The organism is Priestia megaterium (genome assembly GCF_009497655.1).
In the GTDB taxonomy this organism is placed as follows: domain Bacteria; phylum Bacillota; class Bacilli; order Bacillales; family Bacillaceae_H; genus Priestia; species Priestia zanthoxyli.
Genome location: NZ_CP023318.1, coordinates 56,356 through 114,026 on the forward strand (window position 1 = coordinate 56,356; position 57,671 = coordinate 114,026).

Here is a 57,671-nt window from a genome sequence, read left to right on the forward strand (position 1 = left end):
ATAGGTTATTCTCTCCTATTAGTTTAGAGTTAAATTGTTCATTTACCCTAAATTCAATAATTCTCTTGGAAGGCAAAGTTAATGTAAAAGTTGTTCCTTTTTTGACCTTACTTTTTACTAAAATATCGCCACCATGTTTTTTGAGGACATTGTAACAGTAGGTTAAACCAAGTCCAAAATTTGTTTGATTATGTTTAGTTGAATAAAATGGATCTAATACGTGAGTAAGTTCATCTTTTTCAATTCCTTTACCCTCATCTATAAAGTCAATATGAATCTTCCTTCGAGTCTTATAGACTTTTATTAGAATTACACCTTGGCCACTCATTGCCTCACTGGCATTTTTGATTATATTTAAATAAGTTTCTTGTAATTGCTCGGTATCACCAAAAACTATAGCATCGACTTCATATTGTTTAATGATTGTGATATCAGGATTCATATTTAAATAAGGTTTAAGCAAGTTAATTGCTGAATCTATACTTTTCATGAGGGAAAATTCAGATTCTTTAAGGTTTGTAACGTTTATCTTACTTTGAATACGCCTTGAAAGTTCTAAAACGTGATTTGTTGAATTTAAAACTAATTCTAGATTTTCAGCATACCTTTCTTCAGGTGGAATTTGTTCTTTGATCTGATTCACTAATAAATCAATTTTAGCTATTTCATTTTTTATTGTATGGTTGAACAACGCTGTACCGGAACGCGCTGCTTTCATTGTGGAATCACGCATTTCTTTTTCGAACCTAATTCGCACTCCAAGAATTCCATATTTAACTCCAAAGTAAACAAAAACAAGAAATTGAATTACTATAATCCAAGGATTATAATGCCATACGCCCACAATCCCCAACGCTTCTAAGATAATATTTGTGATTAGCGCAAACGTAAACATTGGAACTACAAATACACAAGTCAGTATTTTTCTTCTCTTAATAATTGGACGATCTTCTCGCCATGCGGCGTATATCAATAAAATATTAGCTACTATCACATATGGTACTACCCAAATCGCTAAGATACGGAAATTAACTTTAAACTCTGGATATACTTGAAACATAAGATACATAATAAAGATTGGAATTAGTAAGAGCACCTTTAATATATTTCTCTTTCTTACATTACCAATTGCATCCGAATAAACTATTCCAAAAATCAACATACCATATGGTGTAAAATAGTGTCCTATCGATGTAAATATCCCATCCAAATGTAATACCCATTCTGGCCGATGTATCCCTTTTCCTAGTAAGGCTCCTATCCCTCCAAAACCTCCACAAAACCCTATAACACTTGCCCATCTAATTTTCTCATTTTGAGGATTTCTAAAAAAAAGAATTGAACTCATTAACCACAGTAAAGCCACCATTATAAACATGAACATATGCCCATTACCTCTTTAGCTTATTTTGTAGAAAAGAAATCGTATCCTTTGCAATCTTTTTTCGTTTAAGTACTATTCCTGCATGCCCACAATTATAGACACAACGTGTAGGTTTACCCCAAGACTCCCATAATAGATCTGCATCTTGAATATGAACGTACTGATCATGTTTAGCAGAAATTAGTAGTATATTTTCTTTATTCATTTTTGGAGGTGCTTGATTTGGCTCGGTTAATTTCCAATACTTCACCAGATCGTTGTAATTAACTCCATGAGACTCTAAGTCCTTTCTTATATACTTACCAGGAATCGTATTCCATATTGAATAACTAAGGCGATTAGAATAGAATATAGAAACTAATGCATCAATTTCTGACTCAAGTGTAGCAACTAAATTTGAGATAAAGCCACCGAGACTAACACCAATTATAATTACAGGACCTTGTTTGTTATTTTTTATCCATTGAATTAGAGCCCTTAAATCAACGATTGCTTGCCTAGTAGATTCAACAGTCCTATTAACATTGGCACTAACCATAAGTTCTCCACTGTAAAGTGATGCTTCTGGCTGACGTTCTAAATGGTAAGGAAGTGTATAGTAGTACATATTCCACCCTAAATTATTCATAATTGAATCATGAAAAATCTTCTTTACCCTATCAAACCCTTTCATTCGCCAACCATGTACAAAAATAACATTAGGCTTACTTCCAGCTTCATTTAAGAAAGACTCACCTCTTACGTAATCATTGGAATGATTCCCAGAAGGTATCAAACTTTCAAATCCAAATTCTCCTATGTTATAGCCATTTTGTTTAGAAGTTATATTCAAATCAATATCTGCAAGTGATGATGGTAGTTCAAAAAAAATATCTCTATCTATATTCGTTTGTGCATGAGCAGAATCAATATGGTATTGATTCTCTTTACTGCGGTCTTTATGCAAATCATGCAGAGCATAATAATCTATCAATTTTGAAAGTAACAAGTTAGTATCCCCCCCAGTCGATTCTTTATGTTTTGTTATTTTTTACATTATTTCTCATGATATCAAACTCTCTACTATATTTACATGAATCAACAATCCCTTTATTTCTGATATACGAGAACCAATTAATCTCTTTTTGTTGACATTAAGATAAATAAAACTATTTTTTTACCAATTTTTGAATTGTGCGATAGTCTATAGACCTAACTTTTATAAAAAAAGAATTTTTGTCACTTTAATTAATGTTAAATGTCTCACTAACTGAGTAGAAATTCTCTACATTGGGAATAGAAATTATCTTAATTCCATCCTAAAAATAGATAATGGACTGTTATTAGTTCATTGCAGAACCCACCCTATTTCTTTAGAGCAGAAATCGGCTTCATTCAAAGCAATAAGTCCACCCTTAGTTTAACTTAATTTGAACTTAATAACTATTTTTCAAGCAACCAAAGGATAAGTTCAACTAAACCCACCACAAGTTCATCATACGTTCACCACAAAACACACCAACACTAATTCAAGTAGAACTTAAGTTAAACTTAAGTCATAACAGTTCATAAAATAAGATATATAAGCAAACTCCAAACAGGAATTGTTGATTTTTTGTCGAAATCATATAAAATTAAATGAATAGGTGGCTGTGAATTGAGTGAATACACATAAACCTAACAGGTAAATAACCGTGAACTGAGTGAACATAATCAAATGAAGTGAGTGAATGACTGTGAACCGGATGAACTTTCATAAAACTTACAAATGAATGACTGTGAACTGAGTGAATGTACATAAAACCCTAATAAATGGTGGTGGATTACATGAATAATTCTGAAAGTGCAAACTTCATTGGTGTACCAGAAGCATCTGAATATACCAATATTCCTCCTGAAACATTAAAAAGGTATTTAATTAACCATGAACAGTTTTTGAATTTCAAAAAAGAAGGTAGACGTTATAAAATAAGTATTGAATCGCTAGATCTATTAAAGAAAATCCGTGAACTCTATAGCGAGGGGTTACTAAAAGAAGATGTAAACGATAATTTGGCAAGTGATGGACTTCCTATAACTATTACAGTCAAAAATCAAGAAGAAAAAGGTTCTATCTCTATAAACGATGAACTAAGTGAAATAAAAAAGATGTTACAACAACAAGAACAACAGATGACACAGCAGATGCAATTTAATCAAAAGTTAGTAGAAGAGTTACAGAAAGTTAGCCAAACCAATCAAGAATTAAAACAAATGATAAATAGAAAAGATACTGAGTTGATAGGAGAGTTAAGAAAAGGATTATCAGAAAGTAAAAGGATGATTGAAGAAGCTTCTGCTAGTGCAGAGTTAGAAAAGAAAAAAACATGGTGGGAAAAATTAATAGGTAAATAATAAAAAGCTTCTACTAGTGGGTCAGTCCCCGAGATAGTAGAAGCTTTTTATTGTTATGTTGTAACTTGATTATAAAATCCGTCGATTATAACACATTTTTAATATATTGAGGAGGGTTATTTTTTTGACCCTCCTCAATCTTTAAAATGAATTGTATAATAAAATAAATTTATTATTAAGGAAAAACAGTTAAAAAGAATTCTTTTGAGATATATTACTAATTTTTATTGAATTATGAGATTAATTAACGCTATAATAAAACTAACAAAAATGACCGGAATAGAAAAAAGACTTCAACTGTTTAAGTAGTGCGACCAACACACTTAAACCGTTCCCCCTAATTGCGGTAGGGAAAACACTTGTCGAAGTCTCTTGTTAATAGATTTAGTTTTCTATAAAGTAAAACTTATGTTTTTATTTTATATGAAATTAACATCTATTTCAAGGGCTTAGTTCATCAAAATCAAGGCATTGTTTTCCTTTCTTAAGGGAAATAGTGTCTTTTTTGTGTTCCTTGAAGGAGAAGATGAACAAATGACAAAAATATTGACCTGCTATTTAAAAGATGTAGACACCTTCAACGGAAGGTTTAAGTGGTTATGGAAGAATAAATCCATACTTCGGAAAAAGAAAGAAGAGTTTTTAGAAATTATTCGTACCCATTACAAACAGAACCAATCAGCCATACATAAAGAATTTCCTAAAAAAAGAATGGAAATGCTCGATCATGTCATCTATAACCTAGTGGCTACAGGCATCCAAGCCATTCGTTCTGAAACGCTCATGAAGAAATTTGAAGTTTCTAAAAGTACGGTTTCTCGTTTTGTACGTTCGTTAAAAGCGACGCCGTTTGTCCTTGTAGCACGTTACATTAAAGAGGATGCAACAGGTACTCATCCTGATAGCTATGTGTTTATTCTTAAAAGCCATAAGAACTTTAATCACATTTGCGAAGAAATCTTTTTTGCCCATGATACAACAGGTATACAAACGGTCCAACAAGAAGAAATGACAACTCCTGTGACGCTTCCTGTGATGCATCCTGAAAGTGTTGAAAACGTTGATACAACAAGCTTAAAGGCCGATAAATCATCTGGTGCCTTTATTAACCTTGATTTACCTGTAAATCATATAAATAATCATTTAATGTCTGCTTCACAGTCATTTACTTATATCAAAGGTGTTCCTAAGAAAGTCAATCAAGTCTACGCAGGTAAGTATGGTCATCAATTAAAAGACTTTTATGCTCGCATTCAAAATGCTGCAAAAACCGTCAAACGAGATACAGAGATTGATATTACTAAAGGGCAAGTACATGAAATTGCGTATACATCTATTATTGGATTAGACAAATATGTACATGAAGCTAATCATAAAGGCAATTCTTTGTCCTTAGATAATATGTGCCAATTACTCTATAAAATTGCGAAAAACCAATTCTATCAGTTGGTTGATCCTAAAAACCAGGATTATTCATCAGTATATCCAACTCATGAGGAAGTTATACATAAAGAAGAGTCATCAACAAAATTGTTTATACCAAAACATATTATCCGTAAAGAAATCGTTCCTGATTGGTTACAGGCTGAGCAGGATCAAGAGAAGGGTACAAAAAAAGTAGAACTATCTTTAGAACAACAGCTTGAAATGATTCAGTTAAAACAAGACCTAGGACAAGAACTTACACCAGAAGAAGAGAACTTGCTGCAAGAACATTGCTCAACATACAGTACGTTAGAAATGGCGAAACTGAAACAAGATTTAGGACAAGCATTAACACCTGAGGAGCAGAAATTGTTGCATCAACATGTTAAATTAAAGGAACCAGCTTCTTAATTTTTAAAAATAGCTAAAGTACAGCAAGGACTTTCACTATTTTTAACGTATTCAGTGTTTTAAGGGCGGACTTGGCAGGATTTGAACCTGCAAGACACCAAAGTTGTATAGTGTAATACGACTGGCTGCTCTGCCATTGAGCTACAAGTCCACACTACAAGTATGCACATAGTCTTTGTTTATATGTACGACAGAAGAAAATGTAAAAAGTGAAGAAATCCCTTAGAAGCTAAATTATTATTAGGATATGTTTATTTAGAACACTGTTCTAAATAATAAATAAATCTATATCTACGCAGGAGGAGCACATTATGCCACATAAAATTACGTTAACTGGATCAGCCACAGGACCACTACGAGAATACGATCGCTATGTTGCCTTTGATATGCGTGAAAAAGGGTCACCATCTGCGCCTAAAGGCTTGAAGAAGAGTACGTTTATTTCGTACACGGTATTTGTTGCAAAGAAGGCTTTTAACAAAACAGGTCTCACGAAAAAAAGTATTATGCATGAAAAAATCTTAATTCAAGGCGAACCAACTTTAGACATTCCGATTGATGAATGCCCTGGTGAAGTAGGTGTAATCTGCTTCCAGATTACCGTTCTCCCGAATAAGAAAGACAAAGAAGACAATGAACCAAACGATAAAAAAGAGGCCAAACAAGAGGCTTCTGCAGCGCAACAAGAAGTTGCTGCTACCAAACAGGAAGAAAAACCGGCACCTACTTCTCAACCTGCAGCAAATGAAGAGAAGAAAGCTGAAAAAGTACAGACAGAAGTGAAGGAGACACCTGTTCAAGAGAAAAAGGTGGAGCCACAAAAGAAACAAATAACAAATCAGCCAAAAGGGACACAAGATCTTCTGAGTTTCGACGAAATCATCGTACCTGAAGAGTTCTTAAAGACACGTCCAAACCCTCAAAAAACACAAAAGGTCATTGATTTTGTGAAACGTACAGGGCGCCTGGATGAGCCATTAACGATCGAAAAAGGATCGAATATCTTGAAAGATGGTTACCGTCGTTATATTGTGGCCAAAACCCTTAAAATGGATAAAGTTCCAGTTATGTACGAATACCAGAAGTCATAATGTATTTCCTTGAAGATGACCCATTGCAAGGAGAGCGATAACAGTGACGATTGTGAAGGAAAGCATCATTTATCCATTACCACAGGATCAAGACATTGCAGAAATAGAAGGTTCTTTTCGCGTCCAACTGCCTAACGATTATAAAGAATTCTTGAAACAATATAACGGATGTACAGTAATAGATTCTACACCACTAACAATCATCAATAAGAGGTGTCAAATTGAACGTTTTTTGGGCATTATTAAAAACTTCAATGAGCATCCTTATGGTGTGTATGATATTGGTTGCTGCGAAACCTCTTTAGGAGAACAAGGCCGGAATTTTTATGATGAAGATCTCATTGGATCTGAATTAATTCCAATTGCGAAGCTAGCATGGGGAGATTATTTATGTTTGAACTTTCACTACGATAAGAACAATCCGTCTGTTGATTTCCTAGACTACGAAGAATCATATGAATGTGATCCAGCTACATCAAAGATTGCTGATACCTTTCAAGATTTTTTGAGTATGTTATTATCTAAGGATACAAAATAGCAGAAAATGCTATTTCGTAATGAGATTATCTACTCATTTTGATTTTCAATCATAAAAGAGGAAGTGTCGACATGAAAAAGTGGCTTTGGATCATGTTATCCGTTGGAGTTATTACTCTCGTGTTTATGATAAATTACTTTATAGACAAAAGTCAGCAACAACAAAGCATGATACACAGCGTCTCACTTACAACCAGCACATCTCCTGAGCAACAAAACATTGTAGAAGTAAAAAAAATGTACAAACAAACCACTGATTACTTTGATTATGAGCAAAAACAAAAGGCTGATTCTCTTAGGATGTACTACGGACAACCGGGAAGCACTCTTAACCAATATAAAGAGCTTCAAGGCATTCAACCTTCTATGATTCATGATGTGAATGTGCATTGGAAAAGTGAGCAACATGTCATCATCAACATTATGAAAACGAATCACCAACACAAAAACAAGGTATACAAACGATTTAACTATAACCTTAGCGAAATGTAGATCTATGGTTTTACGTGTCTTCATCGCGAGTCTTATGTGTGGTCTTACAATAACAATAGTTGTTATCATTAGCCTTTTTATGGTGGTTTACCGCCAGCATAAGCGAAGTTTACACGATTCGATGGCAGCTACCTATGTGAAACGTGTAGATCCTACCACAGTAGACAGCTCTGAACTTATTTAAAGCTTTTTTTTAAAGAGCAATGTTATATATTCAATAACCCTATTATTTCTACTCTTTTACATTTCAAAAAGGAGAAACTTATATGAAAAAGTCAACACCTTGTCCAGGGTGTCAAAAACCTATTACAATTGAGCATTTCGAAGATTTTTCAAGTCCTTTTACAATGAAATGTCCGCATTGTCGAGAAAAACTGAAGGAAACCAAAATGACCCCGTGGTTACTGTTATTAGCTGTTATTATCATTCCTTTATTGGTTTATCTAGGAATTACGGTTAAAAGTTTCTTGGCCGGCCATTTTCCTGTTGTTGAAAAGGTACCAACTATGATTGTATTTATGGCTTTTTGTTACCCTGTGTATGCCTTATATGAAGCTTATAATGCCGTTATTATCTTTAATAAGGGAAATTTACAACTAAAAAAAACTAATTAATCTTTTATCTCTCTTCTATAAATATGTCTTTAACAATATCAATACTAGAGACATGTATTTTATTTTTAGTGGATAAATTTAAAATATTTTATATTTTTTACCTTCCTCTTCAATCATGTTATCATCATCTGAGGAGCTATTTAGATAGATAAAGTGTTAATTTACAAGAAGGGGAGAAATATAAAGTGGATCAAGTAACAAAACCAGCAGGATTTTGGATACGCCTATTAGGAAATCTGTTAGATGGCATTATTGTAAGTATTCCTTTGGGGCTTATTGGCTTTCTTATTACAGGAGACTTTGATCGTGAAGATCCCATTACATCACTCATAGGTTTTATCTATGCAGTTGCTGTACCTATTTTATGGTATGGATATACTATAGGGAAACGAATTGTTGGAGTGAGAATTGTCAAAGTCAATGGAAAGAAACTTGGAATTGGAGCAATGCTATTAAGAGTTCTTGTAGCCGGCATTGTTTATGGTATTACATTAGGTATTGCGTTAATTGTAAGTGTGTTCATGGTGGTTTTCCGTAAGGATAAAAGAAGTCTTCATGACATGATGGCAGGCACTTACGTTACATATTCAAAACCAGGTGAAATAGAGGATAAACAGGCATTTGTAGATTAATACTTAATCTACAATAGGGTAACTTGTGATTTATTACCTTTTGTTATTCCAGATACAGATAGCAAATTGAGAAGGTTGCCATATTCAATAGTAAAGATACTTTTGATAGAATAACATGGAAAGTTAAACTTTCATTTCATATGCATTACCGAATATCCTTTATTTCTAATCTACTATTTGAGACTATTTAAAACTCCTACACCTTAATGGGTAGGAGTTTTTTCTGTGTATTACCTATAGAGTATAAGCAGATAGCTACACATTTGAAAATTTCTTGAGGTGTGAAGGGTTAACTATAGATTATTGAATAAACTCATTATTTTCTTGTTCCACTATCCATACAAGTAACTCTTTTTCTTTGCTATTTAAATGTCGACCTAAACGTTTTTCAAAATCAAAAACTAATTCGTCGAAACGAGGGCTATTTTTCATCTATATTCCTCCTGTGCCATCTGCAGTATAAGGTATAAAAGATATATTTAATATAAATCTTTATCCTTGTTTCTTGTTACTGAAACTTTGCTCACTTTTAAGATGTTTTCAATCATATTTAGAACAAAGACCGCCCATTATGTCTCATTATATAAGGCGGTCTTAACTGTATTCATGCTATATGTTTATGCCCAAAATATCGACACTATTCTAAAAAGACGTCAGGTAAAAAAGCCAATGGCTAAAATCAATGCCACACAAGCCAAATAGATATTCCCACTCCAATCTCTCTTTTCCCTTTCATGCACTGCATAACTGTTATAAGAACCTTCAATCGGCTCTATTTTAAGTTTTCGTTGGACTTCTTTATCTAAGATCAAGTCTAATTCCTCCATTGTTTGATAATTGTAAGGTAGGAATCGCCCTTGTACGTCTCTCGATCGGTTGCTGACGTCTCGTAATTCTTTCTGTCTTTTCATGGCTAGAGGACTGTTGGTTGAATTCAAGAGTTTTTCCAGAGAACGATTGGCCGTCTGTTGATGTTCCAAGTAACGCAGAAGTTCTTGTAGACGTTCTTTTTCTCTCACCGTCATCATTTTCTCCTCCTCCTTTCTCTTCGATGTTGGGTTCTTGTTCCATCCATAACGGGTGGGAAGCAGACTGCCATGGAGAGGAGGGGAGAGGGACGTCACTCATTTTATACTGATTCATTAGCGCTAAAAAAACAGGGTTGTGCGCTGCTGTAAAAAGCGCACATCTTATAATTTGATTTCGGTCTAACTCGGTAGCCTGAAACAGACTATCTACATATGTACGATAAATAGAATGATACCGCACAGTTGGTCGATAGGTGTCTACATGATTTTTCGGATTCTTATTTTTCTTCATATGCGCTTTTCTCTTTCAAAATGACCTCTAACATCTGCTTACCTTCTAACGTTAAATAGACGTCTTTTCGACTCAATAACGTGATTGCTAATTCTTTTGTCATTTCAATCGCTCCATTCTTGGTAGCATAAGGTGACGTCTCTTTCTGACGTCTTACTCTATGATATGAGCCAATGCTTGTCCTATATGTAACTTTTTTTCTTATGATTAAAAAAGTTACATAATGTCCATACTTCTTGATAAAGGAGATGGATGTATGATTCTAGGCTTAGGAAAGAAGCGAACAAGGTTTGGAAGGTGGTTGGATAAGCAAGAAGATATCAATCAATTAGAACTCGAAAATGCCACAAAGTTAAGTCGTCCAACCATATCGAGGCTTTGTAATGATAAAAACTACATACCTAAATACTCCACAATTTATAGAATAAATGCAGGGTTACGAAAGTTAAAGAAGGATGTAAAAGTAGAAGATTTTCTACAGTTGTAAATAGGTAATGCACTTAAGGCTTGTAAATGGAGTTATTAATACTAATAATTTAGCTAAATTAAATCTTGATAAAAAATGATTATATGAAAAATTTCAGGAATTAGATATAAGTTCTATTTCATAGGTATTTTATGCAGAAGTTCACAAAAATGGTCAGCTTTTCATTTCTCTCTGTTAAGCTTTCATAAACTAAATTGCTAATCACATATTCCTATAAAAAACCTAGATTCAGTATAGGTTCAACCTATTGGATTTTTAAAAAAGGTGTTGCACTGTTAGAGCGAACATCCAATACTTTAATATAGCTAAAAAAGAATAGTTGAATATATAAAAGGACGTTATCTATAAAGATAATGTCCTTTTATATGGATGTAATATTACATAGGGTACGGTAAATCGTGTACCCTGGGAATCCGGCAAGCAACTTAAATCTATTCTTTAACTAATTTAACAAGCATATGAGCAAGGTGATGTTGCTCTTCTTCATTTCCAACTTTCCATAGTTCATGCAATAAATATTGTTCTTCATTTTGTGGTTCCTCATGTTTTGCCAAATAATCAGCTATTTTTTTAGCTGCCAAAGTTAATTGATCATCATTTAAGCCTAATTTCTCACCTTTTGTGACTTTATCTCCTAAGTATGTTTTAAAATCGTTAAAACTAGAAAGAATATTGTCTTTCTTCTCTTGACTCATCTCATTTAATTTATTCTCTACTTTATTTTCAACAGTTCCTGTATTATTGTTCATTTTCCATTCTCCTCTCAATTAAATGTTGATGTTCTTACAAGGTAAGTCCCCCAATTAAAGTTATATAAACATTTAATTCCATTTCAATGTGCTGCAATCGTTTAGTCAATAGGTCTTACTCAAGAAGAAATGAAGAAGGTATAGTATTGAAAGCAAAGAAGGTTTTCGGAGCTTTTGTTATATTTTTATACACTATTCTTAAGGTTAAGGTATAGAGATGGACGGTCAAAATTCTTTTTTCTTTACTTAAAATACAACCAGCTTGTTTGGACTAAAAAGCTCTGCACTTTATATTTCCTTTTTCTAATCGTATAAAAAAAGGTGGTCTAAAATTAGACCACCTTCAAATGATTTTATTCTACCAAATAAATTGTGCACTCAATAAGTTGTTCTCAGCCTATCATTCATTGAAAAGGGTTACAAATTTTTCATTTTACTTCTTTTTTATTTACAGTTATTACTTTTATTATGATCTAAAACTCATTTGAATTTAACTGTAAATAAAATTAGAGAACCAATTTGGGGGATTTTTTTGTATTGAGTTGCTTAGAGAAATGTTTAAGGTGGTCAAAATCGTCTTGAGAAATAGTTGAATGCAGATCTAGTGCATTTTGTATATCTGATATTATACACAAGTCATGTAACTCATGATCTGTGAAGATACCTCTAAGAGGAGTTAATCTAAAGAACAGAGGAATGTTATCATAAAGGCGAGTTCCGCCCTCGACGAAAAAGATTTGTCGCCATAAATGCCCATAACATGTAGTCATTTCTTTTTCTATTATACTAACAAGTGATATTTCAATATCAAATAGCAAGACATAGGATTCAAATAAGAGTTCTTTCTTCATTCACATGCCCCCCTTTATAAGATTTTAAAAACAGTCAAACTACAGTTACCACCGAGCTCAAGCTAAATTGGATTATGTAGTATAGAAACACCTTTCACAACAAATACTTTGTTGCTTATCTTCTATATCCATCACTTTTTAGTTGTTTGCCTGTGACATAATATCTGAAAACACCTCTCTTTCAAGCTAATTGTCCATATTGGGAATTTAGAATTAACTATATGTAGTAGCTTGATCATAAGGTCCACTTCTCCTAAAATGTCAATATCACCTAATTCTTAAAATAGCACATTTCATTACTATTTACCTCCATTTTGTTACTTATCTTCACATATAACATGACTTTTTTCACCTTTATAAGTAAAAATATTCAAATTTATTTGTATTAACAAATGGTTTCATGTAGTAAAATTAATTTTGCTATAAATGAAGGATACAAATAAAAATACATTTATTAAAAGGGGATAAAACAATGAAGAGTCGTGTTATCAAGATTGTTTCTTCGCTCGCTATAGGAATAGGGATTGCTGCAGCTCCAGCTTCATCCTACGCAGCAACACCTAAGACTATGAAAGTACATTATATTGATGTCGGTCAGGGAGATAGCATTTATATTAAAGCTCCTAATGGTGAAGATATTGTTATTGACGGTGGAAACAAGGGAAAAGGAAATGAGGTTGTAAATTATTTAAAGAAACAAAAAGTTGATGATATAGAAGTATTAATTTCTACTCACCCTGATGCTGATCATATTGGTGGGTTAGATGAAGTTATTAATGCATTTAAAGTAGAAAATGTTTATGCACCGAAAGTAAGTAATAACACTCAAGCTTACAAAGACTTTTTGAATGCTGTTAAAAAGAAAAAATTAAAGATTCAAACAGCACAAGCAGGCGTAAAGTTACCTGTTAAAGATGTAAATGCTCAAATTGTAGGGCCTACCAAAACATATGCCAACAGTGATTTAAATGACTGGAGTGCTGTTGTACATATGACTTATAAGAAGAATACATTTTTATTTACAGGCGATGCTGAAACAAAAGCAGAAACAGACATGATTAAGGCAAAGAAGACACTACGTGCAGATGTGCTTAAAGTGGGGCACCATGGTGCCAAAACGTCTACGAGTAAGAATTTCTTAGATGCCGTAAAGCCTAAGTATGCGGTTATTAGCGTTGGTAAAAATAGCTATGGACACCCCACTTCTCAAGTTGTGAACCTGCTAAAGAACTCTAAAGCAAGTATTCTGCGAACAGACCAAAGTGGTACTATTATAATTACAGGTGATGGATTATCTTATTCTGTTAAAAAATCGAGGTAATTATGAAAAAGATAAAAGGTATTATTGATCGATTTGAAGAGGAATTTGCTGTTGTTGAAATTGAAGGAAAGACAAAAGATTTTCCTAAAGATATCTTTCCCAAGAATACACACGTTGGAGATGTCGTTTATATTACGGGAGATAAAGTTGAGATTGATGAAAGTGAAACGAAAAAGCTGGCAAAAGAAATTGAAGATTTAATGAATGAAGTTTGGGAAGATTAAACTCCCTTGCTAATTGTATACACAGTTATATAGATACCATGTGATTCAAAAAGCCGAGAGTTACCTTTTCGGCTTTTTTGTTATGGCGTGTTATCCTCTACAAATCTTTTGAAGGTGCTCTATTCACCGTAGTTGGAATTGCTATAAAGCTTATGTGATATAGATAATACCAACATATATGAATAATAAGAATGATTGGTTTCCCCTTGAATGAAATGGGGATTAGTAAAAGGAAAGTCTTAACAATCTTAAATAGGAGGGAAGAAGATGTTTAATGATTGGAAAGAAGAAATTCAAGCTCATTTAATCAAAGAAGGTTATAGCGTTGGAGAATTTTTAGGTGAATCTCGAAGGTGGTATTACTTTAGGGTCAATAGTATTTGGAACGGTGACCATATAGTTAAAGTCCAAAATGGATTTTTAGGTTATTTAAAAGAAAGGGTTAGTGGATAGGGAATAAATTGTTTAAACAACACGAGCATAAAGTATTTAAGGAAAAAGACAAACCGAGAGTAAAACATATTTTTCTACGTAGAACTAAAAAGTTAAGCTTTAAAATAAAAAAGAGACTCTATAAAGAACCTTTTTAAAAATTCTTTAGTGGTATCAAAATCCTGTTGAATTAAAGTTGTGCTTATATATTTATAGCTAGTTATTTGTTATTAACAGGTTAAAGAGATCACAGAAAACATTTGCCTATTAAAAGAAATGTCTTCTGTGATGAGCTCTATATAAGGATTTAATAAAACAATTTACCATAATATGTAATCAAACGCTAATTTGAATGTGTTGCTACGCATACAAAATAAAAGAGGAACCTCGGCAGTGGACGTGAGGTTCCTCAAAAATAGAGTTACGTTGAAATTTGTAAAAAATAGTATGACTTCTAATATATCATACTTGTATACAGAATCAACTATTTGAAAAGAAGGATGTATATTATAAAAAATAAAGCTAGTTAACTTTATTTTTTTTATCGAGCTTTTTTGATAAATAAAAACTCCTTTATAGACTTCACCCTCTAGAGAAGATTATATGTTAACCATAACAGACATATCCTCCGACAAGGACCTTTTTCCTTTAATTGGTTTTATATTAACTACAAAAGTCTACTTTTACGAATCTCACAAAGAGCACATACGTTATTTCAAAAACATTGCTCTTTGTGAGAAGGTTTCTTAATTTATTATTTGGAAGGTTCTTTTTCAGGTAACCCCAATATGTCCGTATTTTTAGGTGTATGCCCTAATAGGCGTAACATAACTACAATTTGTCCTTTATGATGTGATTCGTGAGTAATTGAATGGGTAAGCAATTGACGAGGTGTCTTTCTTACAAAACCACTGTTTGCTCTCCAAGCAAGTTCTTTTTCGATAGACTCATCAAATTTATCTGTGAATTGCTCCAATACTTTTTCTACATATCTATCAGCCTGTTGAAAATAATGCTGAATATCGTCTATTTTCATAGTATTAATTACTTCTTTTGTGAATAGTGGTGATGATGTTTCTGAAAGCACAAAAGAACCTAACCAAGCATGGTAGCAACCTGCCACATGAACTAGAGAATCTCTAATATTTTGAAAACCAAATGCAAACTCTTTCGTCAAGTCACCTTCACTCAATTCTCTACACTGCTCTAATAAAGTTTGTCGTGCTTGTTTTACCCATTCATATTCTAGCTTTTCCATAACAATCCCACCTCTCAGACATATAATGAAAATTATTTTTTACTATACACTATTCGAAATTGTTATTACACCAATTTTTTCATTAATTAGCTTAGTAAATAGTAAAGTCCTTCGTGTATTATTGGCAAATAGATCATTTTCTAAAAAGAATATAAAATACATACCAAATATGGCTTAGTAACAGGGTAAGAATGTTTTGTTTGAAAGGAATTTATAACTTTTTAATAGAATGATTATGAAAATGAACAGATAATAAAATATCACATATAAGGAGATAAAACTATGGAAAAAAACAACCTACTAAGAATGGACAATATCAGTATCGTTGTAGAATCCCTTGATGATGCAATCTCTTTTTTTGAGGAGATTGGCTTGAGTCTTGAAGGGCGAGCCACCGTCGAAGGTCAATGGGGTGGACGTGTAACAGGATTGGGTTCTCAGCACGTAGAGATTGCGATGCTGGTTACCCCGGATGGCCACAGCAGAATTGAACTTTCGCGATTTCTCAGCCCACCTACTATATCAGATCACCGGACTGCTCCTGTAAACGCTCTCGGCTATCTGCGCGTCATGTTTACTGTTGAAGACATTGACGAAATGGTGTCCAGACTCACTAGGTACGGCGCTCAGCTCGTTGGCGAAGTGGTTCAATACGAGGATTCGTATCGGCTCTGCTACATCCGTGGAGTAGAAGGAATCTTAATCGGTTTATCAGAGCAAATCGGTAACAAACAAGTAAGTGACGTTTTATAAGAGTCTTTACTGAAATGTATGTTTAAGCTACCTGAATTTTCAATAGATCGAGATTATTTTCAGGTTTTTTTCAAACCTTTCTCTTGCTTTTTCTCACCTCACCCAATTTTTCTTAATTATGGTATTTTTGTTTTAATATTCAAAAAAAAGGGTAGTTGTTCTAAGAATCAACTAAAATAGGAGGAGATCAAATGAGAAGAGCGAAACAAGCTGTTGTAGCTTCTGCCGTAGGTTTAGCTATGTTAGCGACGCCATTAACTCTACCGAATTTAGGAGGTTCTGCTGGCTCCGCAGAAGCTGCAGAAGTTGGAGGAGACGTAGCAATTGATCCAGTAGCAATTGGGCAAGCGATTGCAGATGCAGCTAAAACGGCTGATAATCGAAGTGGTTTTGTCAAAGGAGCAATGGAAAAGGCGTTTTTTGAATCGGGTCAACAATATAATGTAATGGTCATGAATTTGAGTCAAAGTTATAATTCAGATCAATTACAAGGTGTTCAGTATTTTGATACCGTAGATTATGATGGTATTACGTATGGAGTCTGGATATTTGAAGAAGGAACATTTATTAATGAAGGTGACGGAGGTTATGATAACTGGGCCTTCAGAGGCTGGTTTGAACGAACGGGAGATGACGAAAAAACGGTCAACTTTCATAGACCTTAATCTATATAAAAAGAATTCATTTTGAATAATTATTTTCGAAATGAATTCTTTTTTATATTCAAAATTCTCAAAGCGAAAAAGTGTAGCAGGGCTCTATATTGTATGATACAATATAGAGCCCTGTAAATAATTTGAACAATATACAAAACTTTAGAAGAGCCCTGAGTCTTGAATGATACAGGGTCTTTTCTAATTGCTAATTTTCTACCATTTGAACATCTTGCCATTCCACTGTCGCTTTCTTTACCCTGTCTAGTTTCATAATTTACCTAGTAAATCTTAAACATAGTTAGTTTACTCACATGTTTTTGGTGCGGGTAACATACGCACCTCTTGTTGATTTTATTCTTATTTGTCGTCATTAAGTATAAATGGTGAAAGGTTAATAATATATAAAATACTTTAGTATTTATTTAAAAGATAAAAGAACTTAAATAAGGTTATTTACTAAAAAAAGAATCAATCACAATATTTATTTTTAAAGTTAACTATTAAAAATAAAAGCTTAAAATTACGACGCTAAATAAGTAAACGTTTACTTCATGTTTTTTGGTGGTGTTATTCATAGTTTTAACTGCTATAAAAGGCGTAAAAGGGAACTAATAAATTAACTATTCTAATGAATTATTAATTTATTTTTCATAGATACTTAAGAGTATTCCCATACAATTATCTTAACTTTAAAAACATATTGGATATGAGGTGTTCTTTGAAAAAATTAATTTCAACAAAAACAAATAATAGTAAATGACTAATGGAGTAAATTGATATAGATTGCACTCGTTTTTTGAATTCTAAAATGCACGGCAATAATATAGAAAAATCAGTTTGTTCTTTTAAAAAAGTTGTGGGAAACCACTGCAAAGAAGGGGAATGTGTATGCAAGAGAACCAAAATAAATTGGGTATTGCACTTAACAAAGTGCCAGAAGTCACAATTTTCTTCTGGATAATCAAAGTTTTGTGCACAACTGTAGGTGAAACATTTGCTGATTTTCTAAATTTCAACCTTGGATTTGGGTTAACTGTCACTACTATAATTATGGGAATAGCATTTTTTATTTTATTATACCTTCAATTTAAAGCAACTAAATATGCCCCAGGGATTTATTGGACAACGGTGGTGCTTATAAGCGTATTTGGAACATTAGTAACTGATAATTTGACAGATGCAATGGGAGTACCTCTTGAAGTTAGTACAACTGTTTTTTCCGTTCTACTTGGCTTAACTTTTCTTTTCTGGTATCTTAGTGAAAAAACACTCTCTATACACTCAATTTATACAAGAAGAAGAGAAGTTTTCTATTGGCTTACTATTCTCTTTACATTTGCACTTGGAACAGCAGTAGGTGATTTATACTCTGAACAACTAGGCTTTGGCTACCTTAAAACGGGAGTAACAGTCATCATTATCATAGGCTGTATCTTTTTGGCATACAAATCAAAACTTAATGGGATTTTAGCATTTTGGATTGCCTATATTCTTACTCGTCCACTGGGAGCATCATTAGGAGATTACCTATCACAAACAAAAGTTAATGGTGGATTAGGTTTGGGAACAACTGTTACTAGTGTTATTTTTCTTATAGCTATTTTAGCAATAATTGTTTTTCTCGCCATTACAAAAATTGATATAACTTCAAAAAATGAAATGGTGGATACAAATCCAACACGTGCAAGTAAGAGAAATGTTTTGACACAAACCATTGTAGTGCTCTGTATTTTCTTAGTTCTAAGTATAGGTGGTTATATCTGGCGCAGTAATGATTTAGTATCACAATCCACTGCTTCACAAGCTTCATTATCTGGGCAATTAAAGGATTTTATTAAAATTGAAAATGATATGCTCAAGGATGTAAATTCAAAAAATTTTACTGCAACGAAAAAAGGAGCAGACGATTTAGAACATAAGTGGGACTCATCAGAAGCTAAACTTAGAAAAATAGACGGTTCTAAATGGACCAAGATCGATGGAACTATTGATGTTGTATTAGCAGCAGCTCGTTCATCCAACCCTGATGTCAATAAGTGCAAATCAGCACTTGATAATTCACTGACTGCACTAAACGCAGCTAATAAATAAAAAAGAGGTCGCAGACTGCAACCTCTTTTTTATTACAAATATGGGATTTTATTATCATATTTAAATGCGAAATCAGGTGTAAATTGGAAGTTTGCCTAAAATTGATACTTTTTATTTTCATAACATATGACTAAAATACGAATTCTACAGCAAAAGTCAGATAGTTAGTGCTTAGAGAGCCTAACTATTATGTATTTCTCATTCCTATTATAAACCTTTTTACTTTCTATAAAGAAAGATACTCGCAGACGAATTAAATAGAAAGGTAAGCTCCTAGTCCTAGTTAAAATATATAAATAAGCTCCTAGTTAACATAAAACGTATTATCGGTAATAAATTAAGAGTCTTTTTCTAATGAAGAATTTTAAAGGTTTTAATTTATCAAAAGGAAACTAAAGTTCTTAAAATGGAAATCGAAACCCATAATACAGCTAAAATTATGGGCAAGAAAGTAACAATAAGACCCCATTTTACAGTTTTTTTGATAAATAATAAGACTGATCCTAAAACCCATACGGGAATCACTAGTAACATTTTTGGATCGGTAAATCTGTCTCCAGAAAAGTTTTCGCCTAATCCTCCTTCAGCAAGGAACCAAGCGAATGGGAGAATAATAATACCTGTTATTAAAAGATGGACAACTCGATATATATTGAAAAACATACTAATCCCCTAACTGAATTACCTTTTTGTACCATTTTATCAATAATATAAATTTAAATCACTATATATATTTTATACCTTTAGTTAACGTAATCCATATTATAGGAAATTATCAATCTGGTACTTTTTGACACAGACCTCCAATTCGATTATTATCTAATTAGATAATAATCGAATTGGAGGAGGAAGGTATTAAATTATGCAATTAGATAAATTAGTCAATTACCATAAGGCAGTTGGAGACCCCACAAGAATTAGAATTATTTCCTTATTAAAAAAAGGCCCTCTTCATGGCCAAGCAATCGCTTATAAACTTGGGTTACAACCGCCAACCATTACTCACCATATTTCAAAATTGAGAGATGTAGGGTTAGTTTATCAAAGAAGACAAGGGAACATTATTTATTTTTACCTCGATAGTGAAAGGCTAGAATATAATTCAAAAGCTATCTTAAATATTGGGGAGGAGTCTATGGAGAACCAAGATAGTAAAATCAATAATCAAGATAAGTTATCTATTGTTAAAAATTTTATAAATAGCGACGGGACATTGAAACAAATTCCGAGTCAAAGAAAGAAAAAGAACGTTATATTAGCGTATTTAATACGTGATTTACATCAAGGAAAAACGTATAAAGAAAGGGATCTTAATGAATATATAAAAAACTATCATGAAGATTATGCGACTATTCGTAGAGAATTAATTATGCAACACTTCATGTATAGGCAAAATGGAGAATATGAATTAAATCCAAAAGAGATGTGGCCTGTTACCTTTTAAAATGAACGTTTCTTCGTTCATTTTTCAATCCAACTAATTCGATATCTATCTAATTAGATTACTGTTATTTTTAATAAGAATGAGGTGTAAATGTGATTCCAATAACTAAAGAGGCTAAAGTACAAACAGGTATTTGGAAAGGAAAGTTTATTTATCTATGGGTAGCAAGTATATTTTCAAGCCTTTCTATTTCAATGTATTTAACTATTGAGCAGTGGTATGTAGTCAATTACCTAAACTTGAAGAGCTCTTTAGGAATTATTTTAATGGCGACTACGATTCCTAGAGTATTATTAATGGTCATAGGAGGCGTTGTATCAGATAAATACAGACGATCTAGAGTTATATTCTTTTCATTACTAACTAGGTGTTTTATGCTACTTCTGATGGCTTTATTCTATACAAATAATTTATTATCTCTTTCTGCCTTACTTATATTTGCTTTATTATTTGGGGCATCAGATGCATTTTTTTGGTCAGCTAGAGATGCAATTGTTCCAGGGATTATTCATAAAGAACAACTAGTCAGAGCGAATTCAGTAATACAAACAACGAATCAGCTTTCTGTCATGTTTGGCCCTGTCTTAGGTGCTACTCTCCTTTCACTTTTCTCATATTCAACCATCTTTCTGATAATTGGCTTTACACTTTTGATAAGCATAATCTTGTTACAATTCATCAAAGAAAAGAAGACATTAAGGCCCAAGAAAACATCTATCTTAAGGGATTTAGCTGAAGGAATTAATTATGTTAAAGATTCCTCGTTTCTTCTGACAGTCATGGTGACATTTATTATTGTCAACTTATTCTTTATTGGACCTCTCATGTTAAGCATCCCTATCCTTGCAGAGGATCATTTTAAAGGAAATGCTTTTTACTTAAGTATTTTACAAAGTTCGTTTGCTAGTGGCATGTTGTTAGGAGCTATAATCATGGGCTGGTTGAACATAAAAAGGAATAGAGGAAAACTTGCAATTTCTTTCATATTCTTGGAAGGGTCATTACTTATGATATTTAGCCAAGGAATTAATCTCTGGCTTGCTGCTGCTATTTTGTTAGCTATTGGATGTTGTGTATCAAGTATTAATATTCCCATAGTTAGTTTAATACAGGAGAAAACACCCTCAACCATAGTAGGTCGAGTTATGAGTGTAAATACAATGGTTTCCATGGGACTTATTCCAGTTTCTTATGGATTAGTTTCCACTCTTCTTAGCATTAATGTCGATATTAAATTTATTCTCTTATGTGCTGGTATCGTGATTGTATTATTTAGTGTACTACTTCTTTTAAAGGCTTCAGATCTTAAAAATACATGAGGTATCTATAATAAAATCAGGCCTTATTTAGTCACTATAATCCACATTCTAGGCACCAAAAGAAGCATCTAGCTATTAGATGCTTCTTGCCTCTTATCAAATAGTTTTACTAGAATTCAATCTATACTAGTCATGACAACTTGAGCTCCAATATAGAGTAATATTAAGGCCATTATAATTCCAATGAGTATCTTCTTAAAACTGCTCATTTAATATCCATATCTCCTTCTTAGTACTTATAAACGTATAATCTAAATAATAACATTTATGGATAAATAAAGTCTTTTAATTAACATAATGTTTGTTCTAGGAACTTCCAAATAAAATGTAGCTCTTATTGTAGCATTTACCTTATACTTAAAAATGATATGGATATATTTGGAGGTTTTTTATATGAAAGAAGTCACTAAATTAGGAAAGATGCAAGATATTGGTGGTATTAAACTTTATTACGAATTTTTCGAAAGACAAAATGAAAATATGACAATTATATTTGAATCTGGATATGGCTGCACTTCTGATTACTGGAACCCAATCAAAGAGGAAATTTCAAAATTTGCACAGTTTTTTATCTACAATAGACCAGGCTTAGGAGAAAGTGAACAAGACGATAGACCAAAAGACAGTAAGCAGTCCGTTGAGAATTTACATACTCTTTTACGAAATGCCAATATTAAACCACCATATGTACTTGTAGGTCATTCAATTGGAGGAGCTAATGTAAGGTTATATGCTAGCAAATATCCTGAAGAAATAGCAGGAATTATTCTTTTAGATTCCTGTCATGAAGATCAAAACAAAATTATGCCCCCATTATTCACTGAAGAAATGAGGTCTATTTATTTTAACCAGTTTTCAATCGAAGGTTCTATAGATGACATTGAAAAAAGCTTTGAACAAATAAGTGAAGTTAAATCATTAGGAGACGTACCTCTTACAGTTGTGAGCGCTGGCCTACAGTCTTATCACACAACGGAATCTTTTGCTGCATGGAATCTATTTCAACGTGATTTAACACGTTTATCAACGAAGAGTAAACATATTATTGTTAAAGATGCAGGACATCTACTGCACGTTGATCAACCTCAGATTATCATAGATATTATTAAAGATGCATTGAAAGAAGTAAAAAAATAAGTCTGGTACAATACTGTGTTTAATTGAATTATGTTAATGAATATCATATACAATCATAGTTAACATAATCACTCTTAACGGAACCCACGCAAAAAGAGAACCCTTATGGGAATAGGGGTTCGAAAGAGGTCTCATTTATGAGTTATGCAGCTTTTTATACATCGTTGATTTGTTAGGCTTTTCATCAGGAGGACCAACATATTCGATGCATAAAAAGCGCACCTTTTATTCATATGCAAAATAAGAAATATATAGTCTTTATGGAAAAATTATGATATTATGTGCTTGCTGTACTATGCATTCTTCAACGAGTGTGAACCACAAAAAGCAACCTCTCTCCAATGCCATGGGATATGAGGTTGCTTTTTATTTACTATTTAGCTAAGCTCAGAGAATGCTGTTTATTTGCTACCTCGATGGTTTGAATATTTCGCCCATCAAGTTCTCTCACAATAAACTCAAAATCATTATACACAAGGACTTCATTTAACTTAACGTCTATTTTCTGAGATAAGATCCATCCACCTATCGTATCGACCTCATTAGTTTCAATGTTCGTTCCCATTAGTGTATTTACGTCTCTTACTAATACTTTCCCATTAAAAACATAGTGATGTTCACCAATTTTTTGCCTATCGAGCACTTCATCAGAATCAAATTCGTCATGGATTTCTCCTACGATTTCTTCTAAAATATCTTCAACGGTTACTAAACCAGCTGTCCCTCCATATTCATCAAGTAAGATTGCTATGTGGATACGTTCCTTTTGCATCTTTCTTAATAGCCTATTGATAGAGTACGATTCAATGACTTGAATCACGGGTTTAACGTAACAGCTAATGAGTTGGTTTCGTAAGGTGTCATCAAATGCAACATCGCTTAAGATTTCTTTTATATTTACCATCCCTATGATTTGATCTTTATCTCCATCGGTTGTTACTGGGTAACGAGTATACTGCTCCAATGCAGCCATTTCTAAAAATGCACCAATCGTGTCATGTTCAGAGATTGTTATCATCTCAGTTCGTGGAATCATGATTTCTTTCGCCAGACGTTCATCAAATTCAAAAATATTGTTTACGTACTTTAGCTCACTATGATTAATAGCACCACTCTTATAGCTCTCAGCTAACAGGAGACGAAGTTCCTCTTCTGAATGGGCCAATTCGTGCTCTGAAGCAGGTTTTAACCCAAACATTCCAACCAGTATTCGTGCAGAACCATTTAAAATCCAGATAAACGGATACATGATTTTATAAAACCAGATGATGGGCGCTGAAAATAACAACGTGACAGCTTCTGCTTTCTGTATTGAAAATGTCTTAGGTGCTAATTCACCTACCACAACATGAAGATAGGTCATCACAATAAAGGCGATACCAAACGATAAAAGGTGTGTAATGGACTCATTTAAGTCAAACTTCATAAAAATGGGACTTAGCATCCTTTCTACCGTAGGTTCACCAAGAACACCTAGCCCCATCGCTGTTACTGTAATACCTAGTTGACAAGCAGATAAATATTCGTCTAAGTGCGTAATGACCTTTTTCGCAGACACAGCACCCTTTTTACCTTCAGCTACAAGTTGATCAATCTTAGAGCTTCGTACTTTTACAATCGCAAATTCTGTGGCTACAAAGAAACCAGTCAATCCAATTAATACTGCTACCAATAACAAGTTAATTATGTCCAATTAGTTATCTTACCTAAGTAAGATTTACACCTCCAATAGATTTAATGACAAATACATTATGTAGAAACATCTAGCTATCTATGCTTCTTTTAAAATGACTCGTTGTAAAGGAACACCACCCATGCTTATCGTCTTTTCAGATAACGTATATTTCTGATGATCAACTAATAAGGTATGAGTATCAATAACTTCACAGGTCGTTCCTTTGTTTTGAAAATGTTTTACGACAGCTTTTTTTAAATCAGTTAGGTTGTAGTATCTCTCTTCAAAATCAATGACAATTTTCTTTTTTCCAAATAAACCAAACATCCAAATTCCCTCCTATATGCTTATACGATTCACATGTATAAAAGTTCCATATATTTTCATATATTCCAATTATATAACATCAAGGTTAACATAAGGGATATTCTGGATGACTTTTATGATTTATTGTTAATTTCGGTATACTTTTAGAGGAGTACATAAATGGAGGCAAAAAATGAATTTGCTAATAGTAGGTGCCATTATTATTTTGACAGTCATTTTCGACTATTTCATTTTTGATTACAACGATAAGAGGTGGGGATGGATAAAAAGTTGCTCTAAACCTGTAAGAGTAGGAGTTATTCGTTGCTACTTACTTATGTCATTTATTATTTATTTTGCTTTAAGCCTTAAATATATCTCTTAAGGTTTAAAGCCTTTTTTATGTATCATTATCCGAATTAATTTACCAGGTTTTTCGTATTAAAAAAAGCAAAGTTCGTAAAAGTATACCTTTACGAACGTATGAAAAATTATCAGAACCAATTGTTTTATATATCCGTAAAAGTTAAAAAACACTTTATGAACGTTCATTGTTTAACATGTACTTTTGCGAACCTTTTTTAAAAACGGATATAAAAATCAGTTAATTGATGATTGGTATTACGATTACTATTAACCATATTAATCATGGATTCAAGACGTTTGTTTTCCATAACATCAAGCCCCAACATATAATCAATAAAAGCGATTTTTGATAGGGTAGCAACCATCAATGTTTCCAAATCATGCTGATCCATTATTTCATTAACGAGCTTATAAAGGTCATCTTTTCTATGTCTCATTACTTTTTCCTCTACAACAACAGACCTGTCTATTTTAAAAATGCTCATTCTTTCATTTCACCTTCTCACACATAATTAGTTATATTAGTATGCTCTTTTTACTGGTAATATATATGTTAGGTTTCTGTATAAGAAGAAAAATACAAATAAGACAATAGTAGATAACTGAATGGTTATTTTGAGGGGACTATTATGATAACTGATGATTTATTGCACTTTTTTCAATATGGCTTAAGTGCCCGAAGATTAATCTTTAGGTATATGAAACTTTATATTTTTATAACTATTGTTTTTATAGGCGCATATTTCATTTTTTGTTTTTACGCTAAAGAACATAATTTAAAGTATAGTATCATAGGATTCTTTCCTGGTAGTGGTGTAGTCCTCTTGTTAGGTGCATTATTTATTAATTACCAAGCAACAAGAGTGCTAAGAAATAAGTATAAATTTAAGGTGAAGCACAGAATTTTCTCAATGTACAGTAAGGATTGGGAATTATTTCAATTAATGATTTTGAAAGTTTATCTTGAAAGAAAACGTATTAATACTAAAGAAGCTATTGAACAACTAAAAGAAGATTTGAAAGAAAGAGCTGAATTTAAAATTAAAACCCAAGTTCCGTTTTATATAGGTTCTTTCATGATATTATTTATTCCTGTTTGGTCTGCAACAAATAATTCAGTATTTAAATCTGCGGGCAACCTAAAAGAATCCTATATTTATTTAATATTTATTGTGTTGGTTATAGTTTTTATTAATTTAACAGTTGGCAGTTTCAAGCAAATTGCTAAAATAGTATTTTTAAACCATCTGGTTAAAACTGAAGAATTGAATTATTTTCTAACGGCTTTAGCATACGAATATTATTTGGTCGAAAATGATTTAAGAGAAAATAATCTGCATATCCCTTATCATTCTAGAGGAACTATCAAGTTTAAATTAATTAAAAATGTATTAGATGATTATTATGAAAGATACCCAGAGCGAATATAAAATATATGATGAAAAGATTAAAAAAGGCAGCCAAATATTTTTGGCTGCCTTTTTAGCAAAATTACACAACTAGAATTATATTTTATCATCTTGAATTACTAATTGCATTTGAAATATATCTGATTCTGTAATTCCTGCCTTATTTAACTCATCTTTAAGGGTCATTCCCTCTTCGATCTTTATTTTCCTTTTAGTGCCGTATCTTAATGTAAAAATTCTCATTTGATACATTAACAAATTTCCCTTTCTAACACACATTTAAATTTTTTTAAAAATCTTCTTAGTTTTAAAGAGTTTGCTTCTCTACTACAACTGGGAGGATAAAAAGTCTTGTTTCCTACCTCTTCCTAAAATATTAACAAAAAGAGGTGATTTTATGAATTTACTTTTACTTAGTTCTGTTATTGGTGTTACTGGCAATGCTCTTTATCATGTGATTCGAATTTATTTTCTTATAAAAAAAGAAAGACAAAACATAAGAGTAAAAGGCTAATCTGCATTCCATTTCTGATAGGGTAGCAATAATCGGGAAAACTTTAGAGTTTTTGTTGAAAGAAGAACATTCGTTCGTATATAATATAGAGAACAAATGTTCTTTAATTTAAGGAGTTCTTTCAATGGATGGTGGGCAGCTACCAAACAGAGTGATTATTTGTATCGACATGAAATCGTTTTTCGCTTCGGTTTCCTCTGTTATACGGGGGTTAGATCCGTTGAAAACAAGACTTGCGGTGATAGGAGATATCAAAAGGTCAGGATCGGTTGTGCTAGCAGCCACACCTTTATTAAAAAAAGAAGGGATCAAAACAGGAAGCCGTCTTTTTGACATTCCTAAAAGGAAAGATATCCATGTGGTGAATCCATCTATGGAGAGATATATCAAGGCTTCGAACTATATTTCGAGTTTGGTGTTACAGTATGTGGCTCCTGAAGACTTTCATGCGTATAGCATTGATGAGTTATTTATTGATGCGACAGCTTCTTTGCATTTATTTGCTCAAACACCAGAAGAACTGGCCCATAAAATCATCAACGAGATTTATCGCAAGACACGGCTGACAGCTACCGCAGGTATCGGTCCGAATCTCTTACTGGCGAAGGTGAGCTTAGATCATGAAGCCAAGAACAGCCCAACAGGAGTTGCCTATTGGCGATATGAGGATATTCCCTTTAAGTTGTGGTCCATTCATCCGATGAAGGATTTCTGGGGGATTTCGTCTGCTACGGAAAGACGCTTAAATCGTTTGGGCATTCACTCCATCAAAGAACTCGCTCTTTCTTCAAAAGAGATGTTACAAAAGGAATTTGGCATACTAGGCGAAGAGTTGCACCAACATGCGAATGGGATTGATTACAGTCGCATTTCTGATGTGTACATTCCTAGCTCTCGTTCCTTTGGAAAGAGTCAGGTTCTATTCCGTGATTATACAAACCGAAAAGAAGTGGAGTTATTGCTGTTGGAGCTATTGGACGATGTCTGTTTTCGCTTACGCATGCACCAAGTGGTGGCTCAAACGATCCATTTATCCATTGGCTACAGCAAACAAACAGGTGGCGGCTTCTCCATACAAAAGAAAATGGGGAGAGCTTCGAACTTAAGCCAAGATATCTTTCCATACTGTTTAACGATTTTACATACGCATGATAGTGGCATGCCGATTCGCTCCATCGGTATTTCCTTATCAAACACTAGCATTCAAGAAGAAGAGCAAATGAGCTTATTTGAGGACATCGATCAGCGTGAAAGAGCCTATGCTCTTGCCAAAACGGTTGATGACATTCGGCTGCGTTATGGAAAGAATAGTGTACTACGTGCGTCTAGTCACCTTCCTTATTCAACAGCTCGTTATCGAAACGGCCTTATGGGTGGCCATAAAGCTTAAGGAGGAAAAAGCGATGGAACATAGAGGAATGAAAGAAACAATAGCATATTATAAGGATGAATATAAAGTATACAAAGATTGTTATTCATCTAGTATCGTTTCTTTGTAAGATAGATAACAATATTAAAAATATGCAGTATCTATAGTATTCACAGAAATAAATATTAGGAGGTGGAGTTAAAGGTTAAAGTAAGGAAAAACCCAACCTTACCATTACAGAAGATTGGGTTTCCTTCTATTTATCAGCAAAACATTTAGTTATGACCAACTATTGGATGTGGTACATATGGCTCTTCAAGAAACGCAATTTCTTCAGGTGTTAGCTTAACCGATAAAGAACCTACTGCATTTTCAAGATGTGATGTTTTCGTAGCACCAATTATAGGAGCTGTTACTGGTTCTTTCTGTAGTAACCAGGCAAGTGCAATGTGTGTACGAGGAATACCATGTTTTTCTGCAATAGATGCTACTCGTTCTACAACCAATCGATCTGCATCCGCAGTCGCATCGTATTTAGATTTTTGGACTTGATCTGTCTCGGAACGATGTGTTGTTACTGACCAGTCACGTGTTAATCTTCCTGATGCAAGAGGGCTATATGGAGTGATACCAATTTTCTCTTCCTTACAAAGAGGTAACATTTCTCGTTCCTCTTCACGGTATATTAGATTTAAATGGTTCTGCATGGACACAAACTTAGTCCAACCATTTTTTTCAGCCACGTGTAATGCCTTTTGGAACTGCCAAGCGTACATGGCAGAAGCACCAATGTATCTTGCTTTTCCAGCTTTCACTACGTCATGTAATGCTTCCATCGTTTCCTCAATAGGGGTATCATAATCCCACCGATGGATGATATAAAGATCTACATAATCAGTTTCTAGTCTCTTAAGACTTTTATCGATTTCACTCATTATTGCTTTTCGGGAAAGACCAGAGCCGTTTGGACCTTTATGCATTTGTCCGTGTACTTTAGTTGCTATGACAACTTCATCACGATTAGCATAATCCTTAAGAGCTCGTCCAAGATATTTCTCACTTGTACCCAGTGAGTATACATTTGCTGTATCAAAAAAATTAATCCCTAAGTCCAGGGCTTTTTTTATAACAAGGCGGGAGTCCTCTTCATTAAGTACCCATTGGTGAAGCCATTTGTTGGCGTCTCCAAAACCCATACATCCAAGACAAAGTCGAGATACATCTAAGCCTGTATTACCAAGTTTTACATACTTCATTTAATTTCCCCCTACTTTTCTAATGAGTCATACACTTTTTTTAAAAAACCTTAACGGTAAGAATTTTTTTCAGAAAGATTTCTTAATTTTCAGAAATAATTTCATTGATACATGCTAATGTGTTAAGTGTTCTCGGAAAGCCCACATATGGTAGACAGTGAGTGATAGCAGTGATTAATGTTTCCTTATCATTGCCCACATTTATGTTACCCTGCACATGTGCTTTCACTTGACCTTCAGCACCGCCTAACGCACTTATAATACAGAGCGTTAATAGCTCTCGTGTTTTCAAATCGAGTCCGTCACGAGTATAGAAATCTCCAAAGCAAAAAGCAGAAAGATATTCCTGCATATGCTTTTGATTTGATGGAGCACTCTCCTGCATTTTTTTTATGACATCTCCAAAAATCTCTACTTGAGTTGCAAGACCCTTTTGAAAGCGATTATCTTCATCTACCGTCTTTTGGCTTTCCATCGGTAAAGCGATATTCTTTGCTTTGAATACCTCATTAACTTCATTGATAGCATTTAACGTTTTCGGAAATCCAATATACGGAGCACATTGGTAAACCGCCTCTTTGATTTCTACAGGTGTTAGCCCAACATTCAATGCTGCACTAACATGTGCTTTTAATTGAGGTAACGTCTGGTTAGTAGCAAGAACCACCAAGGTGATTAACTCACGCTGTTTGTCATCCAGATTACCTTGATAAAAAACTTCACCAAAAATAAAATGGCTCAGAATGTCCTGGAAATCAGGATCAGTGGCATGTGTACTAGGTACTCCTTCACCAAATAGCTGTTTGAATTTTTCTTTGCTCTTTTCGATACGATTCATAAACAAGCCTCCTGATAGAAAAATTTGCATAAGCTCACATTTATATTAGCTACTTTTATTACAATTGATTGGTCGTGAACTTCTTTTAAATCGTTTTTTTCTTAACGTTTTTAATTATGTCATAAATATCAAAAAAGCCTTAACCTATTATTATCAAGTTCTTGCCTAATCCTCTCAAACTCCCTTACTAAATCTATAACTATCAGGTATAATGAACCGAAAATAAAGAAAAGGAGAATAAGTTATGTCTAACAAACCCTATAAACAGCAACATGAACTTGCTAAACTCATTGAACGCCTTTCGAAGCAGGACGGTGTTCACCCTACCATTATTCCATCTTTATTTCTCATCCGTGAATCCATTATTACTGAACCCATTTCTAGAGTTAACGAGCCATCTTTTTGCATTATCCTCCAAGGAGAGAAGGAGGTATTATTGGGAGAGGAACGCTTTTTATACGGTCCTGGTCATTATATTGTGGCATCAGTTGACTTACCAGTTACAGGTCAAGTCATCAAAGCCTCAGCCGAGTCCCCATATTTAGCCTTCAAACTTGAATTTACCTCTAGCCAGGTTTTAGAGGTTTTAAATAGCACAGATATTAAAACTGGGCAGGGAAAGAACGCAAAACGAGCTATGTATGTTAGCAAAATAGAGCCATCTTTGTTGGACGCAGTAGTAAGGTTAGCATCTTTGCTAGACACTCCAAAACATATCCCTGTTCTTGCTCCATTATTTAAAAAAGAAATTCTTTATTGGATTTTGCAAGGTCCACATGGCGAAGCGCTTGAACAAATGGCATTAGAAGGTAGCAATGCCTCTAGAATAAGAGAGGTTATAGATCATATCATCAATAATTATGAAGAGTCTTTTCGTATTGAAGAGCTTGCTGAAATAGCGAATATGAGTGTTTCATCGCTACACCGACATTTTAAAGAGGTAACGGCAATGAGTCCCATTCAGTTTCAAAAACAACTGAGATTGCAGGAAGCGAGGCGCTTGTTATTAGCAGAGTCAACAGATATAGCTCATGTCGCATTCAAGGTGGGATACGAAAGTCAATCGCAATTCAGTCGAGAATATTCCCGAATGTTTGGCTTTCCACCCAGAGTAGATATAAACCGAATGAGAGAAAACTACGTTTAAATGAAGAAGGATTTTAGGTTGTGAAAGGTTGTACCTAAAGTAAAAGGTGCTTTAGTTCAGTAAGAAATAGTAATCGTAAGATTTTCAACAATCTGGTGCTTTAATGGAGTAAGGATTACAAAAAACGATTATCGATATAGACATAGCTACATTGATAAAAACCATTAAAACAAAAGCTTTTTTAAAAGCATGTATTGATAAAATGAAAAAATGGCGTCCATTCGCCACTATGCCAGAGCAATACATAGGATTAAAGGAAATGATAAATAAGCAAGCAGAAGTAACTCAACCAGTTTTAATGGAACAGATGAATTTCACTTTAATTGAAGCCTTACATACAAATAAACAAGTGCACCTTACCTATTATAAGAAAGGACAATGCATAACAGAAACAGGATTCATTCAGTTTGTTGATTCTCTGGGGGATTTATTTATTTTCATTGATGACGTATTTGAGTTGAAGAATAAAATGAGGTTAAGCGAGCTCATCGATGTTCGCTTTGCGTAGTTCCTAAAGAAATCGTGTACAAGAATCATTTATTTGGGTGGAGGTACATTCATGTACAATTTTAGAGTCTACACGTTACGTGACGGTTCAAAGAGAATCATTAAATTAAAAGAAGGTGAATCATTTAAAGAGGAACTCCAAAGAGCAGGTATTCAAGAAACACAAATTTTTCAGATGCAACTAGTGGAAAAACCAGAGTAATTTTAACATACACCTCTTACATAGGTCTAATTGTGGTAGTCTAATAAAAGCCAAATAGAAAAGAGTGATCAACCTGGAAGAAATAAAGGAGCAAGAAATCGATTTTGATAAAGTGTATGACTATGCTGCATTTCCGGATAAAATTAGTGGCCGATGTGATAATTGCAATTCAGCTTACTTCAAAAGTTCCGTAAAAGGTGGCGTTTTCTTACGTGAATGTCGCCAGTGTGGGATGAAGAAGAGTATCTAATCATAAAGAGCTATAAGGAGTATGAGTATGGAACACATAGTTGATATATTAGAAACTAAAAAAAGCTCTCTAAGCAATGAAAATCAAGAGCTGTTAAAGAAATTGATACGAAAAATAAAATCATTTGCTACTACCCCACTCAATCGCAAACATTGTTTACGTATGGCACCATTTGCTGATTCTAAAGAGATAACAGAAGTTGTGATTAATACTATACAACCGTACGAGCTGAAGTTGCTTGGCGACAGTTGCTTTCGTGCCTACGATAGCATTGGTTATCACTATTGCATCGCATTACTTGCTTGCAGAGTTGCATTAAACGAGGTAGATGAATTAGATGTTGTGGCAGTGCTTGAACATGAAGTGGAGAAAGAATTGAAAGAACATCAACTGGTAGCCTCTAGAGGTGGAGAAAATTATCATGTAATGCTTCGTATTTTTAAGTGTTTTAAAAAAGATACAGATAGACTCAACCATTTGCTGATACGCCTACAAAATCACAGGGATTGAGATGCAAAATCATGTCATTCACAAACAACTAGAAGTACGTCAACCTCTTTTTAACAGAAGAGCAAATGAAACAAATCAATTTCACCTTAATTGAATCTTTGCATACAAATAAAAAAATATACCGCGCATATATGTAAAAAAACGAGATGCAAACGATTATGCATCCCGTTATGTGAAGAAGAAAAAACTAGCTTTTAATGCATTATATGATCTTTAAGGAACACCTCATTTAAGCATACATAATTGAAAGTAATCACAAAAAGGACTGCTGTACGGGAGTCTTTTTTTATATTCTTCCCGTGATTTACCTTCTATTAAAAGAAATAGATGGAGAAGAAGCAGCATTCTTATGCGTGAATGGCATGAGAATGCTGCCTTTTTCTGTAGATATAGGTGTGCACCTATACATTTTCTTTTACAATCCCCCCTTTAACCCTTATTATGGTAATAAACTCAAAATAAGGTGGGGGATGAATTTATGAGAGCAAAGATTGAGAAAGCGAACCATGTAGTGATGTTTCAAACAGCTGGTGAGTTTTATGCACACGAAGTGACTCAAGGTCCTAAAGTGGGTTTCTTTGCTTGTCCCTCTTGTGGAGTGAAAGTTTATCATAAACAAGACCATTTCTTTTCACGTGAGCATGCGCGTACGTGTACTTACGTACAAGAGCAACCTAAGACAAAGTTCTAAAAATGTATTCTCCTAGTTTGTAAATTTATCATTGGTCAATTTATACATTTATAGTATAATATGAAAGTTGTACTTATGAGCATATAAAAGGAGAGTCAGCATGAAGGGACTAAGTACGTTGAGAAAGATAGATGCAGTGGGTCGTATAGTAATTCCCATTGAACTAAGAAAAGAACTGAATATAGGTAAAGACGATTCTGTAGAAATTTTATTGGAAGATGATCATATAGAAATAAAAAAATATAAAGAATATGATAAATGTGTGGTTACGGGTGAGGTAACACCTGAGAACCGTAGGTATGCAAATAACATGGTTATCAGTCCGTTAGGCGCAAAAATTTTATTTAACGAAATAAAAGACAAGCAAAAAACCTTTGAATCGTAAATTCAAAGGTTTTTTAAGTCGACCTATTTTTTATTCTGTATACTTTCTAACCAGTTTTGTACAGAAGACCCTAAGCTAGTTGCTCCTACTTTTAATTCATCCATAATATAAGAAATTAAATTGTGTAAACTGTACTCTTCTTTATAAGGGTTATTTTTATTGATGAATTTTAACACCTCTTTTAACTCCTTTACTCTTCCCTGATCCAATTCTTCTTCTAAATGCCGAGTCATGTATTCATCAACAAAATCAGAGTTCCTTATACTCGCTTCAATTAAGAAAGATGCTGCTAATGCTGGAGAGCAATCTAAAGCATAAGCTAAGCGTTTTAGAATATCATACGTTTCTCCATGTCCATCTTTTAAGCGCGTAGAGACACGCTCCTTCTCAATATTCTTGTATAGATGTCTAATTGGCTCTTTGGACATATCTCCCATATATACAGTGCTGCCAAAGCTAAATCCTCTTCTAAAATAATTTGATAGGTAGTCCATTACTTTTGAAGAAGCAAGGCCTGATATACAAATTGATTCAATTACATTTTTTACAGGTGTATTTGTAATATAAGACAATCGATAAACACATTCTTTAAGATCAATTGGAAGTGATGGTTTTACATCTCGTTTTTTGTCACTTCGAATTTTTCTTTTCTTCTCTTCTACTCTCACATAATCACTCCTAAAATCTAAAATTATCTCTAGGACAATGACTTTTTGTACATACCTAAAACATGTATATGGCAGGGGAGGGAGGAGCATGTATATTTTTTTGAGATAGTGGAAAAAACTTATAATAGTAGAACATGAGAGGAGTCTTTTGTATGAAAATGACGAAAGAAGAAGCACAAGAAATCGCAAAAAAAATAAAAGAAAACTCCAACAAGTACGGATTACCTGTGAAAAAAAAGAAAAATGCTAGTGCAACTTAAAAGGGGATATATAAGAAAAGGTCTTCAATTTAATAAAAAATATAAGACTTATATTTTCCTACTATAGTACGCAATAACATTTAGTACGCTGCATAATAAAGATAAGCTAACTCAATTACAAAAAACTTTAAATTAGATGTACTGATAATAAGGAAGTTAAAAAAGGGACTGCCTAACAAATTAATTTGTTAGGCAGTCCCTTTTTTAATTATGATTATTGGTGACGTAATTTATCAATTTCTTCTGGTGTAAGGTGTGTAAATTCAGCGATTGTTTGGGTATCTAAACCCTTTTGAATCATACTTAAGGCCACCTTTAGGATACCTTTCTTTTCGCCTATTTCTTCACCTATTTGTTTTCCTTTTTCTTCTCCAAGTTTCTCAGCTCGTTTTAAAGCTGACTTTTCATCTAATAATGCTTTTCTTCGTGCTTCATATGCTAGTAGCACTTCTGGATCTTGGCTAACACGTTCCCACTCTTCCATCGCTTTCTTTAATACTTGATCTTCTTGCATCGCAATCTCCTCCAATACCTGAGTGATTTCTTCATCTTCGGATGCTTCAAGTAATAATAACCATCGCACAAGTTGATCTTCCCGTGGATCTACCTCTCTGTTACGCCATTTAATGAGATCAAGATAGACATCATGTAAAGCCTCCAGAATGGATTTCTGGAGGCTTTATATAAATGCTCTTTATTTAACAGCTTCTTTAAACTCTTTTCCTGCTTTGAAACCTGGAACCTTTGTTGCTGCGATTGTCATTTCTTCTCCAGTTTGAGGATTACGTCCTGTACGCTGTGAACGTTCACGTACTTCGAATGTTCCCAGTCCTACTAGTTGAACTTTTTCGCCTTTTGCAAGCGTTGTAGAAATCGTTTCAAATAACGCGTCTACAGCTTTTTTTGCATCTTGTTTTGTTAACTCTGACTTTGAAGCAACTGCCTCAATGAATTCAGCTTTTTTCATATGTAACTACCTCATCTCTTTTTATAGGGTATGTCGATTAAGAATATATCATATATTTTGAGAAAAGGTCAAACGTATGTTCTTTTTAGATGGAAGTATAGGCAAATACATAACAATAAAAAAAGAAGAAATGGAAACCCATTTCTTCCTTACATACACGTTTAGCTAGAACGATTACATTATCGGATGTTACTACCACCAAGTTGTTGTTCCGCCATTTGTACAAGACGTTTTGTAATCTCGCCACCTACTGATCCGTTTGCACGTGCAGTTGTATCAGGACCAAGGTTTACTCCAAATTCACTAGCGATTTCATATTTCATTTGGTCGATTGCTTGTTGAGCACCATATACCAATAGTTCATTTGTGTTGTTATTTTTATTGTTTGCCATTTTATACAACTCCTTTACAGTTTGTATCGTTAAGATGTGTAAAAAAAGAATGATTTATTCATAAGGTAAGAAATTATTTTTAAAAAGTCGTGAAGTTGACCAATTTGTAATAAAAAGAGGGAAAGAACTAAAAGAGGCTGTAAAATAGAAAGTAAAAAAGATGTTTTAGAGTATATATAGGTGGTAAACAAATAGTACAGAGTCAATGTAAGAATTTTATAGGCTACTGTAAAAGGTTAAATACTTAACTTGATGAAGGGACTGGTTCGGTTTTGAAAGACGTAACGGCGACTTCAACAAATGTATTACCCGAATTGAAAAGTAGGTATTGTGATTTAACGAACGGTACTCTCGTTATGAATCGATATACGTAACGAAAGGGCCTCACAAGGGCAAATGAACATGATAATTATTTTGTTGTAAGAGAGGAGAGCCTGCATCATTTTTTGATGCGGGCTCTTTTTAAGTTGAAGCTATAAAATAAGGTACATAAGGTATTAAATCTAAATATTGTTGATAGATGTAAGGTTTTGTAGATAATTAAGTTGCTCCCACATATTGAATATTTATCCTACATCAAGTACAATAAGTTGAATATAAGTTCAACTTAAAAAATGAGGTGTTTAAGAATGAAAATTTCACGTTTTAATAAAGATTGCGGGAACTCTGTTGATATGAACATTATGGATGGGTATCTATTTGATTTCCCAACGAATGTAGTTGAACTTCAAAAAGAAGCTGCAGATTCTTTTTTTACAGATGCTGTTACGGCTCCAGAAGAATTTAAGAAGCGTATTTTACTTTCTACAACCATTAAGGGTGAAGAGAAAGAGCGTTATTTCTTAGTAGGTGACATTGCCGCAAGTCAATTGCTTGCTAACAATCACATTAATAAATTACATAATAAAATTACAAGTCATATTCCATACATCACCTTTTTAGCTGCAATTGCGTACTACCATGCTTTACATGCGAAAGATAAAAAGGACAACACAATTGAAATTGACTATTTTTCTACGATGTTACCAATCTGGCTCCTTAAGAAAGAGAGCACATTTGGGGCGGCTCAAAAAGCTATGGCTAATCGCTTCTTAGGCGACCATACGTTTACCGTGCACACGCCTGGTTTTGAAAATACGTTAAAGGTAGTAGTAGAAGAAAGTGCGTGCTTGAAAGAGGGAGAAAGCGCACGTTTTGCGTTAAAAAAAGACTTAACCCTTGAAAATCGTGAAGATGCAAATGAGTATGCAGAATGTGAAACAGTGATGGTAGACATTGGTGGCGGATCTATTGATGTCGTTATTCTACCGGAAGGGCTGAAAGCTGCGAATAGCCGTGAATCGTTCCAGAGCATTGAAGGCATTCCGTATTTAGCCCATATTGATAAATTGCGCAAAGAGAAGTTCTTAGAATTATTTACAGACTTACGTGCCTTTGATCAATTTATTCTTGATAACTACAGCAAGCAAAAGTTTGTATTGAAAAACGAGAATACAGGTGAATCTATTGATTTAACAAGCATAATCAAATCTTCACTACGAGACTATGTGGAAATCTTATTGGCTAAATTAAATGATGTCGCACCACCACCAGCAAATAAACTGCGTAAGTATGTATACTGCGGTGGGGTAGCTCCTACTTTAGAAGTCCCTATCATGAATAGTATGCGTGAAAAAATTGGAGAAGAACGTACAGAGAAGTATCATAAGGTTCCACAAGATAGCCGCCATTTAAATTTATTTGGCTTAGAGATTCGTAGTATTGGTTACGTTCAAAAGAAGCAAGCAGCAGAGAAGAAAGCCGTTAAATCCTAACAACGTAGGTGATAGGAATGTCAGAGCGTCAAAATGCGTTTACGATTAAGACAAATCGATTGAGTGATGAAGTTTATAATCAACTAGCTACATATGCTAAATCGCGTAAGTTAGGGGATTATATTTCATCTTTAATTCTTCGTGATCTAGAAGATTCATCTACTGAAAGCAAAGCAATGGAAGACACAAAAACCTACGAAATGCTTGAACATATTAAGAGTGAATTAGCTGATTTAAAAACATTAGCAAAAACAACAGGTTTTGTAGGAAACGATTCCTTCAAAGAAGAAGAGCCTTCAGAGGTTCCCCAACTCAAAGAAGGAAAGATTGCAGATTTAGCAAATATATCTGGCTCATTAGACGATGACGACTTAGAAGAATATAACGATTTTTAAACAGGAAACCACTAGAATTGAACTGCACCCCAATTCTAGTGGTTTTTCTATAAAGTAAAATTGACTGTATTTAGATATACTTTATTGAATTAATGTACCCTTTAGTCCAATAAAATATTTGATCTAGTTGAACAATTAAATTTTCATCTATCAATTTGTGTTGAAATTTGCCAAGTAATACCGAATTTGTCTGTTAATTGGCCATATGATGGACTCCAAAAAGTTTCTTGAAGTGGCATTTCTATTTGCCCACCTTCTTGTAGTTTTTGGAATACTTCTTTTGATTTTTCTACGCTGTCTATAGTAATAGCTACCGTCACTTGTGATCCAATTTGGTATGGTTGACCTGGGAATGTATCAGAAAGCATTAAATCCGTATTACCAACTTTTAAATGTGCATTCATTACACGATCTACTGCTTCTATAGGAGTGGGGAATTCTGGATTGCTGGGCATTTCTCCGAAAGTTTGAACACCAATAACTTTTGCATCCAGTGCCTTCTCGTAAAATTTGACAGCTTCTTGCCCATTACCGTTCATAATTAAATAAGGATAAATTCCTAAAACCATGAAAAACACCTCTTTTAAAATTTTATTTAGATTTCAATAAATTATAGCTAATCAAGTTGAAGAACGTAAGTTCGATTTGGTCATAACACTTACTACGTATTTATACAACAAATTTATTATGTTATCCTGCACGGTTAGTTTGAGAAGAAAAAATTGTTTTAGAAAGATATGTAATAAAGGGTTTAATAAAAAGCGACCATGAACGTTGCTTTCTATTAACGTTCATGGGTAAGCCAGGGTTAACGCTGTACCTTGTTTATCATGAATACCATAGCAACCTTTGAGATTATATCAATCCAAAATAACTTTTAGTGTGATAATCATGAAAACAGGTTAGTTTTCTTTTCAACATTTGCAAACACATCCTTCTATCTTATAAAATAAGAGTAAGAAATAAGAAAGATAGGAAGAGAAATTCATGTCCACAAAATTAGTAAATTTACGAATTGATTTTGCTTTTAAACAATTATTTGGTACAAAAGGCAGCGAGGATATCTTAGCAGGCTTTTTAAACGCTGTTTTAGAAAAGTCTCTAGAAGCACCTATTACATCTCTTCAATTGGAAGACCCACATCTTCACAAGGCTTACGAAGATGACAAGTTATCTATTCTAGATTTATTAGCTACATTGAACAACGGAACACAAGTGAATATAGAAATCCAACTTCGTAATACGCATGATATGGTTAAACGCTCTTTATATTATTGGAGTAAATTATATACGTCCCAAATGCAAGAGGGGATGCCTTACCGCGCCTTACGAAAAACCATCACCATTAATTTGTTGGATTTTATTTTATTCTCTTCAGATGAAGAATTTCAAACGACAGGGCAGCTGTGGGACACAACAAAGCAACGTGTTTTAAGTGATGATATTGAAATTCATTTTGTGGAAATTCCAAAGCTTGTGAAACAATGGAGGCAAGAAAAGGTTAACCCGTGGGAAAATGCATTCGTTCGTTGGATATTATTGTTACCAGCTCATGAAGATGAACATTTAACTCAAACGTTGGAGGAGATTGCGATGAATCAAGATCCAATTTTACAAAAAGCGATGGATAAATGGGAAAATATGAGTCACGATTCTTCTTTCCGAAGCGCATACGAAGCGCGTGAAAAACTATTACTTGATGAGCAAGCTAAATTAGCACATGCCCGTGAAGAAGGATTAGAAGAAGGGAAAATTCGATTGATTCGCAGCATGCATGAGAATGGTATGCCTTTAGACGACATTGCAAAGTTTACTGGGTTAAATATAGAAGAAATAAAAAGAGTAATCCGATAACATAGAGGATGACAAAAGCTTTGCGAAAGATTTCGTAAAGCTTTTTTATTTTACAATTATTTAATTTTTTTTGGAGTTATTATGCACAATAGGAAAACGAATAAAACAGCTATTTTTTAAAGTGAAACTTATAATCTATAATTAATTATGAATGGTTTCTAGAACTAAGGTGCTCCTCTAAAATATAAGGGAACCTCTTTTTGTAAATAGGAAGAAAAAAGTTGACCTCCTAATAAATCATATTATGTTAATTAGAGGTGTGTAGAGCACACACTTTATATCCTCTACTAATAGTTGAAATTAGAACTATTTATGTACGAGCTTTTTCCAGAGCGAGTTTTATACCAAATCCTATTAATATAGTACCTGTTATTCCCTCAATAACCTTTTGTGTCTTAGGCTTCTTCATAAACGCACTAATCTGGTTAAGTAAATAGATATAAAATAAATACCACACGACAGTTAATACAATATAAGTTATCCCAAGTATAAGAAATGGCATAAAAGTATGTCTTTCAGGATTCACAAACTGTGGTAGAAAGGTTAAGAAAAAAACAGCTATTTTTGGATTTAGTAGATTGGTAAGGAAACCTTGTTTAAAAGAAGACTTATTCTTATACTTACTTTCGACAACCGTTTCAGTTGTTTCTTGATTTCTTAATGTCCATAATGACTTGATACCTAAATAAATTAAGTACACCGCACCAATATATTTAAAGATAGAAAATAACAGAGCTGATTTCGCAATAATTGCCGAAAGTCCTGCAATAGCAGTTAGTGTGTGAATAGATAGCGCACAACAAATCCCAAGCATTGTCTTAAACCCTCCCTGTTTGCCACCAGTAAGAGTGTTTTTTGTCATGATAGCAGTATCTGGACCAGGTAAAATAATTAGAAATATGCATGTAATCACGAACAAATAAAAGTTTTCCATCTTATTATCGCCCCTCGATTAAAATAGTTCTGTATCTACAATTCTTACATTGTATTATAGGTTAATCATTTTATTAATTGAAGATAAATCCTATAATACTTCTTCTTTGTTTTTTTAAAACTAATGGATTCTTTTTTATGAATTCAAAAAAATATTATGTTAACTAAAGGTGTATATCGTATATAGCTTAAAAACAGAAAAAAACTACTGACTTATCAGCGATCAATAGTTTTTCCTGTGAGTGCTCAATTAAATTTTATGAAAAATATTAAATTTATCCCATAGTTGTTCAAGGGACTCTAGTTTATCTTGGAAATTTTCTTCTTTTTCTTTTCCTACAGATATAATTAGTGCATTTATGAGACTAAGTGGAGCTACGAATGAATCAATAAAAGTCGGCATTTGACTAGATGCTGTTAATGGGATATCTGCATAAGGTATTAGAGGCGATAATAGATTATCTGTTATTGCAACAGTTGTTGCTTCTTTTTCTTTTGCATACGAAAAAACTTTTATTGTACTTTCCGTATATCTTGCAAAACTGATTCCAATTACTACATCATCTTCATTTAAATCATATATACGTTCTGATACATTCTCAATTGAATGAATAAGCTCGACTTGTTCTAAAAGAAATTGCAAATAGTACTGTAAAAATACACCTAAAGCTGTAGCACTTCTATTTGCCACAATATATACCCTTTTAGCTTTAAGTAGGCTCTCTACCGCATTTTTAAAAACCTCAATATCTAGTCCATCTAAAGTGGATCTAATGTTTGAAATATCGTCTAAAAAGATATCGTATACGCTTTGATCCTGATCTTTATATACTTCTTTGGATATTTTTAACCTCTCAGTTGTTGTCAACTGTCGTTGGGCAGAACTTTGCATATATTGTTGAAGTTCTGGATAACCGGAACATCCTAAAAAAGTAGCAAAACGTACAACAGTCGCAGGACTAACCCCTGTAATCTTGGCTAACTTATCCCCCGTTAAAAAAGGAACTGTATTAGGATTTTCTAAAATGTATTTAGCTATCCTCAAATTTGATTTACTCATAGTAGGCATCTGTTCTGCAATATGTTTATAAACATTCTTCATTTAATAATCTCCTTCATTCTAATCAAGTTATGTGTAATAAAAAATTATTTTCAATTATATATCCATCATTATAAACTAAAATGCCCTTCAAAAAATTGATCAGTTTTAGAATACCCCTCTAGTTTATACCTTTAAGATTTTGAAAATATCACCAATAACAATTAGTCTATTCTTTTCCGAAAACATTCACATATTACATTGAAGCATGTAATAAAAATAAGAGCTATAACAAATTATGCATGTGCATAGTCGTTATAGCTCTTAGTAAATTGATACTTTATTTAGTGATTACACGCTGAATTGCTTGGTCATGTGCTGCTACTGTACGCTGAATATCTTCTTTTGTATGAACAACAGACATAGAATAACGATTAAGAGGTTTTGTATAAACACCTAGTTTTAATAACTCATAATCAATTTTTTCGCGTAGTTTTGTATCTGCTTTATTCATATCGCGATAATTTTTGATATTACCTTCACCAAGAATAATATTAAAAATACTACCCATACCAACTGTTTGCATAGTCAACCCGTGGGATTTATATATTTCTTCTAATTGATCCCTTAACAATCGAGTATTTGCAAATAATTGGTCCATTGTACCTTTCTGCTCCAATACATTAATTGTAGCTAAACCTGCCGCAAGTATAGTTGGATGACCATTGTATGTTCCACTATGGTATAGAGGATCTTGTTTATTCTTATTCTCTGCTCCAGCTGTTAAAATATCGCGCCCATCCCTGGCAGAACTAATCATCATAATTTCTTTTTTACCACCAATAGCTCCCACAGGAAAACCTCCGCCAAGTACTTTTCCTAAAGCAGTAATATCTGGTTTAACTCCATAGACTTTTTGTGCTCCACCAAGGGAAATTCTAAAACCTGTCTTTACTTCATCAAAAATCAACACAATATTAAGTTCCTCTGTAATCTTGCGGAGACCCGTCATAAAATCTTGATCAGCTGGAATAAATCCACCTTGGATAGGTTCTAAAATTACACCTGCCAATTCATGAGCATGAGCTTTTAAGATCTTTTCTGTTGCTTCTAGATCATTAAATGGAAGAATCACAGTATTTTCAAGATAATAGTCTGGCAGTCCTCTTGATTCTCCTACTGCTTTAGGGGTTGTTGCCTCCCCTGCTTGATCTATATCAGGATTCACACTGACTAAAACTTGATCATATCCTCCATGATAGTGACCTTCAAATTTCGCAATTTTTTCTTTACCTGTATAGGCAACTGCTGTACGAATAGCTAAAAGTGTAGCTTCTAATCCAGAATTTGTATAGCGAACCATTTCAATACCAGGATACAATTCAACCAATTTTTCTGCCATCGTCGTTTCCATTTTATGTGGTGTACCGAAAATAGTTGTACCTGACTCCATCATTTGCTTCGTTACAGCCTCAAATACTTGCTGATGTCCATGACCTAAGATGAGAGCACCATAACATAGGAGATAATCAATATATTCGTTTCCATCCACATCCAAAAGCTTACTTCCTTTCCCTTTCTCCATCATTAATGGATGAGGATTAAAGTATTTAATGTTTGCTGTAACTCCTCCTGGAATTACCTCGCATGCTTTGTTAAATAAACTCGCAGACTTTTTAGTCTTTTCAGAAAGTAATGTTTCTTCTTGAATTTTCATAAAAAAATCCCCCTGTACCATCAAAAATTGAAATTATTATTTCACATATAATTATAACACGAAATAATAATTTCAATATAGGGAGAATTTCTTTATTTATAGAAAAAGAAATTAAATAACTGACCTTTTACCGATAACATCTGTTATGGTAACTACAAATGCATAGGAAGAACCAACCTGTGAGCTCTAGAGGTTGGTTTTTCTGTTCTTGTAAACGGAGTATAGTAGAATTACTTATGTGATACCTCACGGTGTCTTGGATAGTTTGCTCATAGCAAAGTACTTTCATTCAAAGAACGAGCCAATTCATAATATAGGCAGTCATTTATATAAGTTTTTTTTGCTTTGCTATACGCATAGAAATGTATCTATAGAGATGGGCAAGATTAGCTTAGATAGAAAATAGTAAGAGGATAACCTAAATAACTCCACCGATTAGGAAAAGCAGGTACTTAAGTGAATTTTTCATAGTTTATTTATTTCTTTCTAAAAAACACCTTGGAGAAAAGATGTTTTTTCTCTTTTTATGCTCTTCAATTTACAAAGAAGAGCATTACTAAATAGAAGGTATTAGATAAAGCTACTTACTTTACTCTACCTTTAGTAAACAGTATAAATCTGTGTTTATAGGAAAAAATAAACGTAATATATTGTTTGTTGATGAATGGAAACGTATTTACATCACGTAATAAAGAAAAGGTAGGAAAAAATTATGGTTCTTTCTGTTTTATTACTTGGAACTATAGGCGTAATTTCAGAGAAACATCTTTTTAAAGCAGGCAGTTCAAAGAAGGAGCGTTTAATTTTCTTGCTTTTCTTGTGCTTCTCCTTGATTCTATCCAGTTTAGATGTACTACACATACAGGTTCCTAATATTTTAAATGGCTTAACCACAGTCTTTCATTATCCAAATAAACTTTTACCTTAAAGATTCTTAGAAGGTGCAAACACATATGAAGAGTGATACATATCAAATGAATACCATTCATATTAGTTCAAAACAGTTTTTTATTATTACGATTCTATTTATCGTAGGGGATGCCGTTTTGTATGTCCCAGCGCTTATTATAAAAGAAGCAGGTCACAGTATGTGGATTGTTGGATTACTCAGCTTATGTGAAGGGATGTTACTGGCCTTTTTGTATGCTAAACTGGGAAATCAGCTTAAAACAAATAGCCTTATGGAGTTTTTAGAAAGGGTTAGTGGCAAATGGTTAGGAAAAATACTTGGGGGTTCTTTTTTATTTTATATATTTGTTGACCTTCTCTTAATGATTTATGAGATGGGATCTTTTATGGTGACGATTATTATCACGGAAACACCCATTGAGTATGTTATTATCGCTTTCCTACTAGTTGTTATTATCGGGGTTAGGTTAGGACTAGAAACCATCGTACGTTCTGCTCAAATCCTTTTTCCATGGTTTATAGGCCTGTACCTCTTGCTTATCTTTTCAAACGTATCTAACGCTACATTTGAGAATCTCCAACCCTTGTTTGAGAAAGGGACCTACCTAATCATAAAAGGGAATTTTTCAATCATATCCTATACGCTAGAAACGGTTATTCTTCTTTTTCTTTTTCCCTATGTAACAAAGAAAGAAAAGGCTACCCAAGCTTATATAGAAGGGGTTACGGCAGGCCTCTTTTTATTAATTGTTATCTCTATATTTGCATTAGCTGTTTCGGGTTTTGCTGTTTTGAAAATGCAGCTTTATCCAAGCTATATGTTAGGGCAGACTTTGCAACTTAGCTTTTTTAATCATATTGAGGTTGTTATAGCTATTATTTGGTTTATCAGTTTGTTTTTTAAAGTAGCCATTTGCTTTTTTGTATTAACTCAAGCCTTATCTGAAATATTAAAGGTCCAAGAATATAAGATTCTAACGTTTCCACTTGGTATGCTCATATTTGTTTGTTCCATTCTTTTTATTTCTAATAACACATACCTAGGTAATTTTATATCTTCTACGTGGATATCGTATTCAATTACGTATGGCGTTTTGTTTCCTTTGTGTTTGTTGATATTAAGTTGGATAAGGAGTAAATTACGCAATTAAGCTATGGTAGGTATTACTTATATACTTGTAGTGTCTTTTTATGAACAAAAAAAGAGCTTTATCGTAAAAGCTCTTTTTCATTATATTTATGGGTAAAAAAACTTATAGTTCTCTTATATTACAGAATCTATAGATTTACTCATTGTTGTATTATTTGTATTACTTTAAGCTTACTTTAATCTATGCTCATATTATTTAAGCTATTGTATTGAGAGCATTTGTGTAAGCTACAGCTTGATGTAAGCTTGCAAAAGTTTTAACATGGTCAACTTTAATTCCTAGGCCTACCATCGTTTGAGCAATTTCTGAACGTATACCACTAAGCACAACTTTTACCCCTATAAGTCCCAAACCATCTATAACTTTAAATAATTGATCTGCTACCATGGTATCAATAATAGGAACAGCAGATAAATCCATAATGAGCCAAGCTAAATGGTATTCACTACTTTTTGTTAATGCGTTTTCTATCAAGATTTGAGCTCGTTTTGTATCCAAATCACCTACTAAAGGCAGAATACCAACTGTTTCAGTCATACGAACAATCGGTACAGAGAGCTCATCAATGGCATACTGAGCATATCTAATGTTTTGCTTATAATCGTTAAGATAAGTCTTACTAATATACTGTGTAGCACAATCAATAATTGAATTAAAGTGGGAGATAATAGAGTAAAACTCTTTAATGGAAACCTCTTGCTTATCCAATTCTTCTAGTATCATATCTCCAATGATGTCCCGGTAGTAACTAATTTCTTCTAAAGCAAGGTTTAAAGGAAGGTCACGTTCTACTAGTACATTGGCCATTTTCCCCGCCCAATTTTTAATGAGAATAGCAGCCGTCTCTTTATCTGAAATAATTGATTGGGCGTAAATCGTTAATAGATCAAGGCGAAAAGGTGTTAGTTCTGTATGAATATCATGGAACTCCGCAAGGTCTTGTTTCTTCCTATCTGCAAGTTCCTCTTTTTGTTGAATAATTTTATCTTTAACCGTTTGTAATCGTTGGACATTTAGTAATTTCACAAGGCACTTCTCCTCATAGTTATAATATATAAGGTATAAATAAGCCGTCTACCTTTTAAAGGGAAGAAGGTTTGCTTTTCATTGTACCACACGTTATTACCTTTTAATGACTTATAACTAGTTGAGGAAGTAATTACCTGTCGTTTGAAGTATCTGTCATGAATAGATTCCATAATCCTTGTAAGTCTAAATAGAATACTCTACATTTCAAAGCTAAAAAAAGAAAAGCTCTTGACAATTCAGGAGTTTTTCTTTTTTATATTAAAGTGGCGTTTTCCTATTACTTACATTCTAATAGGTTATTTTCAAGCTTACGTATCCACTTATAGCACCCTAGCATAATTAAGAGGAGAAAAGGATCAATAATAGCTGAGTAACCTAAATTCCACCAGCCATAATGAAAGTACCCCCAGGGTTCAGGAAGTAATGTAAGGAGTTCATAAAGTAAAATACCTACTAACCAAAAGATAAAGTAGCAAATTTTTTTCTTAATAGGTCTTTTAAAAGGGTACCAATTAAGAAAAATCATGTTGACAGGTGGAAGCAGTACAGTATGGACAAGGATTCCTTTCCAATCAGCTTGTTTTGTAAAATACCAGTAGGCGTGATATTTTAAATCGATAAAAACATCAAACATATGTTGAAAAGCAATAGTAAATGTCCAAATATGAAAAATCTGATTCCCTGTTAATTTTTTATTTGTGGTAAATGCAAATAAGTTAAATACGATAATAGCAATAACAAGTCCAATCATATCTTCTAGGGTCCTTTTCAGCCTAAAATAATTATATTATTGAATATAAATTCTCTTTAGGCTGGTTTTTATTATGAAAAATATTGCAATTCAACTGTAGAATCTATTGCACGACATATGAAAAAGAAAGCGTAGTCTCTCCTCAAAAGAGGTAATTTTTTAGTGATAATGATTTTTTATAATTTCTCCATAAAATATAATTTGATTCAAATAAAGAAAAGGTATCCTCTAACTAAATCCTCTTTGCTACAAAAGTAAAAGGGAGTGTTTTAAGAATACTTACAGAGTGATTTCACATACTAAAGGCAAATTATATTTGCAAGGAGATAAGTACATGGGAACCGAACATAATGTTAAATTGAGTGCTGCAGAAATTGCACAACTGTGGTCATCTTACATGAATAGCAGCATGTGTCACTGTTTATTCACCCATTTCTTGAAAGTTGTGGAAGACAACCAAGTACAAACTATTCTAGATAAAGGTTTAGAATTAACACAAATTCATTTACAGAAATTAACTACTATTTTTCATAAAGAGAAATTTCCTTTACCACAAGGGTTTGTTGTAAAAGAAGACGTAAATACTGCTGCTCCAAAATTGTTCTCGGATAGCTTCATGTTATATTTCAGCTCTAGTATGGGGGCCATGGCTCTTAATTTTTACGCTGTTGCGAAGGCAGCATCTGTACGATCGGATGTAGACACATATTTTTCTGAGTGTATTCGTGAACTTAGTGAATTTGATAGTTTAACTAAAAATTTATTATTGTCAAAAGGGTTATTCATCCGTTCACCGTACCTGAGCCCTCCTCAAGAAGTAAGGTTTGTTGAGGATCAAACGTTTATGTCTGGTTGGTTCGGTCACAAAAGACCTTTATCAGCAATTGAAATTACAAATCTTTTCTTAAACTTACAAAAGAACGCTATGGGGAAAGCTGTAATGATAGGATTTAGTCAAGTCGCTCAGTCAAAGGAAGTAGGAAGGTTTATGGTACGTGGAAAAGAAATTGCGTCTAAACATACAGAGATATTTGGTTCTGTATTAAAAGACGATGACTTGCCAGTACCTATGACTTGGGATAACGAAATAACCGATTCAAAAATCCCTCCTTTTTCCGATAAAATGATGATGTTTATGACAACAGCTTTGATTGGTCTCAGTATAGGGCTATATGGCGCATCGATGGCAACCAGTATAAGAAAGGATCTATCTGTCGATTATGTCCGGTTGGCTGCAGAAATTGCTAAATATGCAGAAGATGGTGCAAAGATGATGATAAATAATGGTTGGCTGGAGGAACCACCACTTTCGGAAGATCGTGACAAATTAGCTAATACGTAAACTATAAGCCATAAAGGTAATACTCCGAAGTAAACTATATCAATAAAGGCTCTCATCCTAACTTGAGAAAAGATATATTATATATGAATGAATATAGTAAAAACTACCAACTTGTGAAAGAAGGTAGTTTTTACTTTTCGACTTTATCCAATGATGCCTCACGGCTTCTTAAGTATTTTACGCACTTAAGATATAAGCTATTCACATAGATAGTTCAGCATATACGAATAGCTTATATTGATTATCTGTATTTTATAATTTTTGTACAGCATATAGTAACAATTCTTCAATATTTCTTTTACCTAGCTCTTTCGCTTTTTGTTGCAATTCTTCTTTCAAATCGCTTGATAGCTTTACACGTACCACTTCCAAATCGCTATCAATATAAATGCCACGGCTACGTTTATTAATCTTTCCTGAGACAAGAACCGACTCTAATAATTCAATGATTTCTTGAGCTGATTCTGTCAACAGTACAGGTTTGATTTCAACTATAAATTGTTCTTTCTCTTCTTGTGGCGTAATTCTCATGTTAGTTGGACTTAGGTACTGATAAAATAAATCCATAAGCTTATAAAGTTGTGATTTTGCATAAGCTGTTTGCTTAAAAGCAAATGTTGCATAGCCTTCTTTCGTAATCGGTTTTTTTGATTCAATTTTATAGGCTGCTTCATAGCCTCGATCAAGTAATTCTTCTACTGTTATCTCTTCATGTTGCTCTGTAACAGCCATAATTGGATCTTCTACCGAGATGATACGTGCAAACTGCTCTTTTTCTTCACCTTTTTTTACAAAAAGCTGAAATAAAGCCACATTTTGTTCAGCATGATAGAAATGACGCTTACTCGGTTTGCGCCCAACTTCATGTGTACGCTTAAATTCTTCTAAATCTTCTTCATTGACAAAATAACAATTAATTCCTCGATATTCTTCTTGGAATGCTGGTAACAGCTCTTGCTTAATATATTTATTGACCGTTGTAACCGAGATATCAAGTTGCTGGGCTACCTCTTTTGTCGTAAGTCCAGGCTTCTTTAATTCTTCTTGCAAACGAACGACATCTTCGATATCAAATTCATAGCGTCCTTCGATATGCCAGTCATCTTTATTAATAGGATTTAATTTTCCTTGCTGAATATATGTATAAATCGTTTTCTTTGATGAAATAGATAACATCTCCATCACATCTTCAATAGTAATAATTTTAGTAGGATTATCAATCATAACATACACTCCTATTCTTTTTTCTTCATCTAATAATTAATTATATCATATATACATATAGTTAGAGTTTAAAAGTTTTTATAATCAATATGTAAATGTTATAACTAACTTATAAATATTTATGTTTTATTATTTACTCTAAGTGATGACAAATAGGAGATTTTTCTACAAATCATATAAACAGTAAACTATTTTTATAAAAAGTAAGTTTACACTTTTACTTTTAAATAAGTTACAATTGATAAGTAATAAACATAATAAATAACTTTAAGTAGTTATTTAATTATAAAAACATTAAATATATATTTAAGATAATAAGTAGTTTAGATTTTGTTAGTAACGCTATTAGTACGTTTTTAAGGGTATTTGTTATTTGTATACATATAATTGGAAACTTGATCCTCGGATAGAGAAGAAACTATTTCAACACAAGGAAGACCTATAAATAAGAAGACATGTTTTACGAAAGGAGAGGTTTTATGCAAGATTTCTCGTTAGTACACATAGGAACAGAAGTAAGGGAAAGAAAAGGAGGTTTCAATGAAATTGTTTCATTGATGCTAGATAATAAATATTATGATGCCTTAGAAGAAAGAAATGAGCATCACCAGCGAAAAAGCGAAGATATGTTCAGTGATTTTACGGATGAAGAAATGATGTACTATTATGTCCATCAGCGAAAGCATATTCGAAAGGACCGAGAACGAAAAGAAAATACAAAAACCGAATACCTACGGATTCTGCTGCAGTTTTATCAGTATGCGGTAAAAAGTGAGTCGTTCTTGCGCCAAGATGTTGACTATTATATAGAAGAAACTATTTTTAAAAACCTACGTCCTTGGCATATTCGAAACTATCAGGCGTATTTAAGCACCGCGTTCTTAGGTAAGGGGGGGAAACCTTATTCACCCGCAACTTTAGACGCTAAGATGACGATTTTAAAAAGTTTTATGAAATGGCTACATGAAACGAAGTATATTCAGCATCCATTACACAAAGAAATCTTAAGCACATCACTATCTGAGCAAGAAATTCCAAATCGAGATTTGTATTACCATGAAGTCAAACAGCTCCTGGATTACTACAAAGAACATCCCATTAATTATGGATTGTTAACGATGTTGGCCATGACAGGATTGCGTATACAGGAAATAGCTAAAGCTTCGTGGGGAGATGTATATCTAGACAGTTTAAGTGGTCATTATCGACTAAGAGGAGTAGGAAAGGGTGGAAAGAAATTTGATAAGTTACTTCATCCATCGCTACATGAACGCATTCTTGCTTTTCGAGAACGACGTCATGTCAGTACAGCATTAAATTCAAGTGATCAAGGTCCATTATTTCCAACTAAAGATGGAGGGTTTTATCAATATAAAAACCTAAGTAATTATATTGTGCGTATCATTGAACGAACGGAATTACCTTTTAGAAAAGAACGGAATGATAGGATTACGCCTCATTACTTTCGTCATTTTTATGCGATTTATAGTAGGCAGCAAGGAGCCGATATTTTCTTAATTCAAAAGGAGCTTGGCCATAGTGACCGTAAAACAACAGAACGTTATCTGGAGAAGGTCTTGCAGCGAGAAAAAGAAGTTGGATTGTTGTGGAAGGAACAAGATTTTTAATGGTAGATGTTAAAATAGAATGCTAACAGAAATGTTTCCTTTCATTTAAGGTTCGTGGGTTTTAGGTATTGTTATATTATAAGGTCATTTATCCCACTTCACTACTACATATTGTTATCATCAATACTAGAACACAATTTAAAGCCCGAATTAAGATTTATACAAATAGGGGATAGTTGTTGGAAAACTAAAGTTTCATATTTTTGATACAGAGAATTTGGAAAAAGAGAGATTGATTATTCATTAAGAGAATTAAGAAAAAGGGCAAATAATATTGAGTTTGAGACTAAAGTGTTGTCAGAATTAAACTACTCAGCTGATAAACAAGAAATTTCACCTAAGTATTTATTCTGTGAATAAATACTTAGGTGAAATTAAAAAACGTTAACTTAAGTATACTAAGGTGAAATCTAAGTCTATGTGAGATTGGAACAAATATGACTCCAAATTGTTACAAAAACAAACAGTCTTTAACTCTCATTTATATATCTATGTAAAGGTTAAAATCCAATCTATATAAGAAAAAATATATAAAAAAGTGATTTTTTCACTCAGTTTCCAACTGTGAATGTATATAATGAATAATGCATAGATAATATTTTGTTAGAAAAGAGTGAATTAATGGGAACAAACGGAAAAATATTCGCGGAAGAACTTTTGAAAAAAAAGTCAATTAATCAAAAAGAATGTATTATAGAAACAGAGGTGTCGAATAAAGCTAGTGAAACTATTTTTAAAATTAAAGGAACATCAAGAGTAATATTGCGTGGAGATAGTAAAAACACAAATAGTATCGTAACTGCTGCACACGAGATTGGACATGTTATAAATAACAAGGAGAACATCAAAAAATATCTACGGTTTAAATACACCTCGTATATACTATCACTTATTATGATTTTGTCTTTGATTTTAGTAATAATCGATAAATTCTATCATGACATACCTCTCGGGGTTCTCCTTATATTCTTCTTCTTTAGCTTCTCACTATCTTTTTATAGTGGATATGTTAAAGTAGTCGACGAATACGGGGCAAACAAAGAAGCATTAAAGTTGTTATATAAATATTCTGATGCGATTTTTTTAAATCACAACGATCCTAGAAATTGGAAAAACATTCGAGATGAAGCTAAAAGTCAACTAAAAAGAGGAATAAAAAGATATAAAGAATCCAACTTTATTATAACCATTTTTAGTTTAGTTCCCGTCCTAACTTATGTAATTATCCATATATTCTCTTTATAACTTAGATTATAACTAGATAAAAAGAGCTGATATCAGCTCTTTTTATCTACTATACTCATTTAGGTATTTTCACTTTAAACGATTTAAATTTGACTGGTTTTAAAGAACCATATATAAAATAGAGGACACCCCAGAAATATAGCTTCCATATACAGAGAAGAATCCCTGTAGCGTGGCACTATATGTTTTTAGATAACAATTCTATTTTAATGTTATTTTTCACAATTAATTTAGGACAATCCGTGGCATTCTCTTTTTTACGTTGTAGCAAATCAATTTTAAACTCATTTAAAATTTTATTAGGCAATAAGCCTAATAAAGCAAGATTTTCTGTTACTAAAGCAGGAAAATCTTTTATATAACAGCCATTCCTGTCCCATACTATAGTTTTTAGTTTTTCTATAAAGTGTTCAAATGTGTATAATCTTTTCCCATAACCATAGAAAGTACTATCAATCATACTAATAGGTTTCGTATGAAAAAAAGATAACCCCATCATTTTAACAAGCTCCTCCTTATAGTTATCGATGTGATTTAAAATTAATTCAAGTGCATCATCGTGTCCAACTTCAACACCTTTTAAAAAAGTACCCGGCTTTGGATATAACCCTATACCTCTCTCTTTAAATTTAGCATTGAGGTGTTGTAGTGTTTCTACAAATTTACAATAAGCTTGAAGTTTAGCCTTAAACTCTTTATTCCTAGAGCACTCATCAATTTTCTTCAACGCATTTAGCATTGTAAGCGTTCTTCTCTCAGCATAAGTGGCCATACAATTCCTCCGTAGAAAATGACATAAGGACATAATTACATAGTAAACACCCTTCTATATTTATCGGAAAAATCCTTCTCAACAATGTTGTGGAACAGGATTATCGTTTTATAAAAAACGAATTTTTTCAGATTTAGAAGCTATGCACATGATTAAAAAAGGAAAGATCACTCAACGAGAGCAGTCTGCCCAAAATCAATTCATTCATCAACTGCTTGGAATAGGTGAATAATTTAAGAAATTATTGAAAACTTTTGCTCTTTTATCTTGATCAAGTAATTTCACTAAAACCATATATAGTATTTTATATCTACAAATTTGATGATTTAAGGAGGAATTTATACCTAATAATGTAGAATTATAATAAAGATAATGAATGCATAAAGGTGGTAGATTCATTATCTTCATTATAAATAATTCTCAAATGAAACCACCTCAGTTATATACAGGAGAAGAGGTGATTCTACGAAAGTTATACAAATGTCTGAGAAATAAGTAGACCACAATATAATATAATGTAAACCTTTCTTAAAGATATATCACTAATTATTATATATTTAAACTTGGAAAGATGGGAGCTGAAAGCAGCAGAGTTATAAGAGCCTCATGAGTTCAATGTATCGACTTCCTTTAGTAAAACGATTTATCTTAAAATTAAAAATGGGAAATTATTCATTTAATAAAGAATTTGATTTTGATTTAGACAATTTTATAAGGAAGAGGAGATTATTTGATAAAAGCTAATGTTGGTGTTCATAATAGGGAAAAATTTGAGTTGGATAGTGGTAAACGTAATATAGGGTTTAAATTTTCAGAGGCAATAATGGAGTCAACTGATGATTCATTCGATGCTTCAATTTCACCTTCAAACTTAGGTGCTCCTACAATTATAGAAATATATGTGAGTGAAGAAGAATATGAAGAATATACAGAAGATGGAAATGTGAATAAATCTAAAAGGTACTCTTATTCAATTTTGGATAATGGTCCAGGAGTATGTGTGGACAATGTATTTGAATTTGGACAAAATAAAAATGATAGATTTACTGATTTAAACGCACTTAATACTTTAAATGGATTATACCACTACGGCTTGTCTTCACATCTAAATGTAGGAACAAAGCTATATTTTTATTCTAGAGAGACAGATAGGGATTGGAGTCTTAATTGTTTAGAGGCTAGCGATATTACAGATGAAGTATATACTTATAAGAAAGAAGCAAAACCTAATATTGAAGTAGACAATCAGCAACTAGATTTAGATGATTTCGATTTTTTTGTCAGAACTGTTGTTCAAGTCAAAGGTGTACGGAAGTCTGAGGTAGAAGAAAAGAATTTAGAGGAACTTGTTAAAAATCTAATAAAACAATTCGGAGTAACTTACAAACACTATATTCAAAGAGGAAATAAAATTTTTATTAACGGTACTGAAGTAAGAGGTATCGATCCGTTTTTATGTGAGAAGGAATACAAAGAGAGAGGTATCAGTTCAGATTTATTTCATAAATTTAATATAACTCTAAGAGAGTTACTAGAGCAAGAAGATGCTATAGTAAAACAGAAAATATTAAATAATTATGGTAAATTATTTAATAGTAATGAAGAGCTATTAAATGAATCAATAAACGTAAGTATGTATGAATTATGCTCTGATTTTCTAGATCGTAGTTTTAAAAGTAAGATAGCTGAAGAAATGTCACACTGCCTATTACCCTCAATTATGGATTCAGGTTTTTATATTAAAAGAAACCATCGATATATAGGTAGAGCTGCGAAAATATTGGATATTTGCAAAAACCATAACTCTTACAACTACTTTAGAGCAGAAATATCTTTCTCACCTATATTTGATATGTTTTTTGGAATTCAAATAAACAAGAATAAATATGATATTAAAAGCTCTTTAGCTTCACTGATGATAAAAAAAATAAATCTAGAGACAAAAGGAAAAAATATACCTAATTACTTAAAAACTCGCGAAAAGGATTCGATTAAACAAAATTCTTTAACATTATTATCCAAATTAATAGTAAAAGCTCACGAGCTTGAAAAATATATTTATCAATTAGATATCGTTCGCGCTGAAGCTCGTGAAAGAGGTATAGATTCAGATTTAATATTGGAAGCAAGAGAATTTATGGAAAGCTCAGAAAAATTTAATCAATATCTTACTGGATTAACAAATGAATATGATGACCTTTTAAAATTGAATGAAGTTGAAACTAATATAGTTCAGGATGCTCTCAATGAAGCAAAAAAACTATTCCAAAATGCTACAGAAATTATAATGAGAATAAAAAATGCCATTTCATTGAGAGATGAACAATTAATAGAACCTGCAAATTTATTAAAAAATCGTGTACGTGTTGCTGCTAATACTAATCGTAGGTTAATAGGAAATGAAGACTTCGATTATTTGAATGCATTTAAAGGCTTTATACTCGAACCCTTAAATGAAGTTCAAACTTATGGTGTATTGTATAATATACTACATCACTTTCCCAACGAATTTGAATTTATACTATTAGATTACAGTGAGGATAAAGGAATTGATTGTGTAGTAAAGATAAGAGACGCTGAACTATATAATAATTTAAACCTAAAGGCTCGCTTTGAAAATCAATGGGAACTTGATTGGGATGAATACCTTAATAATAATAAAGGAGCATTTTCTTTTGTTGAGCTAAAGTATAAGCTAGGCGCTAAAGAGGATTTGGGACATTCATTAACCCTAGTTTCACACTTAATATGCTGGGATTTTCATGAAAACAACCTTGATGAGTTCAAAGCTGTAGATGGAAAATATAAGCTCTCTAATGACAAGCGTTACTTGTTCCACAAAGACAAAATGAAAAAAGTCAAAGTGATTTGCTTGAGAGAAATGGTTGAAAGGCTGATTGGAGAAGAATTTTATGCATCAAAGGATTATTTTAATAGTTATTTGAGTCGATGAAGTAATTTACTATTAAAGAGGAGTGGTTTGTAGAAAATAACCAATAAAAAATGGTCGTAATAACTAAGGAAGATAACTCATAACAATAAAATGTTAAAAGGCCTGCATTATCTTTATGCAGGTTTTTTAACATTTTATTGTCTTAATAAAGTAGTATCAAGCAAGTGAAGTTTTCATAGGAATATTGTTTAATTTATAATAT

At 33.0% G+C, this 57,671-nt stretch carries 60 protein-coding genes, 1 tRNA gene and 1 pseudogene (2 of these 62 only partly in view); 35 read left to right on the forward strand and 27 right to left on the reverse strand.

Annotation, left to right across the window (positions count from 1 at the left end; all coding sequences use genetic code 11):
- Positions 1 to 2 carry a 2-nt sliver of a response regulator gene (locus CEQ83_RS26105; RefSeq protein ID WP_099331430.1) on the reverse strand. The gene continues 586 nt to the left of window position 1, outside the view, so a 2-nt sliver of its 588-nt coding sequence is all that appears in the window; only part of the start codon is in view: it crosses the left edge, with 2 bases visible at positions 1 to 2; the stop codon falls past the left edge of the window.
- A protein-coding gene (locus CEQ83_RS26110) for a sensor histidine kinase (RefSeq protein ID WP_228123072.1) crosses the window boundary here: on the reverse strand, positions 1 to 1,348 show its 5' portion. The gene continues 11 nt to the left of window position 1, outside the view; the window shows 1,348 of its 1,359 coding nt (coding positions 1-1,348); the start codon lies at positions 1,346 to 1,348; its stop codon lies beyond the left edge, outside the window. The genes CEQ83_RS26105 and CEQ83_RS26110 overlap by 13 nt, the downstream gene beginning before the upstream one ends.
- A 43-nt stretch (positions 1,349 to 1,391) precedes the next feature.
- Positions 1,392 to 2,372, reverse strand: coding sequence for an alpha/beta hydrolase (locus CEQ83_RS26115; RefSeq protein ID WP_099331431.1), 981 nt, complete (start codon positions 2,370 to 2,372; stop codon positions 1,392 to 1,394).
- An 818-nt stretch (positions 2,373 to 3,190) separates the two neighbouring features.
- On the opposite strand from CEQ83_RS26115, the gene CEQ83_RS26120 reads away from it, so the two are divergent.
- Both CEQ83_RS26120 and CEQ83_RS26125 read left to right on the forward strand, forming a co-directional pair.
- Positions 3,191 to 3,757 (forward strand): hypothetical protein, encoded by a 567-nt coding sequence (locus CEQ83_RS26120; protein ID WP_043981748.1) that lies wholly within the window; start codon positions 3,191 to 3,193, stop codon positions 3,755 to 3,757.
- Positions 3,758 to 4,291: 534 nt separating this feature from the next.
- Entirely contained in the window at positions 4,292 to 5,593 is a 1,302-nt protein-coding gene (locus CEQ83_RS26125) for a replication protein (RefSeq protein ID WP_099331432.1), read from the forward strand.
- Between the two features lie 66 nt (positions 5,594 to 5,659).
- Here the strand turns inward: CEQ83_RS26125 and CEQ83_RS26130 are convergent.
- Positions 5,660 to 5,744, reverse strand: a tRNA-OTHER gene (locus tag CEQ83_RS26130).
- 160 nt (positions 5,745 to 5,904) lie between these two features.
- Between CEQ83_RS26130 and CEQ83_RS26135 the strand changes: the two genes are divergently transcribed.
- The 5 genes from CEQ83_RS26135 to CEQ83_RS26155 all read left to right on the forward strand — a co-directional run bounded on the left by CEQ83_RS26135 (position 5,905) and on the right by CEQ83_RS26155 (position 8,959).
- Positions 5,905 to 6,684, forward strand: coding sequence for a ParB N-terminal domain-containing protein (locus tag CEQ83_RS26135; RefSeq protein WP_099331433.1), 780 nt, complete (start codon positions 5,905 to 5,907; stop codon positions 6,682 to 6,684).
- Between the two features lie 43 nt (positions 6,685 to 6,727).
- On the forward strand, positions 6,728 to 7,222 hold the full coding sequence (locus CEQ83_RS26140) for an SMI1/KNR4 family protein (protein WP_157774350.1): 495 nt from the start codon (positions 6,728 to 6,730) through the stop codon (positions 7,220 to 7,222).
- 71 nt (positions 7,223 to 7,293) lie between these two features.
- Positions 7,294 to 7,713: a hypothetical protein gene (locus CEQ83_RS26145; RefSeq protein WP_099331435.1), complete on the forward strand. Its 420-nt coding sequence runs from the start codon at positions 7,294 to 7,296 to the stop codon at positions 7,711 to 7,713.
- 266 nt (positions 7,714 to 7,979) lie between these two features.
- Positions 7,980 to 8,327 carry a hypothetical protein gene (locus CEQ83_RS26150; protein WP_099331436.1) on the forward strand — a complete coding sequence of 116 codons (348 nt, stop codon included), beginning with the start codon at positions 7,980 to 7,982 and terminating at the stop codon, positions 8,325 to 8,327.
- Positions 8,328 to 8,512: 185 nt separating this feature from the next.
- Positions 8,513 to 8,959, forward strand: a complete 447-nt coding sequence (locus CEQ83_RS26155) for an RDD family protein (RefSeq protein ID WP_099331437.1) — start codon at positions 8,513 to 8,515, stop codon at positions 8,957 to 8,959.
- A 300-nt stretch (positions 8,960 to 9,259) separates the two neighbouring features.
- Here the strand turns inward: CEQ83_RS26155 and CEQ83_RS27705 are convergent, their stop codons facing one another.
- Both CEQ83_RS27705 and CEQ83_RS27295 read right to left on the reverse strand, forming a co-directional pair.
- Positions 9,260 to 9,391 (reverse strand): hypothetical protein, encoded by a 132-nt coding sequence (locus CEQ83_RS27705; protein ID WP_265589655.1) that lies wholly within the window; start codon positions 9,389 to 9,391, stop codon positions 9,260 to 9,262.
- Between the two features lie 221 nt (positions 9,392 to 9,612).
- Complete coding sequence (locus tag CEQ83_RS27295; RefSeq protein WP_194273219.1) at positions 9,613 to 9,987, reverse strand: hypothetical protein; 375 nt, start codon at positions 9,985 to 9,987, stop codon at positions 9,613 to 9,615.
- Positions 9,988 to 10,535: 548 nt separating this feature from the next.
- Between CEQ83_RS27295 and CEQ83_RS26170 the strand changes: the two genes are divergently transcribed.
- Positions 10,536 to 10,766, forward strand: coding sequence for a transcriptional regulator (locus CEQ83_RS26170; RefSeq protein WP_194273220.1), 231 nt, complete (start codon positions 10,536 to 10,538; stop codon positions 10,764 to 10,766).
- Between the two features lie 431 nt (positions 10,767 to 11,197).
- On the opposite strand, the gene CEQ83_RS26175 is transcribed toward CEQ83_RS26170, so the two are convergent.
- Positions 11,198 to 11,515: a DUF3243 domain-containing protein gene (locus CEQ83_RS26175; protein ID WP_099331439.1), complete on the reverse strand. Its 318-nt coding sequence runs from the start codon at positions 11,513 to 11,515 to the stop codon at positions 11,198 to 11,200.
- 506 nt (positions 11,516 to 12,021) lie between these two features.
- A complete protein-coding gene (locus CEQ83_RS26180; protein ID WP_099331440.1) occupies positions 12,022 to 12,366 on the reverse strand; it encodes a hypothetical protein in 345 nt (114 codons plus the stop codon).
- 472 nt (positions 12,367 to 12,838) lie between these two features.
- Here CEQ83_RS26180 and CEQ83_RS26185 point away from each other — a divergent pair, with 472 nt between their 5' ends.
- The 3 genes from CEQ83_RS26185 (at position 12,839) to CEQ83_RS26195 (ending at position 14,364) form a co-directional block, all read left to right on the forward strand.
- Positions 12,839 to 13,687, forward strand: a complete 849-nt coding sequence (locus CEQ83_RS26185; protein ID WP_099331441.1) for a ComEC/Rec2 family competence protein — start codon at positions 12,839 to 12,841, stop codon at positions 13,685 to 13,687.
- A 2-nt stretch (positions 13,688 to 13,689) separates the two neighbouring features.
- On the forward strand, positions 13,690 to 13,911 hold the full coding sequence (locus CEQ83_RS26190; RefSeq protein ID WP_099331442.1) for a DUF3006 domain-containing protein: 222 nt from the start codon (positions 13,690 to 13,692) through the stop codon (positions 13,909 to 13,911).
- Between the two features lie 267 nt (positions 13,912 to 14,178).
- Positions 14,179 to 14,364 (forward strand): hypothetical protein, encoded by a 186-nt coding sequence (locus tag CEQ83_RS26195; protein ID WP_048022023.1) that lies wholly within the window; start codon positions 14,179 to 14,181, stop codon positions 14,362 to 14,364.
- 733 nt (positions 14,365 to 15,097) lie between these two features.
- Here the strand turns inward: CEQ83_RS26195 and CEQ83_RS26200 are convergent.
- Complete coding sequence (locus CEQ83_RS26200; protein WP_048022022.1) at positions 15,098 to 15,601, reverse strand: DinB family protein; 504 nt, start codon at positions 15,599 to 15,601, stop codon at positions 15,098 to 15,100.
- 282 nt (positions 15,602 to 15,883) lie between these two features.
- Between CEQ83_RS26200 and CEQ83_RS26205 the strand changes: the two genes are divergently transcribed.
- The 3 genes from CEQ83_RS26205 to CEQ83_RS26215 all read left to right on the forward strand — a co-directional run bounded on the left by CEQ83_RS26205 (position 15,884) and on the right by CEQ83_RS26215 (position 19,101).
- Positions 15,884 to 16,354 (forward strand): VOC family protein, encoded by a 471-nt coding sequence (locus tag CEQ83_RS26205; RefSeq protein ID WP_099331443.1) that lies wholly within the window; start codon positions 15,884 to 15,886, stop codon positions 16,352 to 16,354.
- A 191-nt stretch (positions 16,355 to 16,545) separates the two neighbouring features.
- Positions 16,546 to 17,019, forward strand: coding sequence for a hypothetical protein (locus CEQ83_RS26210; RefSeq protein WP_048022018.1), 474 nt, complete (start codon positions 16,546 to 16,548; stop codon positions 17,017 to 17,019).
- 879 nt (positions 17,020 to 17,898) lie between these two features.
- Complete coding sequence (locus tag CEQ83_RS26215; protein ID WP_099331444.1) at positions 17,899 to 19,101, forward strand: COG4705 family protein; 1,203 nt, start codon at positions 17,899 to 17,901, stop codon at positions 19,099 to 19,101.
- Between the two features lie 381 nt (positions 19,102 to 19,482).
- Here CEQ83_RS26215 and CEQ83_RS26220 read toward each other — a convergent pair whose 3' ends face one another.
- Positions 19,483 to 19,764 (reverse strand): hypothetical protein, encoded by a 282-nt coding sequence (locus CEQ83_RS26220; protein WP_099331483.1) that lies wholly within the window; start codon positions 19,762 to 19,764, stop codon positions 19,483 to 19,485.
- Between the two features lie 199 nt (positions 19,765 to 19,963).
- Between CEQ83_RS26220 and CEQ83_RS26225 the strand changes: the two genes are divergently transcribed.
- The 3 genes from CEQ83_RS26225 (at position 19,964) to CEQ83_RS26235 (ending at position 23,001) form a co-directional block, all read left to right on the forward strand.
- Positions 19,964 to 20,545, forward strand: coding sequence for a DUF2087 domain-containing protein (locus CEQ83_RS26225; protein ID WP_098113790.1), 582 nt, complete (start codon positions 19,964 to 19,966; stop codon positions 20,543 to 20,545).
- Between the two features lie 92 nt (positions 20,546 to 20,637).
- On the forward strand, positions 20,638 to 21,864 hold the full coding sequence (locus CEQ83_RS26230; RefSeq protein ID WP_099331482.1) for an MFS transporter: 1,227 nt from the start codon (positions 20,638 to 20,640) through the stop codon (positions 21,862 to 21,864).
- A gap of 393 nt (positions 21,865 to 22,257) precedes the next feature.
- Positions 22,258 to 23,001: an alpha/beta fold hydrolase gene (locus CEQ83_RS26235; RefSeq protein ID WP_155017609.1), complete on the forward strand. Its 744-nt coding sequence runs from the start codon at positions 22,258 to 22,260 to the stop codon at positions 22,999 to 23,001.
- A 373-nt stretch (positions 23,002 to 23,374) separates the two neighbouring features.
- Here CEQ83_RS26235 and CEQ83_RS26240 read toward each other — a convergent pair whose 3' ends face one another.
- The 3 genes from CEQ83_RS26240 to CEQ83_RS26250 all read right to left on the reverse strand — a co-directional run bounded on the left by CEQ83_RS26240 (position 23,375) and on the right by CEQ83_RS26250 (position 25,833).
- On the reverse strand, positions 23,375 to 24,694 hold the full coding sequence (locus tag CEQ83_RS26240; protein ID WP_155017610.1) for a hemolysin family protein: 1,320 nt from the start codon (positions 24,692 to 24,694) through the stop codon (positions 23,375 to 23,377).
- Positions 24,695 to 24,772: 78 nt separating this feature from the next.
- Positions 24,773 to 25,003, reverse strand: coding sequence for a hypothetical protein (locus CEQ83_RS26245; protein WP_074895535.1), 231 nt, complete (start codon positions 25,001 to 25,003; stop codon positions 24,773 to 24,775).
- Between the two features lie 560 nt (positions 25,004 to 25,563).
- Entirely contained in the window at positions 25,564 to 25,833 is a 270-nt protein-coding gene (locus CEQ83_RS26250) for a hypothetical protein (RefSeq protein ID WP_155017611.1), read from the reverse strand.
- A 144-nt stretch (positions 25,834 to 25,977) separates the two neighbouring features.
- Between CEQ83_RS26250 and CEQ83_RS26255 the strand changes: the two genes are divergently transcribed.
- Together CEQ83_RS26255 and CEQ83_RS26260 are read left to right on the forward strand one after the other, a co-directional pair.
- Positions 25,978 to 26,778, forward strand: a complete 801-nt coding sequence (locus tag CEQ83_RS26255) for a hypothetical protein (protein ID WP_140457115.1) — start codon at positions 25,978 to 25,980, stop codon at positions 26,776 to 26,778.
- A gap of 617 nt (positions 26,779 to 27,395) precedes the next feature.
- Positions 27,396 to 28,661 (forward strand): Y-family DNA polymerase, encoded by a 1,266-nt coding sequence (locus CEQ83_RS26260; protein ID WP_155017612.1) that lies wholly within the window; start codon positions 27,396 to 27,398, stop codon positions 28,659 to 28,661.
- 254 nt (positions 28,662 to 28,915) lie between these two features.
- Here the strand turns inward: CEQ83_RS26260 and CEQ83_RS26265 are convergent, their stop codons facing one another.
- Together CEQ83_RS26265 and CEQ83_RS26270 are read right to left on the reverse strand one after the other, a co-directional pair.
- Positions 28,916 to 29,896, reverse strand: a complete 981-nt coding sequence (locus tag CEQ83_RS26265) for an aldo/keto reductase (RefSeq protein WP_155017613.1) — start codon at positions 29,894 to 29,896, stop codon at positions 28,916 to 28,918.
- Positions 29,897 to 29,978: 82 nt separating this feature from the next.
- On the reverse strand, positions 29,979 to 30,734 hold the full coding sequence (locus CEQ83_RS26270; RefSeq protein ID WP_155017614.1) for a carboxymuconolactone decarboxylase family protein: 756 nt from the start codon (positions 30,732 to 30,734) through the stop codon (positions 29,979 to 29,981).
- A gap of 244 nt (positions 30,735 to 30,978) precedes the next feature.
- On the opposite strand from CEQ83_RS26270, the gene CEQ83_RS26275 reads away from it, so the two are divergent.
- The 7 genes from CEQ83_RS26275 to CEQ83_RS26295 all read left to right on the forward strand — a co-directional run bounded on the left by CEQ83_RS26275 (position 30,979) and on the right by CEQ83_RS26295 (position 34,426).
- Entirely contained in the window at positions 30,979 to 31,881 is a 903-nt protein-coding gene (locus CEQ83_RS26275; RefSeq protein ID WP_155017615.1) for an AraC family transcriptional regulator, read from the forward strand.
- A gap of 202 nt (positions 31,882 to 32,083) precedes the next feature.
- Positions 32,084 to 32,389, forward strand: coding sequence for a YolD-like family protein (locus CEQ83_RS26280; protein WP_155017616.1), 306 nt, complete (start codon positions 32,084 to 32,086; stop codon positions 32,387 to 32,389).
- Positions 32,390 to 32,440: 51 nt separating this feature from the next.
- The gene (locus CEQ83_RS27300) at positions 32,441 to 32,590 is read left to right on the forward strand and encodes a hypothetical protein (protein WP_170960180.1); all 150 of its coding nucleotides are present in this window, start codon (positions 32,441 to 32,443) and stop codon (positions 32,588 to 32,590) included.
- A gap of 64 nt (positions 32,591 to 32,654) precedes the next feature.
- Positions 32,655 to 32,840, forward strand: a complete 186-nt coding sequence (locus CEQ83_RS27765; protein WP_322745148.1) for a DUF8096 family protein — start codon at positions 32,655 to 32,657, stop codon at positions 32,838 to 32,840.
- Between the two features lie 27 nt (positions 32,841 to 32,867).
- On the forward strand, positions 32,868 to 33,350 hold the full coding sequence (locus CEQ83_RS26285; RefSeq protein ID WP_155017617.1) for a hypothetical protein: 483 nt from the start codon (positions 32,868 to 32,870) through the stop codon (positions 33,348 to 33,350).
- Positions 33,351 to 33,828: 478 nt separating this feature from the next.
- Positions 33,829 to 34,041 (forward strand): hypothetical protein, encoded by a 213-nt coding sequence (locus CEQ83_RS26290; protein ID WP_155017618.1) that lies wholly within the window; start codon positions 33,829 to 33,831, stop codon positions 34,039 to 34,041.
- Positions 34,042 to 34,141: 100 nt separating this feature from the next.
- Positions 34,142 to 34,426, forward strand: a complete 285-nt coding sequence (locus CEQ83_RS26295) for an AbrB/MazE/SpoVT family DNA-binding domain-containing protein (RefSeq protein ID WP_155017619.1) — start codon at positions 34,142 to 34,144, stop codon at positions 34,424 to 34,426.
- Between the two features lie 23 nt (positions 34,427 to 34,449).
- On the opposite strand, the gene CEQ83_RS26300 is transcribed toward CEQ83_RS26295, so the two are convergent.
- The 4 genes from CEQ83_RS26300 to CEQ83_RS26315 all read right to left on the reverse strand — a co-directional run bounded on the left by CEQ83_RS26300 (position 34,450) and on the right by CEQ83_RS26315 (position 36,713).
- Positions 34,450 to 35,094 (reverse strand): hypothetical protein, encoded by a 645-nt coding sequence (locus CEQ83_RS26300; protein ID WP_071277272.1) that lies wholly within the window; start codon positions 35,092 to 35,094, stop codon positions 34,450 to 34,452.
- A 474-nt stretch (positions 35,095 to 35,568) separates the two neighbouring features.
- The gene (locus tag CEQ83_RS26305) at positions 35,569 to 36,018 is read right to left on the reverse strand and encodes an Rpn family recombination-promoting nuclease/putative transposase (protein WP_228123073.1); all 450 of its coding nucleotides are present in this window, start codon (positions 36,016 to 36,018) and stop codon (positions 35,569 to 35,571) included.
- 30 nt (positions 36,019 to 36,048) lie between these two features.
- Complete coding sequence (locus CEQ83_RS26310) at positions 36,049 to 36,321, reverse strand: HU family DNA-binding protein (RefSeq protein WP_155017621.1); 273 nt, start codon at positions 36,319 to 36,321, stop codon at positions 36,049 to 36,051.
- A 179-nt stretch (positions 36,322 to 36,500) separates the two neighbouring features.
- Positions 36,501 to 36,713 (reverse strand): alpha/beta-type small acid-soluble spore protein, encoded by a 213-nt coding sequence (locus CEQ83_RS26315; RefSeq protein WP_108674954.1) that lies wholly within the window; start codon positions 36,711 to 36,713, stop codon positions 36,501 to 36,503.
- 629 nt (positions 36,714 to 37,342) lie between these two features.
- On the opposite strand from CEQ83_RS26315, the gene CEQ83_RS26320 reads away from it, so the two are divergent.
- On the forward strand, positions 37,343 to 38,527 hold the full coding sequence (locus CEQ83_RS26320; protein ID WP_155017622.1) for an Alp7A family actin-like protein: 1,185 nt from the start codon (positions 37,343 to 37,345) through the stop codon (positions 38,525 to 38,527).
- Positions 38,528 to 38,544: 17 nt separating this feature from the next.
- On the forward strand, positions 38,545 to 38,922 hold the full coding sequence (locus CEQ83_RS26325) for a hypothetical protein (RefSeq protein ID WP_155017623.1): 378 nt from the start codon (positions 38,545 to 38,547) through the stop codon (positions 38,920 to 38,922).
- Positions 38,923 to 39,065: 143 nt separating this feature from the next.
- On the opposite strand, the gene CEQ83_RS26330 is transcribed toward CEQ83_RS26325, so the two are convergent.
- Positions 39,066 to 39,491 (reverse strand): VOC family protein, encoded by a 426-nt coding sequence (locus CEQ83_RS26330; RefSeq protein WP_155017624.1) that lies wholly within the window; start codon positions 39,489 to 39,491, stop codon positions 39,066 to 39,068.
- Between the two features lie 418 nt (positions 39,492 to 39,909).
- Here CEQ83_RS26330 and CEQ83_RS26335 point away from each other — a divergent pair, with 418 nt between their 5' ends.
- Positions 39,910 to 40,776, forward strand: coding sequence for an Rpn family recombination-promoting nuclease/putative transposase (locus tag CEQ83_RS26335; protein ID WP_108674958.1), 867 nt, complete (start codon positions 39,910 to 39,912; stop codon positions 40,774 to 40,776).
- A 310-nt stretch (positions 40,777 to 41,086) separates the two neighbouring features.
- On the opposite strand, the gene CEQ83_RS26340 is transcribed toward CEQ83_RS26335, so the two are convergent.
- The 3 genes from CEQ83_RS26340 to CEQ83_RS26350 form a co-directional block, all read right to left on the reverse strand.
- Positions 41,087 to 41,710 carry a LysE family translocator gene (locus CEQ83_RS26340; RefSeq protein ID WP_155017625.1) on the reverse strand — a complete coding sequence of 208 codons (624 nt, stop codon included), beginning with the start codon at positions 41,708 to 41,710 and terminating at the stop codon, positions 41,087 to 41,089.
- Positions 41,711 to 41,959: 249 nt separating this feature from the next.
- Positions 41,960 to 42,811, reverse strand: a complete 852-nt coding sequence (locus tag CEQ83_RS26345; RefSeq protein WP_155017626.1) for a MurR/RpiR family transcriptional regulator — start codon at positions 42,809 to 42,811, stop codon at positions 41,960 to 41,962.
- Between the two features lie 277 nt (positions 42,812 to 43,088).
- On the reverse strand, positions 43,089 to 44,465 hold the full coding sequence (locus CEQ83_RS26350) for an aspartate aminotransferase family protein (protein ID WP_155017627.1): 1,377 nt from the start codon (positions 44,463 to 44,465) through the stop codon (positions 43,089 to 43,091).
- 974 nt (positions 44,466 to 45,439) lie between these two features.
- On the opposite strand from CEQ83_RS26350, the gene CEQ83_RS26355 reads away from it, so the two are divergent.
- On the forward strand, positions 45,440 to 46,525 hold the full coding sequence (locus CEQ83_RS26355; protein ID WP_228123074.1) for a GerAB/ArcD/ProY family transporter: 1,086 nt from the start codon (positions 45,440 to 45,442) through the stop codon (positions 46,523 to 46,525).
- Positions 46,526 to 46,720: 195 nt separating this feature from the next.
- Here CEQ83_RS26355 and CEQ83_RS26360 read toward each other — a convergent pair whose 3' ends face one another.
- Positions 46,721 to 47,551 carry an STAS domain-containing protein gene (locus CEQ83_RS26360; protein WP_108674963.1) on the reverse strand — a complete coding sequence of 277 codons (831 nt, stop codon included), beginning with the start codon at positions 47,549 to 47,551 and terminating at the stop codon, positions 46,721 to 46,723.
- 280 nt (positions 47,552 to 47,831) lie between these two features.
- A complete protein-coding gene (locus CEQ83_RS26365; RefSeq protein WP_108674964.1) occupies positions 47,832 to 48,305 on the reverse strand; it encodes a hypothetical protein in 474 nt (157 codons plus the stop codon).
- Positions 48,306 to 48,639: 334 nt separating this feature from the next.
- Here CEQ83_RS26365 and CEQ83_RS26370 point away from each other — a divergent pair, with 334 nt between their 5' ends.
- Positions 48,640 to 49,647, forward strand: a complete 1,008-nt coding sequence (locus tag CEQ83_RS26370; RefSeq protein ID WP_108674965.1) for a DUF3231 family protein — start codon at positions 48,640 to 48,642, stop codon at positions 49,645 to 49,647.
- A gap of 252 nt (positions 49,648 to 49,899) precedes the next feature.
- Here CEQ83_RS26370 and CEQ83_RS26375 read toward each other — a convergent pair whose 3' ends face one another.
- Positions 49,900 to 50,871 (reverse strand): helix-turn-helix domain-containing protein, encoded by a 972-nt coding sequence (locus CEQ83_RS26375; protein WP_155017629.1) that lies wholly within the window; start codon positions 50,869 to 50,871, stop codon positions 49,900 to 49,902.
- A gap of 479 nt (positions 50,872 to 51,350) precedes the next feature.
- Between CEQ83_RS26375 and CEQ83_RS26380 the strand changes: the two genes are divergently transcribed.
- The gene (locus tag CEQ83_RS26380) at positions 51,351 to 52,499 is read left to right on the forward strand and encodes a tyrosine-type recombinase/integrase (protein WP_155017630.1); all 1,149 of its coding nucleotides are present in this window, start codon (positions 51,351 to 51,353) and stop codon (positions 52,497 to 52,499) included.
- Positions 52,500 to 53,120: 621 nt separating this feature from the next.
- Positions 53,121 to 53,744 carry a zinc metallopeptidase gene (locus CEQ83_RS26385; protein ID WP_155017631.1) on the forward strand — a complete coding sequence of 208 codons (624 nt, stop codon included), beginning with the start codon at positions 53,121 to 53,123 and terminating at the stop codon, positions 53,742 to 53,744.
- A 178-nt stretch (positions 53,745 to 53,922) separates the two neighbouring features.
- Here CEQ83_RS26385 and CEQ83_RS26390 read toward each other — a convergent pair whose 3' ends face one another.
- Positions 53,923 to 54,516: a hypothetical protein gene (locus tag CEQ83_RS26390; RefSeq protein WP_155017632.1), complete on the reverse strand. Its 594-nt coding sequence runs from the start codon at positions 54,514 to 54,516 to the stop codon at positions 53,923 to 53,925.
- 68 nt (positions 54,517 to 54,584) lie between these two features.
- Here CEQ83_RS26390 and CEQ83_RS27840 point away from each other — a divergent pair.
- Positions 54,585 to 54,748: pseudogene (locus CEQ83_RS27840) on the forward strand (IS6 family transposase); the annotation flags it as partial.
- Positions 54,749 to 55,246: 498 nt separating this feature from the next.
- Entirely contained in the window at positions 55,247 to 57,469 is a 2,223-nt protein-coding gene (locus CEQ83_RS26395) for a hypothetical protein (protein WP_155017633.1), read from the forward strand.
- Positions 57,470 to 57,671: the final 202 nt, after the last annotated feature.

Excerpts from the sequence above, each read along its gene's own strand:
- CEQ83_RS26200 (WP_048022022.1), bottom strand. The coding sequence starts at position 15,601 with ATGGAAAAGCTAGAATATGAATGGGTAAAACAAGCACGACAAACTTTA.
- CEQ83_RS26215 (WP_099331444.1), top strand. The coding sequence starts at position 17,899 with ATGCAAGAGAACCAAAATAAATTGGGTATTGCACTTAACAAAGTGCCA.
- CEQ83_RS26390 (WP_155017632.1), bottom strand. The coding sequence starts at position 54,516 with ATGGCCACTTATGCTGAGAGAAGAACGCTTACAATGCTAAATGCGTTG.
- CEQ83_RS26285 (WP_155017617.1), top strand. The coding sequence starts at position 32,868 with ATGGAACACATAGTTGATATATTAGAAACTAAAAAAAGCTCTCTAAGC.
- CEQ83_RS26280 (WP_155017616.1), top strand. The coding sequence starts at position 32,084 with ATGAAAAAATGGCGTCCATTCGCCACTATGCCAGAGCAATACATAGGA.
- CEQ83_RS26275 (WP_155017615.1), top strand. The coding sequence starts at position 30,979 with ATGTCTAACAAACCCTATAAACAGCAACATGAACTTGCTAAACTCATT.
- CEQ83_RS26225 (WP_098113790.1), top strand. The coding sequence starts at position 19,964 with ATGCAATTAGATAAATTAGTCAATTACCATAAGGCAGTTGGAGACCCC.
- CEQ83_RS26145 (WP_099331435.1), top strand. The coding sequence starts at position 7,294 with ATGAAAAAGTGGCTTTGGATCATGTTATCCGTTGGAGTTATTACTCTC.
- CEQ83_RS26365 (WP_108674964.1), bottom strand. The coding sequence starts at position 48,305 with ATGATTGGACTTGTTATTGCTATTATCGTATTTAACTTATTTGCATTT.
- CEQ83_RS26175 (WP_099331439.1), bottom strand. The coding sequence starts at position 11,515 with ATGAACAATAATACAGGAACTGTTGAAAATAAAGTAGAGAATAAATTA.
- CEQ83_RS26185 (WP_099331441.1), top strand. The coding sequence starts at position 12,839 with ATGAAGAGTCGTGTTATCAAGATTGTTTCTTCGCTCGCTATAGGAATA.
- CEQ83_RS26125 (WP_099331432.1), top strand. The coding sequence starts at position 4,292 with ATGACAAAAATATTGACCTGCTATTTAAAAGATGTAGACACCTTCAAC.
- CEQ83_RS26180 (WP_099331440.1), bottom strand. The coding sequence starts at position 12,366 with ATGAAGAAAGAACTCTTATTTGAATCCTATGTCTTGCTATTTGATATT.
- CEQ83_RS26320 (WP_155017622.1), top strand. The coding sequence starts at position 37,343 with ATGAAAATTTCACGTTTTAATAAAGATTGCGGGAACTCTGTTGATATG.
- CEQ83_RS26310 (WP_155017621.1), bottom strand. The coding sequence starts at position 36,321 with ATGAAAAAAGCTGAATTCATTGAGGCAGTTGCTTCAAAGTCAGAGTTA.
- CEQ83_RS26335 (WP_108674958.1), top strand. The coding sequence starts at position 39,910 with ATGTCCACAAAATTAGTAAATTTACGAATTGATTTTGCTTTTAAACAA.
- CEQ83_RS27300 (WP_170960180.1), top strand. The coding sequence starts at position 32,441 with ATGTACAATTTTAGAGTCTACACGTTACGTGACGGTTCAAAGAGAATC.
- CEQ83_RS26235 (WP_155017609.1), top strand. The coding sequence starts at position 22,258 with ATGAAAGAAGTCACTAAATTAGGAAAGATGCAAGATATTGGTGGTATT.
- CEQ83_RS26355 (WP_228123074.1), top strand. The coding sequence starts at position 45,440 with ATGAATACCATTCATATTAGTTCAAAACAGTTTTTTATTATTACGATT.
- CEQ83_RS26270 (WP_155017614.1), bottom strand. The coding sequence starts at position 30,734 with ATGAATCGTATCGAAAAGAGCAAAGAAAAATTCAAACAGCTATTTGGT.
- CEQ83_RS26210 (WP_048022018.1), top strand. The coding sequence starts at position 16,546 with ATGAGAAGAGCGAAACAAGCTGTTGTAGCTTCTGCCGTAGGTTTAGCT.
- CEQ83_RS26255 (WP_140457115.1), top strand. The coding sequence starts at position 25,978 with ATGATAACTGATGATTTATTGCACTTTTTTCAATATGGCTTAAGTGCC.
- CEQ83_RS26330 (WP_155017624.1), bottom strand. The coding sequence starts at position 39,491 with ATGGTTTTAGGAATTTATCCTTATTTAATTATGAACGGTAATGGGCAA.
- CEQ83_RS26250 (WP_155017611.1), bottom strand. The coding sequence starts at position 25,833 with ATGAGCATTTTTAAAATAGACAGGTCTGTTGTTGTAGAGGAAAAAGTA.
- CEQ83_RS26370 (WP_108674965.1), top strand. The coding sequence starts at position 48,640 with ATGGGAACCGAACATAATGTTAAATTGAGTGCTGCAGAAATTGCACAA.
- CEQ83_RS26245 (WP_074895535.1), bottom strand. The coding sequence starts at position 25,003 with ATGTTTGGTTTATTTGGAAAAAAGAAAATTGTCATTGATTTTGAAGAG.
- CEQ83_RS26350 (WP_155017627.1), bottom strand. The coding sequence starts at position 44,465 with ATGAAAATTCAAGAAGAAACATTACTTTCTGAAAAGACTAAAAAGTCT.
- CEQ83_RS26195 (WP_048022023.1), top strand. The coding sequence starts at position 14,179 with ATGTTTAATGATTGGAAAGAAGAAATTCAAGCTCATTTAATCAAAGAA.
- CEQ83_RS26375 (WP_155017629.1), bottom strand. The coding sequence starts at position 50,871 with ATGATTGATAATCCTACTAAAATTATTACTATTGAAGATGTGATGGAG.
- CEQ83_RS26340 (WP_155017625.1), bottom strand. The coding sequence starts at position 41,710 with ATGGAAAACTTTTATTTGTTCGTGATTACATGCATATTTCTAATTATT.
- CEQ83_RS26205 (WP_099331443.1), top strand. The coding sequence starts at position 15,884 with ATGGAAAAAAACAACCTACTAAGAATGGACAATATCAGTATCGTTGTA.
- CEQ83_RS26290 (WP_155017618.1), top strand. The coding sequence starts at position 33,829 with ATGAGAGCAAAGATTGAGAAAGCGAACCATGTAGTGATGTTTCAAACA.
- CEQ83_RS26315 (WP_108674954.1), bottom strand. The coding sequence starts at position 36,713 with ATGGCAAACAATAAAAATAACAACACAAATGAACTATTGGTATATGGT.
- CEQ83_RS27295 (WP_194273219.1), bottom strand. The coding sequence starts at position 9,987 with ATGATGACGGTGAGAGAAAAAGAACGTCTACAAGAACTTCTGCGTTAC.
- CEQ83_RS26325 (WP_155017623.1), top strand. The coding sequence starts at position 38,545 with ATGTCAGAGCGTCAAAATGCGTTTACGATTAAGACAAATCGATTGAGT.
- CEQ83_RS26345 (WP_155017626.1), bottom strand. The coding sequence starts at position 42,811 with ATGAAGAATGTTTATAAACATATTGCAGAACAGATGCCTACTATGAGT.
- CEQ83_RS26220 (WP_099331483.1), bottom strand. The coding sequence starts at position 19,764 with ATGTTTTTCAATATATATCGAGTTGTCCATCTTTTAATAACAGGTATT.
- CEQ83_RS26170 (WP_194273220.1), top strand. The coding sequence starts at position 10,536 with ATGATTCTAGGCTTAGGAAAGAAGCGAACAAGGTTTGGAAGGTGGTTG.
- CEQ83_RS26260 (WP_155017612.1), top strand. The coding sequence starts at position 27,396 with ATGGATGGTGGGCAGCTACCAAACAGAGTGATTATTTGTATCGACATG.
- CEQ83_RS26380 (WP_155017630.1), top strand. The coding sequence starts at position 51,351 with ATGCAAGATTTCTCGTTAGTACACATAGGAACAGAAGTAAGGGAAAGA.
- CEQ83_RS26190 (WP_099331442.1), top strand. The coding sequence starts at position 13,690 with ATGAAAAAGATAAAAGGTATTATTGATCGATTTGAAGAGGAATTTGCT.
- CEQ83_RS26120 (WP_043981748.1), top strand. The coding sequence starts at position 3,191 with ATGAATAATTCTGAAAGTGCAAACTTCATTGGTGTACCAGAAGCATCT.
- CEQ83_RS26150 (WP_099331436.1), top strand. The coding sequence starts at position 7,980 with ATGAAAAAGTCAACACCTTGTCCAGGGTGTCAAAAACCTATTACAATT.
- CEQ83_RS26135 (WP_099331433.1), top strand. The coding sequence starts at position 5,905 with ATGCCACATAAAATTACGTTAACTGGATCAGCCACAGGACCACTACGA.
- CEQ83_RS26295 (WP_155017619.1), top strand. The coding sequence starts at position 34,142 with ATGAAGGGACTAAGTACGTTGAGAAAGATAGATGCAGTGGGTCGTATA.
- CEQ83_RS26265 (WP_155017613.1), bottom strand. The coding sequence starts at position 29,896 with ATGAAGTATGTAAAACTTGGTAATACAGGCTTAGATGTATCTCGACTT.
- CEQ83_RS27705 (WP_265589655.1), bottom strand. The coding sequence starts at position 9,391 with ATGAAAAATAGCCCTCGTTTCGACGAATTAGTTTTTGATTTTGAAAAA.
- CEQ83_RS26385 (WP_155017631.1), top strand. The coding sequence starts at position 53,121 with ATGGGAACAAACGGAAAAATATTCGCGGAAGAACTTTTGAAAAAAAAG.